Origin of the sequence: Roseomonas marmotae (assembly GCF_017654485.1) — a bacterium.
GTDB lineage: Bacteria > Pseudomonadota > Alphaproteobacteria > Acetobacterales > Acetobacteraceae > Pseudoroseomonas > Pseudoroseomonas marmotae.
The window spans coordinates 1,372,691-1,426,775 of sequence record NZ_CP061091.1 but is presented as its reverse complement, the minus strand read 5'-3'; the positions used below and the strand labels follow the sequence as shown (position 1 = coordinate 1,426,775).

Here is a 54,085-nt window from a genome sequence, read left to right as displayed (position 1 = left end):
GCAACAACGCCGCATCGGGAACCTGCCCCTGCCGCAGGACAAGGCCGGCAATACCGCACATGGCCCTTCAGCCCCCCTTCCTGCCCGGTGTCGCGGCCACGCGCGTCAGCGTCTCGCGCCAGCGGGCCAGCACGGGCTCTTCGGCATATTCCGCCTCCCACCGCGCACGCCCGGCGGCGCCCAGCATGGCGGCGCGCGCGGGGTCGGCCAGCAGCCCGCGGATGGAGCTGGCCAGCGGCTCCGGCGCCTCGGGCGGCACCAGCAGGCCGGTGCGGCCATCCTCGATCAGCTCGGAAGGCCCCTGGGCGGCCAGGGCCACCACCGGCTTGCCCGCGCTCCAGGCTTCCAGCACCACATTGCCCAGCGGCTCGTGACGGGAGGAGCAGACGAAGATGTCGCAAGCCGCCAGCAGCGCCCCGGCATCCTGCCGCCAGCCCAGGAAGTGTACGCGCGGGGCCACGCCCAGTTCCTGTGCCAGCTTCTGCAATGCCGCCTTCTCCGGTCCATCGCCGCCGATCGCCAGCTCGGCGCCGGGCAGCAGGGCCAGGGCGCGCAGCAGGATATCGAAGCCCTTGTTGCTGTGCAGCCGCCCGAGCGCCAGCAGCTTCGGCGCCCCCTCCGTCGACGGCAGCTCCGCCGGCAGCAGCCCGGAGAAATTCTCGGCGAAGTTCGGCAGGTAATGGGCGCGCTCGGCGGGCCAGCCCTTCTCCACCATCCAGCGCACGAGGTCGCGGGTATTGCCGACCAGATGGTCGCAGCGCCGGTAGTATTTGAGGTCGTAATAGCCGCCGAGCCGCCCCAGCAGCGTCCAGTCGCCACTGGGCGTATGCCGGGCGGCGCGGTTCATCCAGGCAATGGCCACCTGCGGCCGGTGGTGGCGCAGCAGCAGCGAGAGGCGCGGCCGCGTCAGCACGTCCAGCGGCCCGCCGAAGCCCAGCTGCACCGGCACCAGTCCCTGCACCGCCAGCCGCGCGGCGCGGGCGGGGTCGCGGCGGATCACCGGCAGTACGTCCTCGCCCGCCTTATGCAGGCCGATGGTCAGGCGTTCGTAGAAGCCCTCGGCCCCGCCGGTCTTCGCCCCGGCCATGATCTGCGCGATTCTCATGCCGCGTCACCCGCCAGCAGGGCGCGCGCGGCGGCCAGGGCATCCTCCACCGGCAGGTCCTCCATCGGCGCGGCGCCGGGCGTGCCGCGCGCCAGCACGGCGCGGGCGGCACGCCCCACCGGCGCGTATTCGCTGGCGGGCGTCGGGCCGAAGAGGCCCAGGGTCGGCGTGCCCGCCGCGGCGGCAAGATGCATCAGCCCGGAATCATTGCCGACGAACAGGGCGCAGCGCGTCAGCGCCGCCGCCACCGCAGGCAGGTCCAGCTTGCCGACGAGATCGACGGCCTCGGGCAGCGCCGCCAGCACCGGGGCTGCCATGGCGGCCTCCTCCTGTCCCGGCCCACCCAGGACCACCGCCCGCGCCCCGGGCAACGGCCCGTCGGGGGCGGAAAGCGCCCGGAACAGTTCCACGAAGCGCTCCGCCGGCCAGACCTTGCCGGCCCAGTTCGCGCTGGGGCCGAGGGCGATCAGCGGCCTGCCATCCTCCCCCAGCAGGCGCCGCGCCCGCTGCATGTCCTCCGGCCCGAACCAGGCGACCGGCCTGGGTGCCGGCACCAGCCCCAGCGTGCCGGCGATATGCAGCAGCCGGTGGCCGGGGCGGCGGCCACCCTGCATCACCGCGCGGCGGCGCGCCGGCACCAGCCAGGCCAGGGCCGATCCGCGCAGGTCCACCACCAGATCCCAGCGCATCCGCGCGACCTTGGCCCAGAGCCCCAGCCAATGGGCGGAAAAACGCTGCTTGACCAGCACGATGGTCTCGTCCCGATTGGGCATGCGGGTGAAGACGCCCTCGGCCACGGGGCCGCAGGCCACCGTCACCCGCGCGTCGGGGTGGGTCCGCAGCAGATGGTCCAGCAGGCCGGTCGAAAGTACCGCATCGCCGATCCGGGTCGAGGTGATGAAAAGAATCCGCATGGTCGCGGGCGCCTTAGCACGACTTCGGCCCAGGCGCAGCGTGAAGCCGCTTGCGCCACCGCCTCTCCACGCCAAATCTGGCCTATGCCCCAGACATCCCTTCCCCATCGCGCCGTCATCGCCCTGGATGGCGAGGACCGCGTGACCTTCCTGCAAGGCCTTGTGTCCAACGACGTTGCCCAGGCGGCGCCGGGACGCGCGGTCTGGGCCGCGCTGCTGACGCCCCAGGGGAAATGGCTGGCTGATTTCTTCATCTTCGCCGGGGATGGCCGCCTGCTGCTGGATGTCGAAGCCGGGCAGGCGGAGATGCTGGTCCAGCGTCTCTCCCGCTTCCGGCTGCGCTCGAAGGTGACGCTCGCCCTGGCGCCGGAGCTTTCCGTTCATGCCGGCTGGGGCGGCGCCCCGCTGCCGGAGGGCTTCGCCGCGCCGGATCCAAGGCACCCGGAGGCCGGCTGGCGCGCCCTGCTGGCCGAGCCCCTGCCCGCCGATGCCACGCCGGAGGATTACGACCGCCACCGCCTCTCCCTCGGCCTGCCGGATGGCGCGCGGGACCTGGAGAGCGAGAAATCGGTGCTGCTGGAAGCTGGCTTCGACGAGCTGGACGGCATCTCCTGGAGCAAGGGCTGCTACATGGGCCAGGAACTGACGGCCCGTACCAAGTACCGCGGCCTGCTGAAGAAGCGGCTCTTCCCGGTGGCCGTGGAGGGCCCCTTGCCGCCGCGCGGGACGCCCGTGCTGCGGGAGGACGGGGCGGAACTGGGCGAGATGCGCTCCGGCCGCGATGGGCTGGGCCTGGCGCTGCTGCGCCTGCCGGTGGAACCCGGGCAGGCGCTGCGCTGTGGCGAGGCGCTGCTGCGCCCCAGCCTGCCGGACTGGATGAGCCAGCCCGGCCGCTGAATCCTGGCCGGGCCGCTTACGCGGTCCGGTCCACCCCGCCGGCCAGCGCCGCCTGCGCCGCCGCCAGCCGCGCCACCGGCACGCGGTAGGGCGAGCAGGAGACGTAATCCAGCCCGACGCTCTCGCAGAACTGGATGGAGGCGGGGTCGCCGCCATGCTCGCCGCAGATGCCGAGCTTGAGGTCGGGCTTGACCCGCCGTCCCTTCTCCTTGGCGATCCTCACCAGCGCGCCGACGCCATCGACATCGAGCGAGACGAAGGGATCCTTCGGCAGGATGCCCTTGTCCACGTAATAAGGCAGGAACTTGCCGGCATCGTCGCGGGAGAGGCCGAAAGTCGTCTGCGTCAGGTCGTTGGTGCCGAAGCTGAAGAAATCGGCCACCTCGGCGATGCTGTCCGCCGTCAGGCAGGCGCGCGGCAACTCGATCATGGTGCCGACGAAGTATTCGATGGCCTGCCCGGTCTCCGCGAAGACCTCCTTCGCCACCTTGTCCACCTGGGCGCGGGTCAGCTCCAGCTCCTTCTTGGCGGCGACCAGCGGGATCATAATCTCCGGCACAGGGGCCTTGCCGGTCTCCTTCGCCACCGCCACGGCGGCCTCGAAGATGGCGCGGGCCTGCATCTCGTAGATCTCGGGATAGGTCACGCCCAGGCGGCAGCCGCGATGGCCGAGCATGGGGTTGGCCTCCGACAGCTCGGCGGCGCGGCGGTGCATGGTGGCGAGGTCGGCACCCAGATGCTCCGCCACCTCCACCAGCTCCTCCTCCCGGTGCGGCAGGAATTCGTGCAGCGGCGGGTCCAGCAGGCGGATGGTGACCGGCAGGCCGGCCATGATGCGGAACAGCTCGCGGAAGTCGTCGCGCTGGAAGGGCAGCAGCTTCGCCAGGGCATCGCGGCGGCCGCCCTCGCTCTCGCTCATGATCATCTGCCGCACGGCGCCGATGCGCGCGGGGTCGAAGAACATATGCTCGGTGCGGCAGAGGCCGATGCCCTCGGCGCCGAATTTGCGGGCCGTATCGGCATCCAGCGGCGTCTCGGCATTGGCGCGGATATGCAGGCGGCGCACCTTGTCCGCCCAGCCCATCAGCGTCTCGAAATCGCCGGAAAGCTTCGGCTCGACCATCGCCACGGAGCCGAGGAAGATCTCACCCGTCGCGCCATCCAGGGTAATGACGTCGCCGCCGCTCACCAGCTGCCCGCCGGCCGAGAGCTGCTGGCTGTGATAATCCACCAGCACGCCGCCGGCGCCGGCCACGCAGGGACGGCCCATGCCACGCGCCACCACCGCCGCGTGGCTGGTCATGCCGCCGCGGGTGGTCAGGATGCCCTTGGCGGCATGCATGCCGTGGATATCCTCGGGGCTGGTCTCGATGCGGACCAGGATCACGCTCTCGCCCTTGGCGGCGCGCGCCTCGGCCTCATCGGCCGAGAAGACCACCACGCCGCAGGCCGCGCCCGGGGAGGCCGGCAGGCCCTTGGCGAGCAGCCGGCGCGTCGCCTTCGGGTCCAGCGTCGGGTGCAGAAGCTGGTCCAGCGAGGCCGGCGCCACGCGGCGGACCGCCTCCGCCTCGTCGATCAGCCCTTCATGCGCCATGTCCACGGCGATCTTCAGGCTGGCGGCGGCGGTGCGCTTCCCGTTGCGGGTCTGCAGCATGTACAGCTTGTTCTGCTGCACCGTGAACTCGATGTCCTGCATGTCCGCGTAGTGCTTCTCAAGCCGCTCGCGGACCTGCACCAGCTCGGCATAGGCGGCGGGCATGGCCTCTTCCATGCTGCGCTCGCCCGGCTTGGCGCGGGCCTTGGACATGGGCTGCGGCGTGCGGATGCCGGCCACGACATCCTCGCCCTGCGCGTTGATCAGGTATTCACCGTAGAAGATGTTCTCGCCGGTCGAGGGGTCACGGGTGAAGCAGACGCCGGTGGCGCAGTCCTCGCCCATATTGCCGAAGACCATGGCCTGGACGTTCACCGCCGTGCCCCATTCGGCCGGGATGTCGTGCAGGCGGCGGTAGGTGATGGCGCGCTGGTTCATCCAGGAGCCGAAAACCGCGCCCACCGCGCCCCAGAGCTGGGCCTGCGGGTCCTGCGGGAAGGGCTCGCCCAGGACCTGTTGCACCATCTCCTTGTATTCGGCGACGACGCGCTGCCAGTCCTCGGCCGTCAGCGCGGTGTCCTCGGAGACGCCCTTGGCGAGCTTGGCCTCCTCGATGATCTCCTCGAAACGGTGATGGTCGACCCCGAGGACGACCGAACCGTACATCTGGATGAAACGGCGGTAGCTGTCCCAGGCGAAGCGCGGATCGCCTGAGGCCCTGGAGAGCCCCTCCACCGTGCGGTCGTTCAGGCCGAGGTTCAGCACGGTATCCATCATGCCGGGCATGGAGACCCGGGCGCCGGAGCGGACGGAGACCAGCAGCGGCCTGGCCTCATCGCCGAACTTCAGGCCGACCGCCTCTTCGATGCGCGCCAGCGCCTCGGCCACCTGGGCCGTCAGCTCGGCCGGATACTGCTTCCCGTGCTCGTAGTAGTAAGTGCAGACCTCCGTGGTGATGGTGAAGCCTGGTGGCACCGGCAGGCCGATGGACGCCATCTCCGCCAGATTGGCACCCTTGCCACCCAGCAGGTTGCGCATCTCGGCCTTGCCGTCATTGCGGCCGGCGCCGAAGCCATACACCCACTTCTGCATCTGCTGTTCCTCTAGCTCTCGATCTTGGAAAGGTCAGCCACCTGGTCGGTCAGGGCCCTGAGACGCGCCAGCAGGCCCAGCCGGTTGCGGCGCAGCGCCGCGTCGGAATCATTGACCACGACCTTGTCAAAGAATGCGTCAACCGGATGGCGGAGCCGGGAGAGCGCCGTCATCGCCCCTGCGAAATCCTCCGCGGAAAGGGAGGCGGCCACGGCGGGCGCGGCCTCGTCCAGCGCGGCGGAAAGCGCCTGCTCCTCCTCCGCCCGCAGCAGAGCGGGGTCGGTGGAGGGGGTATGCGGGCCGTCCTTCTTGTCCTCGATCCGCAGGATATTGGCGGCGCGGCGGGAAGCCGTCAGCAGGTTGGCACCGTCCTCGCCTTCCAGGAAGAGGCGCAGCGCCTCGGTCCGGGCCAGCAGCCGCACAAGGTCGGCATCGGTGCCGGCGCCGAGCGTCGCGGCCAGCACGTCATGGCGCTGGCCCTCGGCACGCAACTGCACGCGCAGGCGCTCGGCCAGGAAGTCGATCAGCCCGGCGGCGAAGGCGGCGACCATCGGCGGATGGGCGGATTTCGGGTCCGGCTGCCAGCCGGCGTTCAGCTTCTCGCTGGCCACGGCCATGCCGAACTCCGGCTCGGCGGTGGTACCGACAGCCTGGGGATAGCCGAAGAAAGCCTCGGCCAGCACATCGGCCAGGTCCAGCCGCAGGTCGTTCTCGCGGATGATGCGGATGACGCCGAGCGCCGCGCGGCGCAGCGCATAGGGGTCGCCGGAGCCCGTCGGGCGCTCATCGGCCGCGAAGAAGCCGGCCAGCTGGTCCAACTTGTCGGCCAGGGCCACGGCGATGGCCACGGGGTCGGTCGGCACGGAATCGCCGGGGCCCATCGGGCGGTAATGGGCGGCGATGGCCTCGGCCACGCGCGCATCCTCGCCGTTATGCAGGGCGTAGTAGCGGCCGATGATGCCCTGAAGCTCGGGGAACTCGCCCACCAGCCCGGTGGCGAGGTCGGCCTTGGCCAGCCTGGCGGCGCGGGCCGCCAGGGCGGGGTCGGCGCCCAGCTTCGGCGCCAGGAAACGCGCCAGCTTCTCCAGCCGTTCCACCCGCTGGCCCTGGGTGCCGAGCTTGGCGTGGAAGACCACGGAGGCCAGCTTCGGCAGGAAACTCTCCAGCGTCTGCTTGCGGTCCTGGTCCCAGAAGAAGCGGGCGTCGGAGAGGCGGGCACGCAGCACGCGCTCATTGCCGGCGATGATCGCGCGGCCGCCATCCGTGGCCTCGATATTGGCGGCCAGGGCGAAGAAGGGCGCGGCCGAGCCGTCCGGGTTGCGAAGGGCGAAATATCGCTGGTTGACGCGCATGGTGGTGCGCATCAGCTCGGGCGGCAGGTCCATGAAGGCGTCGTCGATGCGGCCGAGCAGCGGAACGGGCCATTCGACCAGCCCCGCCACCTCCGCCAGCAGCCCTTCATCCGGCACCACCTCGACCCCCTTCGCCGCGGCCAGGGCCGCGATACCGTCACGCACAAGCCTGGCGCGCTCCGTGGGGTCGATAACAACATGCCGCGCCGCCAGTTGCGCGGCGTAGTCGGAAAAATTGTGCACCGCAAAAGCGCCTGGCGACATCAGCCGGTGGCCCTCGGTCAGCGTGTCGCTGAAGAGGCCATGGCCGTCATCCTCCCCCTGCACCAGGGAGAAGGGCACCACCGCACCCTCGAAGACGCAGAGGATGCGCTTCAGCGGCCGCACCCAGACGAAGCTGCTGGTGCCGCCCCAGCGCATCGACTTGGGCCAGGGAAAGCGGCGCAGGATCTCCGGCACGTGCCGGGCGAGCAGCACGCTGGTCGGCGTCGGGGGCCGGCGCAGGGTCGCGAAGATCTTGGCGCCCTTCTTCTCCTTGCGGATGGAGAGGGTGATCTCGCCGGACTGCCAGGTCTGGCCCTCGCCCGTGATGGCGAAGACCTCGCCGCGCCTCCGCAGCTCCGGGATCTGCGTCTCGGAGAGGCCAAGCTTTCCCAGGAAGCCGCCCAGGGCCCTCTCGGGCGCGTCCGGCGCCGGTCCGGCGATCTCCTCCTCCACCGGCGCGGTCGCCTCCGGCAGCTCCGCCACCAGGGTCAGGCGCCGGGGGCCGTAGAAGGTCCGCAGGTTCCGCGCCTCCAGGCCCGCGCCCTTCAGCGCATCCCCCAGCAGCCGCGCCAGGTCGTCGGCGGCGCGCGCCTGCATGCGGGCCGGGATTTCCTCGGAGAAGAGTTCGAGCAGGAGTTCGGGCATCGGGGGCGCCTAAGGTGCGGTCGGTGAAATCAGGTCGCGGCGGGGGCGGCGCTCAGGCGCCGGCCACCCAGGTCTCGCAGCAGCTTTTGGCGAGCGCGCGGACGCGGCCGATATAGCTGGCCCGCTCCGTCACGCTGATGGCGCCGCGCGCATCCAGCAGGTTGAAGAGGTGGCTGGCCTTGATGCACTGATCATAGGCCGGCAGCGCCAGGTTGCGCGCCACCAGGGCCGCGCATTCGGCCTCGGCATCGCGGAAATGGCGGAAGAGCAGGTCGATATCGGCATGCTCGAAGTTGAAGGCGCTGTATTCCCGCTCGGCCCGCAGGAAGACATCGCCATAGGTCACGCCCTGGCCGTTGAAATCGAGATCATAGACGTTCTCGATATTCTGCACGTACATCGCCAGGCGCTCGAGGCCGTAGGTCATCTCGAAGCTGGGGTGCACCACGGGAATGCCGCCGACCTGCTGGAAATAGGTGAACTGGCCCACTTCCATGCCGTCGCACCAGACCTCCCAGCCCAGGCCCCAGGCGCCGAGGGTGGGGCTTTCCCAGTCATCCTCGACGAAGCGGAAGTCGTGCTTCAGCGGGTCCAGCCCGATCTCGCGGTAGCTGGCCAGCAGCAGGTCCTGCGCCGTGTCCGGGCTCGGCTTCATGATGACCTGGTACTGATAATAGTGCTGCAGGCGGTTGGGGTTCTCGCCGTAGCGGCCGTCAGAAGGGCGGCGGGAGGGCTGCACATAGGCCGCCCGCCAGGGCTGCGGCCCCAGGGCGCGCAGGGTGGTGGCGGGATGGAAGGTGCCGGCGCCCATCTCGATGTCATAGGGCTGCAGGATCACGCAGCCCTGCGCCGCCCAGAAACGGTGCAGCGTCAGGATGATGTCCTGGAAGGACAGCGGCTTGGCCGTCCTGGCGATGGCGGGTGTGGCGGTGCTGGTCATCTGTGGCATCGGGCCCTCCGGCACTGTTTGAGCGGCCGTCCCGGGCTTGCGGCCGTGCCGTGCGGCGCACCATAAGGGTCGACCCACAGACCGGCAAGGAAGGCACCCCCGCGCATGTCCGCCACCAGCACTGCCCAGGCTGCGGCCGAAGAACTGATCCGCCGCTACTACGCGGCCTTCAATGCCGGCGATGCCGAGGGCATGCTGGCCCTGCTGACCGATGATGTGGCGCATGACATCAACCAGGGCACGCGCGAGACCGGCCTGCCCGCCTTCCGCGCCTTCATGGCCCGCATGAACGCCCATTACCGGGAAGAACTGCGCGACATCGTGGTGATGGTCAGCGCCGATGGCCGGCGCGGCGCGGCGGAGTTCACGGTGCACGGCACCTATCTGGCCACCGATGAAGGGCTGCCGGAGGCGCGGGGGCAGACCTACATCCTGCCCGCCGGCGCCTTCTTCGAGCTGCGGGACGGCCGTATCGCCCGCGTCACCAACTACTACAACCTGGCGGACTGGGTGGCGCAGGTCGGGGGCTGAGCGCCCCCTTCCCGGCTCAGAGCGCCCATTCGCCCTTGCGCATGACGGGCGTGGCATTCCCCGCCACGTCCAGGCCATCCACATCCACTTCGGCCGAGCCGATCATCCAGTCCACATGGATCAGGCTGGAATTGCCGCCGGCCGCCGTGAACTGCTCATCCGTCAGCGTCTTGGCGTTCACGAAGCACTTCTTATAGGCCTGGCCCAGGGCGATATGGCTGGCGGCGTTCTCGTCGAAGAGCGTGTTGAAGAAGAGCAGCCCGCTCTGCGCGATCGGCGAGGAATGCGGCACCAGCGCCACCTCGCCCAGGCGCCGGGCGCCCTCGTCGGTGCCGATCATCTTCCGCAGCACCTCCTCGCCCGCGCTGGCATGGGCCTCGACCACGCGGCCGCCCTCGAAGCGCACGCGGATATCGCGGATCAGCGTGCCGCCATGCGCCAGCGGCTTGGTGGCGGAGACGGTGCCTTCCGTCATTGCCGCATGCGGCGTGGTGAAGACCTCCTCCGTCGGGATATTCGGGTTGGAGGAAATGCCATTCTTGGCCGTGGAAATGCCGCCCATCCAGGCATGGCCATCGGCCAGCCCCACCTTCAGGTCGGTGCCCGGGCCCTGGAAGCGCAGGGCGCGGAAGTTGCGCTCCGTCAGGATCTTGCGCTTGGCCATCAGGGTGGCGTTGTGCTCGGCCCAGGCGGCCTCGGGGTCCGGGCGGTCGGCGCGCGTGGCGGCGAAGATGGCGTCCCACAGTCTGGCCACCGCCACATCCTCCGGCACATCCGGGAAGACGCTGCGCGCCCAGGCGGCATTGGCGAAGGGCACCAGCGACCAGTTGATGGCGGAGGCCGTGATCAGCTCCAGCGCCGGTCGGTAGGCCTTGGAACGCGCGCGGTTGGCGCGGGCGATCTTCTCGGGGTCCTGGCCGGCCAGCAGGTTGGGGTCGTCGCCCACGATGGCCAGCCGCGCGGCACCCGAGCGATAGGCGGCGGCCATGCCCTCGTACATCCAGACGGGTGCCACGTCGAAGCTCTCATCCCGCGCGTATTTGTAGCGGGCCAGGGCGGATTGGTCGTCCGCGAAGATGGTGGTGACCAGGGAGGCGCCGGCCTTGTAGGCGGCCTCGGTGATCTTGCGGGCCAGCGGCAGGCTGTCGAGGCCGGCGGTCATCACCAGCTCCTGGCCCTCGCCCAGGTTCAGGCCGACGCGCACCGCGATCTCGGCCAGCTTGTCGAGCCGCGTATCCGTGCCTGGAATATGGGTGTCCATGGCCTTCGCACTCCTTGGAAACTGCTGCGGGGATTGCCGCCCCAGCATGGGGCGGTGTCAAGACCGGGGCCTAGAGGCCGACACGGCTCCAGGCCGCGCGTTCCTCGGCCAGGCTGGCGGCATGGTCCAGCGCCAGCGCCGCGCCGCCGCCCAGCAGCCGCATCGGCAGCGGCGGCTTGCGGGCGCCGAAGCGCACCACCCGCACCTTCTCCCCGAACCGGCGGCGGATCTCCGAGGAGACTTCGCCCAGGCGATCCACCAGCCCCAGCGGCAGCGCCTCCCGCCCCGTCCAAAAGCGGCCGGTGAAAAGCTCATCCTCGGCCGCCGTCAGCCTGGTGCCGCGCCGGGACCGCACCCAATCCTTGAACTCGCGATGGATGGAGGAGAGCAGTTCCTCCAGCCGTGCCTGCTGCTCGGGATCCACCGGGCGGAAGGGGTCGAGGAAGGATTTCTGGCCGCCCGCCGTGGTCAGCCGCCGCTCCACGCCCCAGCGTTCCATCAGGTCCTGCAAGCCGAAGCTGGAGGAAATCACGCCGATGCTGCCGACGATGCTGGCGCCATCGGCCACGATCTCATCCGCCGCGCAGGCCAGCCAGTAGCCGCCGGAGGCCGCCGCATCCTCGACGCAGGCGATCACGGGCACCTTCTTCTCCTCCGCCAGCCGGCGGATGCGGGCGCCGATCAGTGCCGACTGCACGGGCGAGCCGCCGGGCGAGTTGATGAGCAGCACGACCCCCGCCAGCCGCTTCAGGGCGAAGGCGCGGTCCAGGATGGGACCGAGATGCTCGATATTGAGGGCGGGGCCGCCCACGGGGCCGCCCCGGGCGGCGATGACGCCCGCCAGCCGCACGATGGCGACGCGGGGCTGGCGGGAGAGAAAGGGAATGCGCATGGAGCAGAGATGTCCACCCTTCCCGCCCTGGACAAGCCATGGCAGTGATGCGGCCGACAGCCCCTGGGAGTTTCCTTGCAATGAAGACACGCGCCGCGGTTGCCTGGGAGGCGGGCCAGCCGCTTTCGATCGAGGAAGTGGACCTGGAAGGGCCGCGGGAGGGCGAGGTGCTGGTGGAGGTGAAGGCCACCGGGCTGTGCCACACTGACAAGTATACGCTCTCGGGTGCCGATCCGGAGGGGATCTTCCCGGCCATCCTCGGGCATGAGGGCGCGGGCGTGGTGGTCGATGTCGGCCCGGGGGTGAAGAGCCTGCGCAAGGGCGACCATGTCATTCCGCTCTACACGCCGGAATGCCGGGAATGCGACTACTGCCTGAGCCGCAAGACCAACCTGTGCCAGAAGATCCGTGTCACGCAGGGGCCGGGCAGATGCCGACGGCACCAGCCGCTCTCCTGCAACGGCAAGCCGCTGCACCACTACATGGGCACCAGCACCTTCTCGAACTACACGGTGCTGCCGGAGATCGCGGTGGCCAAGATCCGCGAGGACGCGCCCTTCGACAAAGTCTGCTACATCGGCTGCGGCGTCACCACCGGCATCGGCGCGGTGATCTTCACGGCCAAGGTGGAGGCTGCGCCAATGTGGTGGTGTTCGGCCTGGGCGGCATCGGCCTGAACGTCATCCAGGTGCCAGGATGGGCGCCAACATGATCGTCGGCGTCGACATCAACCCCGGGCGCGAGGCGATGGCGCAGGTTCGGCAATGACCCACTTCGTCAACCCGAAGGAGATCCAGGCGACCTGGTCGGCCATCTGGTGGAGCTGACCGGAGGCGGCGCGGATTATTCCTTCGAATGCGTCGGCAATACCACGCTGATGCGCCAGGCGCTGGAATGCTGCCACAAGGGCTGGGGCGTCTCGACCAATCATCGGCGTGGCCGAGGCGGGCAAGGAGATCACACGCGGCCCTTCCAGCTAGTGACGGGCGGCGCTGGATCGGCTCGGCCTTCGGCGGCGCGCGCGGCCGCACCGACGTGCCGAAGATCGTCGACTGGTATATGGACGGCAAGATCAACATCGACGACCTGATCACCCACACCATGCCGCTCGAGCAGATCAACGAGGGCTTCGACCTCATGACCCGCGGCGAGAGCATCCGCGGCGTCGTCATCTACTAAGACTGGGACTGACGCGGGCCAGGGCGGCGGCGGGGAACCTTCCCCGCCGCGCCAAGTTCCTACCGTGCATGAGCCGAAGCACGGAGGCGCCCTGATGAAGAACCCTATGGCCGCGGCAGGTCTCGCCCTCGCCCTTCTGGCCGTCCCCGCCCTGGTTCCCGCTGCATACGGCGCCGACCGCCGCCCCACTGAAGCCGAGGCCAGCCGCATCTCCGAAGTGCTGCGCGCCCAGGGCTACCGCGACTGGCGCGGGATCGAGATGGATGACGGCCTCTGGGAAGTGGACGATGCCGTGGCCCCTGATGGAACCCGCCGCGACGTGCGCGTGACGCCGGACGACTACGCCATCATCCCCCGGAGCACGGAGAACCGGCTGGCCAATATCGAGGAAGCCGCCCGCATCGGCGAGGTGCTGAAGCGCGAGGGTTTCGAGCGTTATGAGACGGCGAAACTGGACGACGGTTTGTGGAAGATCGAAAATGCGACGCGCGCGGATGGCAGCCGCTACGACCTGACGCTGGCACCCGAAACCCTGCGTATCCTGCATCGCGACCGGGAGGGCTGATTCACGCATGTCCGCCGATGGAATGAGTGACGAGGCCATCCGGGCCCTGCTGATGAACACGCGGCGGATCGCGGTAGTGGGGGCTTCCGCCAATCCTTCGCGTCCGTCCTTCGGCGTGGCGGCCTTCCTGGTGGACCGGGGTTTCGACGTGACGCCGGTCAATCCAGGTCTGGCGGGGCAGGTGCTGCACGGCTCGGTCGTGGCGCCTTCGCTGGCCGAGGCCACGCCGCTGGACATGGTGGATATCTTCCGCCGCAGCGAGGAAGTGGGGCCGGTGGTGGATGAGGCCATCCGCCTGGGTGCCCGCTGCGTCTGGATGCAGCTGGGCATCATTCACCCCGAGGCCGCGGCCCGTGCCCGGGATGCGGGCCTGATCGTGGTGATGGACCGCTGCCCGCTGATCGAGTGGCGGCGGCTTGGCATGGCGATGAGCGCCTAGCTTTATCTTAACAAAAGATTGCTGGGATTTAATCTCCGCTTGAAGTCAGCCACGCGCTGCGCCAAGTGCCGGGATGCGGGGCGGATACCCTGATCCGCCGCGAATCGAAATTTGCCTGGAAAGGCCCCGCGAGGGGATGGGACATGACCGAAGAAGAACGCCGCATCATTTCCGCCTTTGTCGAGCGCATGGCGGGTGTGGCCGCTCCCCAGCAGGCCGCGTCTCCCTGGGGTGGCAGCAGCGTGCCTGCCGTCCAGTCCCGCCCGCCGCTGCCGCCGGTCGATCCGGAGGCCGACCAGCTGATTGGTGACCTGTTCGCCCGTTATCCGGAAGCGCGCTACCGCCTGACCCAGACCGCCTTCGTGCAGGAGCACGCGCTGGTCCAGGCGCAGAACCGCATCCAGGAACTGGAATGGCAGCTGGAGAACACCCAGCGCCAGGCCCAGGCGTCGCAGCAGAGCCGAGGCGGGCTGTTCGGCGGGATGTTCGGCGGCGGGCAGCAGCGCCCGGCGCCGATGACGCCGCGCCCCGAGCCGATCCAGCCGCCCATGGGCTCCAGCCCCGGCATGATGCAGGCCGGGCGTGGCCCCAGCTTCCTCGGCTCCGCCCTGACCACCGCGGCCGGCGTGGCTGGCGGCATGGTGCTGGGCAATGCGCTGATGGGCATGTTCTCCGGCGGCGCGGCCGAGGCGGCGACGAGCGCCGCCGGCGCTGCCGGCGACTTCGCGCAGGAGGCGGTGCCCGCTTCCAGCCCCTGGACCGATCCGGCGCAGGATACCGGTTACCAGGATGCCGCGCCGACCGATGGCGCCGGTAACTGGGGCAATGACGCGGCCGCCGATGGTGGCTTCGACGACGCGGGCTTCGACGAGGACATCTGAAGCGGCGGCAGGCCGCCTGGCCTGCCTCATCCGCCATAGCGTCTTGTTTAGCGTGTATCCCGACCCGGCCAGGCCAGTTCCACCTGGCCGGGTTCCGTTCTAGGAGACGGCGGCGGGGGCCGCGTGCCGGCCCTGCCCGCCACCCCAGGCCGCCAGCAGGCCGCCGCCGGTCACCAGCAGCGCCGCGGCCAGCACCCGCCAGCCCGCCGTTCCCTCCCCCGCCGCCAGCAACAGCAGGGTGGAGGCCACCGGCACGGCATAGGCCAATACGCCCAGCAGGCGCGGGTCTCCCCGCTTCATCCCGGCATCCCACAGGAAGAAGGCGGCCCCCAGCGGCCCGAGCCCCAGCAGCAGCACCGCCAGGCCCTGCCGCGCATCGGGCAGCACCGTCTGCTCGAAGGCCAGATGCGCCAGTCCGGCCAGCAGCGCCGCGCCCAGGCAGAAGCCGGCCACCGCCTCGGTCGGGATACCGGACATGCGCCGGGCCGTGACGGAATAGAGTGCCCAGACCAGCGCCCCCGCCGCCGCGCAGAGGAAGCCGGGCAGCGCGCCCACCGGGAAGCCGGCGCCATTGCCCAGCAACAGCGCGCAGCCGGACAGGCCCAGCGCCACCCCTGCCAGCCGCGCCATGCCCAGGCGCATCCCCAGCAGCGGTGCCGAAAGCAGCACGATCAGCAGCGGCCAGAGATAGTTCAGGAGGTTGGCCTCCACCGCCGGCGCCAGGGCCAGGGCGGCGAAATACAGCGCGTGGTAGCCGAAGAGCCCGCCGACGCCATGCGCCCAGGCCAGCCCGCCCTGCCGCAGGCATGATAGCCGCCCCTGCGCCACCACCACGGCCAGGGCAAGCCCACCCCCCACGGCCATGCCCATCGCCGTCAGTTGCAAGGGCGGGATTCCGGCCGCCATCCGTGCCAAAACCCCCAGGAAGGCCCAGAGCAGAAGGGCACCGCAGCCGGCGATATCATGTCGTGTCATGCCGGCATGGCAACCTTACCACGAGCGGAGCATTGAGCGGAGAGCCACAAAGGGGTTTCCGCCATGGGCTTCCTCGTCCGCACCCTCATCACCGCTGTTGCCTTCTGGGTCGCCGAACTGCTGATTTCCGGCATCAGCTTCACGGGCCCTATCAATCTTTTCATCGCCGCCATCGTTTTCGGGCTGGTGAACGCGCTGATCCGCCCCGTGATCGCGCTGCTGTCGCTGCCGCTGACCGTCATCACGCTGGGGCTCTTCACCCTGGTGGTGAATGCCCTCATGTTCGCGATCACGGCCGGCCTGATGCCGGGCATGCGCGTCTCCGGCTTCTGGGCGGCCTTCATGGGCGCCATCATCGTCTGGCTGGTGTCCTGGGCCGCCAGCCGCGCCATCGGCGACCGTTCCGATCAGGCCGCGACCCGCTGAAATCGCCGGCGCGGGTGGCAGGACACCACCCGCGCCAGCCGGCCTCGTATCAATACATGTGCTGGCCGCCATTGATGGAGAGGGTGGAGCCGGTGATGAAACCGGCATCATCGGCGGTCAGGAAGCAGACACCGCGCGCGATGTCCACCGCATGTCCGAGACGCCCGACCGGGATGCGGGCGATGATCTTCTGCAGCACGTCCTCCGGCACCGCCCGCACCATCTCCGTATCCACATAGCCAGGGGCGATGGCATTGACGGTGATGTTGAAGCGCGCGCCTTCCTGAGCCAGGGCCTTGGTGAAGCCGTGGATGCCGGACTTGGCGGCGGCGTAGTTTACCTGGCCATATTGACCAGCCTGGCCGTTGATCGAGCCGATATTGACGATGCGGCCGAACTTCCGCGCGTTCATCCCATCCCAGACCAGCTTGGCCAGGTTGAAGCAGGAGCCGAGATTGGTATCGATCACGGCATCCCACATCCCGCGGTCCATCCGCTTCATGGTGCCGTCGCGCGTGATCCCGGCATTATTGACCAGGATCTCGACCGGGCCATGCTCGGCCTCGATCTTCTCCATCGCCACCTTGCAGGACTCGAAGTCAGACACGTCGAACTTGATGGTCGGGATGCCCGTGCGGCTGGTGAACTCCGCCGCCGCCGCGTCATTGCCGGCATAGGAGGCGATCACCCTGCGGCCTGCCTTCAGCAATTCCTCGCTGATAGCGGCACCGATGCCGCGCTGCCCGCCAGTAACCAGGGCCAGTCGTGCCATAGCGATAGCCTCCTTTTCAGCCTCTTGTTGTTGCCGCCACGTCCGGATCAGCGGAGCGGCAGTGCGTACATCAATCCGCCACGCGTCCAGAGGTTATTATGACCTCGTTCCAATCCGATGGCAGAACCATCGCCCAGATGGCGCGCGAAGCTCTCGCCGTAGTTACCGACCTGGCGGATCACCTGGAAAGCCCAGTCCTCCGGCAGGCCCAGCGCCTTGCCGAAGCCGGGGGTGACGCCTAGCAGCCGCTGGATATTGGGGTCGGTGCTGGCCTTCATCTCCACGACATTGGCCCGGGTGATGCCCATCTCCTCAGCCTCAATCATGGCGGAGAGGGTCCAGAAGACGATGTCGCGCCACTGCTCGTCCCCGTGCCGGACCATCGGGCCCAGCGGCTCCTTGCTGATACGCTCGGGCAGGATCACATGGTCCGCCGGCGCGCGCAGCGCCGAGACACGCAGCGCCGCGAGCTGTGAGGCATCGGTCGTCATGGAATCGCAGCGGCCTGACTGGTAGGCGGCCGTCATCTCATCCATCGAGCTGAGCACCACCGGCTGCACCTGGATCTTCTCCCGCCGCGACCAGTCTCCCAGGTTCAACTCGCTGGTGGAGCCGGGCAGGACGCAGACGGTGGCGCCGTCCAGTTGCTTCGCCGCCAGGATGCCGGAGGCCTTCGGCACCATGAAGCCCTGGCCGTCATAGAAGTTCACGCCGGCCATGTTGAAGCCCAGCGCGGTATCTCGGCTCAGCGTCTGCGTGACATTGCGTGCCAGCACGTCCACCTCGCCCGATTGCAGCGCGACGAAACGGGTCTGATAGGTCGTCGGCATGAAGCGGGCCTTGGCGGCGTCGCCCAGGGTGGCGGCGGCGATGGCGCGGCAGAAATCGGCGTCCAGCCCCTGGAATTCACCCTTCGCATCCGGCGCGGAGAAGCCGGCGACACCGGTATTGACGCCGCAGACCAGTTCGCCACGCGCCCTGACCCCTTCCAGCGTCGGCCCTGCCAGGGCCGGCTGCATAGTCGCGAGAGACGGAAGCAGAGTCAGGAGAATCGGCAGCAGGCGCATCGCGGTGGGTCCCCGGCAATTCATGTCCCAGGCTATGACCAGCCCCGCGTCCTGGCTATGCCCTTCGGGCCGGAGAATGCTCTTGCGATTCTTTGAGGCAAAGCCTAGATCACAAAAGCGTGATGTTAATTATAACCGTTTCATGATACGGCGGCACGGTCCGCCGGGGAGAGACGTCCATGGCGGACAGTTGCTTCCCTGAAGATCAGCAGCAACGCATCGACCGGAGCGCCCTGCTGCTCATGCTCGGCTATATTGAGTCGGAATGCCGCGCCATGGGCGCGAAGGATGCCGCGCGCCATGTGGCCGAGGCCCTGACCCTGCTGTCGCTCACGTTGGACGGCAGCAATTTCGGGAACCTGAGCGTGACCTTGGACAATAGCTGACAAGTTACGGATTTTGCTGGCTGTCACAGGCGGATTCGTATAATCCGCCGCCCACCCCGATATCTGTCACCGGTGAATCCCATGGACACCCCGATCGCCGCGGTCCTCTGGACCGAGCAGGCCCGTCGTGATCTTTCCTCCGTGCTGCGCCTGCTGGGCCACGCGGAACGCTGCTGCATCGAGATGGGCTCGGAAGATGCCGCGGCGCTGGTGGCCCAGGCCATCAACGCCCTGGTGCGCGACGCCGCGGCCCGCCGGATGGCGGCCTGAGGCCAGGAGCGGCGCCGGTTCAGCCGGCGCGGCGGAGCTGGAACAGCGCCTGCTCGCCGAACAGGTTGGCCAGCCACACCGACCGCTTCCACGGCGCCTTCAGCCCCCGTTCATCCACCGCCAGCCAGCGTTCGATCGTATAGCCATCGGCCTCGCAGAGGTCGAAGAAGTCCAGCATGGTGCAGGGGTGGATATTCGGCGTCTCGTGCCAGGGACGGCCCCAGGTTTCCGTCATCGGCATGCGGCCGGTCAGCAGCAGCTTCAGCCGCACTTCCCAATGCCCGAAATTGGGGAAGGAGACGATGGCATGACGGCCGATACGCAGCATCTGCCGCAGCACCTCGCGCGGCTTCTCCACCGCATGCAGCGTGCGGGAGAGCACGACATAGTCGAATGCGCCATCCGGATAGAAGGCGAGGTCGTTATCGGCATCGCCATGGATCACGGCCAGGCCCTGCGCCACGGCGGCGGTGGCCTGGGCCATGTCGATCTCGATGCCGCGGGCATCGGCGCCCTTCTCCCGCGTCAGGTGCTCCAGCAAGGCGCCGTCGCCGCAGCCGATATCCAGCACCCGCGCGCCAGGCGGAATCATCTCCGCGATCAGCCGCAGATCGAGCCGCATATTCTTGGCGACATAGCGGATGGGGCTGGTATCGGGCACGGGCGATGCAATCCGGCTGCGGAGATTCCCGTCCTATACCTGCCTGAGCGCGGCTGGGCGAGGCCCTGACGGCGGGCGTGGAAAAAGGGCGGGCCATCCGGCCCGCCCTTCCCGCCTCACTGGGAAATAACCGCCGGCCGCGTCAGCCGCCGGTCTGCTGCATCGCCGAATTCAGCGCCTGGAGCGCGCTGCTCCGGTCGCGCTTATAGGCAGCGGAGCGTGCCTCGCTCACCATGCGGAGGGTCTGGTCGGTGCCCTGCACGCCGCTGTTCAGCATCTCCGTCTCGGCCCGCTCCAGCGTCGAGGCCGCGGTGCTGTACTGGCCGCGCTGCAGCGCGGTGCGGGCACGGCTCAGCAGCGGCTGGACCTGGGCGGAAAAGCCCATGGAGCTCTGCATGGCCCCGTTCTGCATGGCCCCGTTCTGCATGGCCCCGCCCTGCATGCCGCGCTGGTTCATGGCGCCACCCTGCATGCCAGGGTTGCGGGCGCCCGTCACGCCGGTCTGCATGCCGCTGCTGTCATTGGTGTCCCCGGGGACCGGCTGGCCGCCATAGGAAATCACTGGGTCGCCCCCGCGATTATCGACGATGCGGGGTATGCCACCCTCCTGCATGCCAGGGCCTTGCGGGCCGCGGTAGCGGATCACCGGCGACCCGTCCCGATTGTCGATGATCTGCGGAATACCGTTGTTGGTAGGAGGCGCATGCGGCGACTGGCGCTCGAAATTCTCGATATTGGTATCGCCGCCGGATCCGCTATTGGCGCCACCTTGGGCGAAGGCTGGCGAGGCCACACCTACCGCCAGCACGGCAGCAGCAGCAGCCAGAGCATTCTTCATGGACATCTGATTTCTCCGTCCTTGATTCGGCTGACGCGCCGGTCCCGGAAGACGGAGGTGGCGCGTACCGTTCGTTGTGACGGTAGAACGCCGACAAGGTTACTTGGTTTTCAACAAACGGTAACGCCTGCGTTGCTTATGCCGAGGCCCGTTCCGCCGCCCCGCGCAGGAAGCCGCCCAGCGCCGCGTGGAATTCCGGCTCGTCCAGCAGGAAAGCGTCATGCCCCTTGTCCGAGGCGATCTCGACAAAGGAGACATTCGCGGCGGCGGCGTTCAGCGCCCGCACCAGGGCGCGGCTCTCGCTGGTGGGGAAGAGCCAGTCGCTGTCGAAGCTCGCGACGAAGAAGCGCGTGCGCGTGCCGCGGAAGGCCGCCGCCAGGTTGCCGCCATGCTCCGCCGCCAGGTCGAAGTAATCCATGGCGCGGGTGATGGTGAGATAGCTGTTGGCGTCGAAGCGGCGGACGAAGGTGCTGCCCTGGTGGCGAAGATAGCTCTCGACCTCGAAAACATCCTCTAGGAAGGTCAGAGCCGATGCGCCACGCAGCCGGCGGCCGAATTTCCGGCTCAGCGCCTGCTCCGAGAGGTAGGTGATATGCGCCACCATCCGCGCGACGGAGAGGCCGCGCGCGGGGATGCGCCCATCCTCCCAGTAGCGGCCGCCCTTCCAGTCCGGATCGGAATGGATGGCGGCGCGGCCGACCTCATGGAAGGCGATGTTCTGCGCGCTGTGATGCGGTGCGGTGGCGATGGGCGCGGCCGCGAAGACCATCTCCGGGAAGTCCGCCGCCCATTCCAGCACCTGCATACCGCCCATCGAACCGCCGATCACCGCCAGCAGGCGCGGGATGCCGAGGTGATCCACCAGCCGCTTCTGCGCCCGCACCATGTCGCGGATGGTGATGCTGGGGAAATCGGTGCCCCAGGGGCGGGTCCTGCCCTCGGCATCCACCATCATCTCCCGGGGTCCGCTGCTGCCCATGCAGCCCCCCAGGACATTGGCGCAGATGACGAAGAAGCGGTCGGTATCCACCGGCCTGCCCGGCCCCACCACCGCCTCCCACCAGCCGGGCTTGCCGGTCACGGGGCTGGGCTCCGCTACATACTGGTCGCCGGTCAGGGCGTGGCAGATCAGGATCGCGTTGCTCCGCGCCTCGTTCAGCGTGCCATAGGTACGGTAGGCGACCGTCAGGGGCGCGATGACGGCGCCGCAGTCCAGCGCCAACCCGTCGGGGAAGGTGACGCCCTGATGACGCAGCGCCGCCGTGGGTTCGGCGGAGAAGGCGGGCTTCTGATCGGTCTGGGACGCGGGAGAGTGGGTCATGCCTTCCTACTGAATAGGATCGCCGGGGCCGCAGGTCCATCGCCGGCTGAGCGCCAACACGCCAAGCAGCTTGGCGTGGAGGCAGGAGGGGATTATTGCTGACCTGCCGCCATGCCCGATCAGACCCAGACCGCCCCCTCCCCCCCGGCCGACCCGTCCCTCTCCCGGGACATCCCCGAGGCCGCCCCCACGGCCCCGCCGGACCTTTCCGCCCTGCGCGCGGAGATCGACCGCATCGACAGCGCGATGCACGACCTGCTGATGCAGCGCGCCGCCCTTTCGGCCCAGATGGCGGCCAGCCGGGTGAAGGGCAGCAGCTCCCGCTTCCGCCCGGCACGGGAGGCCATGATCCTGCGCCGCCTGCTGGCGCGCCATGACAGCCCCTTGCCCCGCATTGTCCTGGTGCGTCTTTGGCGTGACATCATCACATCCTCCCTGGCGCAGCAGGCCCCCCTCTCGATGGCGGTGCATGGCAGTGCGGAGGCCAATGCCACCCGGCTGGCGCGCGGCCATTTCGGCCTGCTGACGCCGATGAAGCTGAACCCCACCCCTTCCCGCGTCCTGTCCGCCGTGGCCTCAGGCGAGGCCAGCATCGGCATCCTCGCCGCGCCGGAGGAAGGCGAAGCCCCCGAGGCCGCCTGGTGGACGCAGATGGAGGCGCCCCGCCTGCAGGTGGTGGCCGGCCTGCCCTTCCTGGCCGAGCGCGACAGCCCCGAGCCCCAGGCCTTCGCCATCGCCCTAGCCGAGCCGGAGCCCAGCGGGCGTGACCGCACCCTGATCCGGCTGGAGCCGGAGGCCGAGCACAGCCGGGCGCGCATCGCCAGCGCCTTCGCCGCCATCGGCCTGCCGCCGCGCCGGGTGCTGCGGCGTGAACTGCCCGCCCCCATGGCGCTGGTGGAGGTCGAGGGCTTCGTGACCGCCGAGGACCCGCGCCTCACCAGCCTGCCCTTCCAGCATATCCAGATCCTCGGCGCCTATGCCGAGCCCGAGCCAGAAGAAATGCCCGCATGACCGTGCAGCCCCGCCCTTCCATCCTGACGATCGAGCCTTACGTCGGGGGCGAATCGAAGATCCCGGGCGTCAACCGGATCATCAAGCTCTCCTCCAACGAAGGCGCCTTCGGCCCGCCGCCCAAGGCGATCGAGGCCATCACGCAGGCGGCGCGGGAAGCGCATCGCTACCCCGATGGCGGGGCCACGGCGCTGCGGCAGGCCATCGGCGCCAGATACGGGCTGGACCCCGCCCGCATCGTCTGCGGCAACGGCTCGGACGAGCTGATCGCCCATCTCTGCCTGGCCTATGGCAGCGAGGGCACCGAGATCGTCATGTCCGCCTATGGCTTCATGATGTACGACATCGCCGCCCGCTATGCCGGCTGCCGCGTACTGAAGGTGGCCGAGAAGGACATGCGCGCGGATATCGATGGCATGATCGCCGCCGCCGCCGGCCCCCGGGTGAAGATCGTCTTCATCACCAACCCGAACAACCCGACCGGCACGCTGCTGCCCTCCTCCGAGATCGCCCGCCTGCGCGCCGGGCTGCGGGACGACGTGCTGCTGGTGCTGGACAGCGCCTATGCCGAATACGTCACCGAACCCGGTTACGACGCCGGCGCGAAGCTGGTGGATGCCGCGGGCAATACCATCATGCTCCGCACCTTCTCCAAGATCTTCGGGCTGGGCGGGATGCGCGTGGGCTGGGGCTATGCCTCGCCGGAGATCATCGACACGCTGAACCGCGTGCGCGGCCCCTTCAACGTCGCCGCCGCCTCCCAGGCCGCCGCCGTGGCGGCGCTGGCCGAGGAAGGCTGGGAGGCGAAGTCCGTTGCCCATAACAACGAGTGGCGCGGCAAGGTGGTGGCGGCGCTGGAAGCCGCCGGCATCAAGGTCTGGCCCAGCCATACCAACTTCATCCTGGTGGACTTCGGCGCGCCGGAACGTGCCAGCGCGGCTGATGCGGCATTGAAGCAGCGCGGGCTGATCGTGCGGGCCATGGGCGGCTATTCCCTGCCGCAGTGCCTGCGCATCACCATCGGCACGGCCGAGGAATGCCAGATGGTGATCGATGCCCTGACCGCCTTCGCGCATGGGTGAGGTCCAGGAGAAGGCGCCCGTCTTCCGCCGCCTCTGCATCATCGGGCTGGGACTGATCGGTTCCTCCATCGCCCGCGTGGCGCGGGAGCGCGGCGATCTCGCCGCCACCGTCGTCGCCTGCGACAGCGGTCCCGGTGTCGCCGCGCGGGTAGAGGAACTCGGCATCGCCGATGTGGTGGAGATCGACGCCGCGCGTGCTGTGGAAGGCTGCGACGCCGTCATCCTCTGCGTGCCCGTGGGGGCCTTCGCCAATGTCATGGGCGTCATCGCCCCGCATCTGGCGCCGGGGGCGGTGCTGACGGATACCGGCTCCACCAAGGGCTCCGTGCTGCGGGACCTGCTGCCGCTGCTGCCGGACCATGTCCATCTGGTGCCCGGCCACCCCATGGCGGGCACCGAGCATTCCGGCCCCGATGCCGGCTTCGCCACCCTGTTCGAGGGCCGCTACACCATCCTGACGCCCCCCGCCGGCACCGATCCGGCCGCGGTGGAGAAGGTGGCGGAGTTCTGGCGCCGCGCCGGCTCGATGCTGGAGACGATGGATGCCGCCACCCATGACAAGGTGGTCGCCATCGTCAGCCACCTGCCGCATCTGATCGCCTTCACCATCTGCTCCACGGCGGATGACCTGGCGCAGGAGACGCAGGAGCAGGTGCTGAAATTCGCCGCTTCCGGCTTCCGGGACTTCACCCGCATCGCCGCCAGCGACGTGAACATGTGGCGCGACATCTTCCTGAACAACAAGCCGGCCCTGCTGGAGATGCTGGCCCGCTTCAGCGAGGACGCCCAGGCGCTGGGCCGCGCCGTGCGCTGGGGGCAGGCCGATTTCATCGAGGACCGCATCCATCGCGGCCAGAAGGTCCGCAAGAGCCTGATCGCGCTGAAGCAGGCCTGAGCCGCCCGTAAAGGCGAGGGCTGGACTCTTTGTGAGGCCGGCCCGGCGCAAATTCCTCTCCCCTGGCCCGTTCTCACCCTGCCGACCGTGCCTGCGCCTGAGCCTCGGGGAAACCCGGGCCAGAGCCGCCGGATCGGAAGGCAGGCGGACCATGCCCGCCCTGAGAATTCCCGCCCTCCGGGGCGCATGGCCGGAACCAGGAGAGAGCCCATGGCAGGCATAAAGACCTTTGACGACCTGTTCCTTCACACCCTGAAGGACATCTATTACGCCGAGCGGCAGATCCTGAAGGCGCTGCCGAAAATGGCCAAGGCGGCCGAGGATCAGTCCCTGCGCGATTCCTTCATGCTGCACCGGGAGCAGACCCAGCAGCAGATCGAGCGGCTGCAACAGGTGTTCGAGGCGCTGGGCAAGCGCGTTCAGGGCGTGACCTGCGAGGCCATCAACGGCCTGATCGAGGAAGCCGAGGAACTGCTGGAGGAGGCGCCGGAGCCCAGCGCGGTCCGTGATGCCGGGCTGATCGCCTCCGCCCAGGCTGTCGAGCATTACGAGATGGCGCGCTACGGCACGCTGATCGCCTGGGCCAAGCAGTCCGGGAAGAAGGAGATCGTTTCCCTGCTGGAGGAGACGCTGGCGGAGGAGAAGCAGACCGACGCGCTGCTGACCAAGATGGCCACCGACCAGGGCAAGAACCGCAAGGCGGCCAGCGCAGCCTGAGTCCTCGTTTCCATCCGGCTTCCGACCAGGGGGCCTCCCACGCGGGAGGCCCTTTTGGTGCTCAGGCCGCGACCGCGAGGCGGACGTGGCGGCCTTCCATGGCCTCCACCCGCCGCACGCCGATGATCTGGCCGAGATTGCCGGCCACGAGGTGCAGCATTTCCAGCGGCATGGCGTCGAGGCCGATCTCCACCCGCAGGACATCGCCTTCCCGGTGCGCCCGCAGGCGGTCGGGGGTCAGGTCGCGCTTGGCCAGCGGCTCCAGCACGCGGCTGAGCAGGCCAGGGTAAGCCTCGGCGACGACGGTGAACTGGGCCGCGGAAACGGCGGAGGAGACATCTGACATGGAGGTGACGGTCCGGATGATCGGCGCCTGCGTGGCGCGGCGGCTGAAGGGAGGCGTGCGGGGTCATCCCGGCCGCTGCCCCCCGCAGGGCGCTCAGGCGGCCGGGCCGCTAATCATCATCCGGGTGGACGTCATGCGGCACATGAACTGACCATAGGCTTCGTTTCCACGGCGCCACAAGCAGCATGACGCATGGCTCCCATGCATCAGATGCACCCCAAACCCCGCCCGCCAGGGCGTCGCACGGCTTGCGCGTCCCCGGCTCTGGGCCATCTTTACGCGATGCAAACCGCCGTTACCGTACTTCTGGTCATCGTCATGCTGGCCACCCTGGGCACTCTTTTCGCAGGCATGCTCGGGCTCGCGCGTGGCGAGGACGGCGCGAAGTCCAACCGGCTTATGCGCTGGCGGGTCATGCTGCAGGGCCTGGCCGTGGCGCTGTTCGTGCTGCTGCTACTGATCAGCCGGCACTGACCGATCGGTCATGCAGCACTTGCCAGCGGCCATAACAGGGCTTTAGGTTTCGCGCGCGGCCGGGAGGCGGGCACCTGCCGGGTGCCCCGGGGTCGCGGCGGATAGCCGGTCCGGCGGTCCGCCCGGACGGCTTCGGCAGCATGAGACGGCGCAAGAAGGACAAGCCCTACCGATGAAGCTCCTGGTCCCGGTCAAGCGGGTGGTCGACTATAACGTGAAGGTTCGCGTCAAGGCGGATGGCACGGGTGTCGAGACCGCCAACGTCAAGATGTCGATGAACCCCTTCGACGAGATCGCCGTGGAAGAGGCGGTGCGGCTGAAGGAGAAGGGAATCGCGACCGAGATCGTGGCCGTCTCCATCGGGCCGGCCCAGGCGCAGGAGCAGATCCGCACCGCACTGGCCATGGGTGCCGATCGCGGCATCCTGGTGGAAGCCGAGGGCGCCGAGCCGCTGGCGGTGGCCAAGATCCTGAAGGCGATCGCCGAGCGCGAGCAGCCGCAGATCGTCATCCTGGGCAAGCAGGCCATCGACGACGACATGAACGCCACCGGCCAGATGCTGGCGGCGCTGCTGGGCTGGAGCCAGGGCACCTTCGCCAGCAAGGTCGAGATTGCCGACGGCCGCGCCACCGTGACGCGCGAGGTCGATGGCGGCCTGGAGACGGTCAGCCTGTCGCTGCCGGCCATCGTCACCACCGACCTGCGGCTGAACGAGCCCCGCTATGCCAGCCTTCCCAACATCATGAAGGCGCGCAAGAAGCCGATCGAGACGCTGAAGCCCACCGATCTCGGCGTCGATGTCACGCCGCGCCTGACCGTGCTGAAGGTCGAGGAGCCGCCGAAGCGCCAGGCGGGCCGGAAGGTCGCCTCGGTGGCCGAGCTGGTGGACAAGCTGCGCAACGAAGCGAAGGTGATCTGAGCCATGGCCGTCCTGATTCTCGCCGACCGCAGCGAAGATCATGTTTCCGTTCCGACCCGCTCCACCGTGGCGGCGGCGACGCAGATCGATTCCGACGTGCATATGCTGGTGCTGGGCAATGCCGCGGCCGCGCAGGCGGCCGCGAAGCTGCCCGGCGTCACCAAGGTGATCCAGGCCGACGGTCCGGCCTATGAGCACGGCCTGGCCGAGCCCGCCGCCGCCCTGCTGCTGGCGCTGGCGCCCGGCTACACGCATCTGCTCTCGCCGGGCAGCGCCATGGGCAAGAACATCATGCCCCGCGTCGCCGCCCTGCTGGACCTCCAGATCATCACGGACATCGCCGGCGTGGTGGACGCGGAGACCTTCCGCCGCTTCATCTATGCCGGCAATGCGCTGGCCACGGTGAAGTCGGCCGATGCGAAGAAGGTGATGACCGTCCGCGCCGCCAGCTTCGACCCGGTCCCGGCCGAGGGCGGCAACGCCCCGGTCGAGGCGGCGCCCGCGGCCGAGGCCCCTGCCCTCTCCTCCTTCGTCGGCGCCGAGATCGCCAAGAGCGAGCGGCCGGAACTGACCGCCGCGCGCGTTGTCATCTCCGGTGGCCGCGCCCTGGGCTCGGCCGAGAACTTCGCGATCCTGGACAAGGTGGCGGACAAGCTGGGCGCCGCCGTCGGCGCCTCCCGCGCCGCCGTGGATGCCGGCTACGCGCCGAACGACCACCAGGTCGGCCAGACCGGCAAGATCGTGGCGCCGGAGCTCTATATCGCCGTCGGCATCTCGGGCGCCATCCAGCACCTCGCCGGTATGAAGGACAGCAAGGTGATCGTCGCCATCAACAAGGACGAGGAGGCGCCGATCTTCCAGGTGGCCGACTACGGCCTGGTGGGCGACCTCTTCAAGATCATCCCGGAACTCGAGCAGGAGCTGGGCTGAACCCATGGCGGAGATCAGCACGGTCGGCGTCATCGGCGCCGGCCAGATGGGCAATGGCATCGCCCATGTGGCGGCGCTTGCGGGACTGGATGTCGTGCTGGTCGACGTCAAAGCCGAGGCGGTCGAGAAGGCGCGCGCGACCATCGCGAAGAACCTCGACCGTCAGGTGAGCAAAGGCAGCATCGATGCAGCCGTCAGGGAGGCCGCCCTCGGGCGCATCCAGGGCGGCACCGACATGGCGGCGCTCTCCGCCGCCGATATCGTCATCGAGGCGGCGACGGAGCGCGAGGACCTCAAGCTCTCCATCTTCAGACAAGTGGTGCCGCTGCTGAAGGCGGATGCCATCCTGGCCTCCAACACCTCCTCCATCTCCATCACCCGCCTGGCCGCCGTCACCGACCGGCCGCACCGCTTCATCGGCATGCACTTCATGAATCCGGTGCCGGTGATGAAGCTGGTGGAGATCATCCGCGGCATCGCCACGGATGACGAGACCTTCGCCGCGGTGCAGCAGCTTGCCGAGCGGATGGGCAAGACCACGGCGGTGGCGCAGGACTTCCCCGCCTTCATCGTCAACCGCGTGCTGATCCCCATGATCAACGAGGCGGTCTATGCGCTGCAGGAAGGCGTGGGCGACGTGCGCTCGATCGACGCCGCCATGAAGCTGGGCGCGGCGCATCCGATGGGCCCGCTGGAACTGGGCGACTTCATCGGCCTGGATACCTGCCTCGCCATCATGCGGGTGCTGCACGAGGGCATGGGGGACAGCAAATACCGTCCCTCCCCGCTGCTGGTGAAGCATGTGGAAGCGGGCTGGCTGGGCCGGAAATCCGGCCGCGGCTTCTATGACTACAGCCAGGAGCCGCCGCGCCCGACGCGGTAGCCCGCCCCGGGCGCGATGGGCGCCGTCACCTCAGGGCGTGCGGACTTCCGGGTTGTTCCAGACGGGCCTGCCGAGGTTCAGGTCACGGGGGGAAGTAGTCGCCCCGGTCACCGCGCCGGCGCCACCGCCGACGAGTGCGCCACCGACGACGCCCACCGGCCCGGCGATGGCGCCCACGCCGGCACCCGTCGCCGCACCGGCGGCGGCCCCGCCCTGCACGCGGTCACGATCATTGGTACCACAGGCCGCCAGCGCGAGCGCCAGAGCGGTCATACCGATCAGCTGTAATTTCATCCTGGTTCTCCCTGCGGGAACCGATCCTCGCCCGAGCCGGCAGAATGCCGGAAAGCTTGGCCAAGGCCGGTGTCGTCTGGCAGCGTAACGACGAGGGTGCCAAGAGGTTGCTGGACAGGCCGGCGTGAAGGTCCTGGCCATGGCAGCCGCATCGGGGCTTGGCGCGGCCCCATCTGCCGCGCCATATCGCCCGCATGAAACGGTTCTGGGACACTGCCACCGCCGCCCCGCACGAGGAGGGCGGCTTCACCCTGTTGCTGGACGGCCGGCCGATGCGGCTGCCGGCCGGCGGCCAGCTGCGGCTGGCGACCGAACGCCTGGCCGATGCCCTTGCCGCCGAGTGGCAGGAGGCCGGCGGCGCCAAGGGCGGCGAGATGACGATGGAGATGGTGCCGCTGACCCGCGTGGTCAGCACCGCCATCGACCGCGTGGCGCCGGACCCCGGCCCCAGCGTGGATGCCATCGCCCAGTATGGCGAGACGGACCTGCTCTGCTACCGGGGCGAGGACCCGCGCCTGGCCGCCATCCAGGCGGCCGAATGGCAGCCGCTGCTGGATTGGGCGGCGCTGGAACTGGACGCCCCGCTGAAGCACACCAACGATATCCGGCATGTGGCGCAGCCGCCGGAATCGCTCGCCGCGCTGCGGCGCGCGGTGGCCGCCCTGCCGCCCCTGCCGCTGACGGCGCTGGGCCTGGCGGTGCCGCTGCTGGGTAGTGTGGTGCTGGGGCTGGCCATGGTGCACCGTCGCCTGGACGCCGCCGAGGCGACCCGGCTGGCCATGGTCGAGGAAAGCTGGCAGCAGGATTTCTGGGGCGAGGATGCCGAGGCGATGGCGCGCCGCCGCGCCATCGCCAGGGATGTGGCCCTGGCCGAGAGAGTGATGCTGCTGGCGCGCGACTGAGCGCCGGACGAGGAGGAACGATGGACGCCAAGCTGGTACGCATCCGTGGTCGGGTGCACGGGGTCGGCTACCGCGACTGGATGGTGCGGGAGGCGACACGGCTGGGCGTGCAGGGCTGGGTACGGAACCGAAGTGACGGCAGCGTGGAGGCGCTGGTCTGCGGCGAGGCCGCCGCCGTCGGCGCGCTGCTGACCGCCTGCCGCGCCGGCCCGACCATGGCCTGGGTGCAGGAGATCACCGAGGACTTCGCAGAGCCCGCGGAGGAACCCGGCTTCCGCCGGACGCCGAGCCTGTGACGCAACCCTACCGGGTCCAGGCGCCGATCATCCTCTTTTCCTTCAACCGGCCGCACTATCTGGACCAGGTCTGCGCCGGCCTGGCGGCGCAGAAGGGCGTGGTATTGGACCAGCGGCGCATCTGGCTGCTGCAGGATGGCGCGGTCTCCGCCCTCAGCGGCCGCCGCCATGCGCGGGACGAGGATATCGCGGAGAGCATCGCCGTCTTCCGCCGGCATTTCCCACAGGGGCGGGTGATGGCGAGCGACGGGAATCTCGGTGTCGCCCGCAACATCCTGCGCGGCGAAAGGCTGGTCTTCGAGGCGCTGGAACAGGATCTCGGGTATTTCTTCGAGGACGACCTGCTCCCCGGCCCCTGGTATGTCTGGGCGCTGGAGCGGCTGCGGGAGCAGACGGAACCCTTTCCCCGCGTCGCCTATTTCGGCGCCTATGGCGACCACCGCCGCAACTACCCGGGGCCGCAGGTCAGCTATATCCCGCTGGAACACCACTGGGGCTTCGGCCTGCGCCGCCATGGCTGGCTGAAGATGATGGAGTGGCTGAAGCCCTATTACGCGCTGCTGGAGGGCCAGGATTACCAGCGCCGCGACCATGCCCGCATCTTCCGCCTCTATGAGCCGCTGGTGGTGGGCACGGAGGCTTCCTCGCAGGATGCCGCCAAGAGCCTGGCCTGCATGGAGCTGAACCTGACGCGGGTCATGACCAACGTCTCCTTCGGCCGCTATATCGGCGAGGAAGGGCACTCCTTCTCGCCCACGCATTTCCGCGCCATGGGCTTCGACTGCCATACCATCGCGGCGGGCGATGATTTCAGATTCGAGCCGATGACGCTGGAGAAGCTGCTCTGGGTGGATGGCTTCCACCGCCGCCATTACGAACGACTGAAGCGCGAACGCTTCCAGGCCGTGCTGGACGCGCATCCGCTGCGGGACTGACGCCGCCGGTCGGCAATGGCGGCCCAGGACAGGGCCGCCGCCACCGGATCAGCGCATCGGCGGGGCGTATTGCAGCCCGCCCTTGGTCCAGAGGTTGTTGATGCCGCGCTGGATGCCCAGCGGCGTGATATTGCGGTTCCAGACCTCGCCGTAATTGCCGACCTGCCTGACCAGCCGCACCGCCCAGTCCGGGCTCAGGCCCATCATCTTGCCCAGGTCGCCCGACTTCCCCATGAAGCGCTGCACATCGGGGTTGTTGCTGTCCTCGAAGCTGCTGATGTTCTGGCTGGTGATGCCCAGTTCCTCGGCCGTCAGCTGCGCGAAATGCGCCCAGCGGACGATGTCGAAGAACTTGAAGTCGCCCTTGCGGATGACGGCGCCCAGCGGCTCCTTCGAGATGATCTCCGGCAGCAGCAGGTATTTCCCGGCATCCGGCCCCTGCGTGGCGCGGAAGGAAGCCAGCGAGGAGGTATCGGTCGTATAGGCATCGCAGCGGCCGGAGATGAAAGCCTTCTGCACCTCCTCCACCGTCTCGATCACCACGGGGGTGAAGGGCAGGTTCTGGCTGCGGAAGTAATCCGTCATGTTCAGTTCGGTGGTGGTGCCGGGCTGCACGCAGATGCTGGCGCCGCCGAGATCCTTGGCCGATGTCACGCTGGAGGCCCTCTTCACCATGAAGCCCTGGCCGTCGTACATGTTGATCGTGGCGAATTCCAGGCCCAGCGAGGCCTCGCGCGACAGGGTCCAGGTAGTGTTGCGGACGAGCATGTCGATCTCGCCCGACTGCAGCGCCGTGAAACGGTTCTGCGGGGTCGTGGCGACGAAGCGGACCTTGCCGGCATCTCCGAAAATGGCGGCGGCGACAGCGCGGCAGCTATCGGCATCGATGCCGCGCATCTCTCCCCTGCTGTCCGGCAGGGAGAATCCAGCCACCTGGCCCGCCACGCCGCAGACCAGCTGGCCGCGGCTGCGGATGGCAGCCACCGTATCGGTCGAGGCCTGCGCCATGGCGGGTGCCCCGGGGAATGCGGCGAGTACGGCCCCCGCCAGCGCCGCGAGGCCAGGGGCAGAGAGAAAAGGCGGGGCTCGGAAGGACATCACGCGGCTCTCCATCGATTGCATGGCAGCTCGGATATTTTCACCGACCTTCACAGTCTCAGATGCAGGCCTTTGCCGCCGCAAGCATGAAGCGGCCAATCCATGAGCAAATATTGCCATATCAGGACGATATTTGCTCAATCCCTCCGCTTGCTGCATGAATTTTAGGCTCATGCTCTCTGGCCGGGTACGAGAACCCGCCAAGCCCAGACACCGGACCTGCGACAAACCCAACCGCCTTGCGTTAGCCTGACACCACTCCCCTCCTCCCGAGTGGCAGTTCCTTCCCCTCCCGTTCCTGATCCATGGGCCGCCACCGGCGTGCCACTGACCGGATGCCTTGATGTCATCGCTGCCTCTGCCCCCTGCCGCGCCGGCTTCCACCTTCCCGCGCTGGCTTCCCCTGTTGCTGGGCTTTCTGACCGCTATTGGCCCCCTCTCCACCGACATGTATCTGCCCGCTTTCCCGGCGGTGGAGGCCAGCTTCCGGTCACCGCCCGGCTCGGCCGAGATCACCCTGGCCGCCTGGTTCATGGGCCTCGCCGTGGGGCAGCTGGTGCAGGGCAGCCTGGCGGACCGCTACGGTCGGCGGGGGCCGCTGCTGGTGGGGCTGGTGGTCTTCATCATCGGCTCCGCCGGCTGCGCCCTGGCGACGGATATCCAGACCCTGGCGATCTGCCGCTTCATCGCGGCCTTCGGCGGCTCGGCCAGCACGGTGCTGCCGCGCGCCGTGGTGCGCGACATTGCCGAGGGCTTCACCGCCGCCAAGCTGATGTCCCGGCTGACGCTGGTGATGGGCGCCGCCCCCATCCTGGCGCCCAGCCTGGGCGGGTTGATGCTGCAATTCGGTAGCTGGCGGCAGATTTTCTGGTTCGGCGTCTGCTACGCGCTGCTCTCGATGTTCCTGGTCTGGCGGCTGCTGCCGGAAACCCTGCCGGCGGAGCGCCGCCTGCGGCTGAGCTTCATGGCACAGCTGCTGCGCTACGCGCAGATCCTGAAGGAGCGGAGCTTCCAGGCCCATGCGGCGCTGGGCTGCTCCACCATGTTCCTGCTCTTCGCCTATATCGGCGGCTCGCCGGCGGTCTTCGTCGGCATCTTCGGGCTGACGCCCGGTGCCTTCGCGATTCTCTTCGGCGCCAATGCGGCGGCCTTCATCCTGGCCTCGCAGCTCAACCCGCCGCTGCTGATGCGCTTCGGGGCGACGCGCGTGGTGCGCGGCGTCTCCCTGGTGATGCTGGCCGCGACGCTGGTGCTGGTCGCCGTGGTGCTGAGCGGGTCGCCGACGATGCTGGCGGTGCTGCTGCCCATCACCATCGCCAATGCCTGCACCGCCATCATCCTGCCGAATGCCACCGTCGGCGCGCTGGCACGGCATTCCGCCCATGCCGGCTCGGCCTCCGCCCTGCAGGGCACGCTGCAATTCAGCGTCGCCGGCACCAGCGGCATCCTGCTGAGCGTGATGGCCGATGGCACCGCCCGGCCGCTGGCCTTCCTCATGCTGGGCGCGGCCATCGCCACCGTCATCGCCGAGCTGATGCGCCCGCGTTCCTGACCGCCATGGGCTGACCGGCGGCCTCAGGCCGCCGTGCCCGCCTCCAGCTCCTCCGCCAGGGCACGGATGGCGCGGAGATCGGCGACGAAATCCGCATAGGCACGGGCCTTCGCATCCCCTTCCGGCAGGCGCAGCAGGTAGGAAGGATGCGGCATGATATAGCCGGGCTGGTCGCCCTCGAACTTCGCGCGGCCACGATGGCGCATGACCGGCACCACCTCCCCCCGTCAGCGCCAGCGTCGCGCTGCCGCCGAGCGCCACCACCAGCCTCGGCTTCACGAAGCCCAGCTCCTGCCGCAGCCACCAGCGGTAATGCTTCACCTCGCCGGTGGTGGGGGACTGGTGCAGCCGCCGCTTGCCCTGCCGCACGAATTTGAAGTGCTTCACGGCATTGGTCAGATAGGCCGCGCCCCGGTCGATCCCGGCCTCCTGCATCGCGCGCTCCAGCAATTGCCCGGCCGGGCCGACGAAGCAGCGGCCCCGCAGATCCTCCTGATCGCCCGGCTGCTCCCCCACGAGGGCGATGGCGGCGCCGACCGGCCCCTCCCCCAGCACGGCGCGGGTGGCGCCGGGCACCAGCGGCTCGGCCTGCGCGATCAGGGTGTTCAGCTCCGCCAGGCTGCCAGGCGCCTGCCGCGCCATGGAAGCCACGGCGCGCGACGGGTCTCGCTTCCGGGGCGCGGCGGCCTGCCGGGCTATCATCTCCCGCATGCGGGCGGGCGCCTGGCGGATCAGGCCGGGGATCAGCGCTGCCTCCGGCATGTTGTGCCAGTATTTCCGCGGCATCTCCGCGCGCATGGCGGTGGGGTTCACCCGCGCGGGGTTGAAGATGCTGGCGTAATAGCCGAGCCAGCCTTCCTCTAAGGCATCGCTCTCCGGCACATCGGCACGGCTGCCGGCGGGGCCGGAGCGCAGCGCCTGCCGGTCCCAGTGCAGCGAGCCGATGGGGGTGATGATCGACCAGACCAGCCCCCGGAACCGCTCGACGAAGAAGGGCGCCACCGCCTCCAGAATGAAATGCTCAGGCTCAAACCACGTCAGGAAGCGCTCGCCCGCCGGGTCCGGCACCTGACGGAAGCGCAGGAAGGCGTGCATCTTGTGCAGGTCGCGCCGGATGGCCTTCCGCATCCGCTCCAGCCGGTGCACCAGCGGGTCGCTCGGGACTTCCGCCAGCGCCCGCTCCCCATGCAGTGCCCGCCAGACCAGGCTGTAGAGCAGCGCGTAGCGCTCCGGCGCGCGATGGCAGACCACAGGTTCGATGAACCCGGCCACCGCGCGCGGCAGGGAGAGCGGCGGCGCATCCTCCGGCACCTCGGCACCGAAAAGGCCGCGCGTGGCGGCGCTGGCCCAGCTGACCGCTTCCGGCGGCGCGCCCGCCGCCACCAGCCCGCGCGCGGCGCGGCGGAAGCCGTCGAGATCCGCGCCTTCCCGCAGCTCCACGCGCCAGGGCGTCATCCGAAGAGGCTGAGCTGCCCGGCCTGCTCCACCAGCCAGGGGCTGGCCTCCGGGATGGCCTTGAGGTGGATATAGCCCGCGAAGCCGTGTTTCCGGCGCAGCGTCTTCGCCACCAGCATCATCTGCTCCATCGTATGGTCGGGAGACCTGATGACGCCGGAGGAGAGGAAAAGCCCCTCGATATAGTTGCGCTTGTAGAAGTTGACGGTCAGCGCGACGACTTCCTCCACCGTGAAGCGCGCCCGCGCCACGCTGGAGGAGCGGCGGTTGATACAATAGGCGCAGTCGAAGAGGCAGTAGTTGGTCAGCAGGATCTTCAGCAGGGAAACGCAGCGGCCATCCGGCGTATAGGCATGGCAGATGCCGCTGCCGGTGGTGGAGCCCAGCCCTTCCGGCCCCGCCGCCCGTTTCGGCGCGTTGGAGGAAGCGCAGGACGCATCGTATTTCGCCGCATCCGCCAGGATCCGCAGCTTCCTGATGAGCGCCTGGTCCACACCCCGTTCTCCAGCCGTTTTGTTCTATGTATGTTCTCGTTAACAGCCGAGACAAGAGGCCAGGCGGCTTCCCGCTCCCGGCACCGGAATGCCTGACCGGCAGGCGGACCGGATTGCGTCAGGGCGGCACGGGACTGTACGACAGATGGCATGGGCGGAATGCCCGGGTGGCCGGGCGCCGCGATGGCCCCGCACCGCCTCCTCTCTCTCGAAAGGCCAGGGCATGACCGCCGCCATCGCAGACGTCATCGACCATCTCGCCGGCATCGCGCCGGATTCGCCGCTCGATCATATCCGCCGGGCCCGGCCGCAGACGCGGGAGAATGCCCAGGCCAGCTATCTCGCGCTCTTCGCGCCGGCGGAGACCACGACGGTTTCCCTGCCCGAGCGCTTCGCCGTCGCCTGCTTCGTCGCCGGCCTGCACCGGCAGGCGGAGGTGCAGGGCTTCTACGCCGAGGGCCTGCGGCAGGCGGGTGCGGCGCCCGGCCTTCTGGCGGCCATCGAGGCGGAGATCGTGGCAGGACAGGCCGAAGGCCCGGCCGGGCATTTCCCCGCCGGCCCGCTGAGCGCCGAGGACAGCGAGCCGCCCCGGTACCGCATCCCGGAGGGGCGCCGCGCCGCGCTGACGCCCCGGCTTGCGGCGGCGCTGGAGCACGCGCATCTGCTGGTCTTCCACCCCCGCGACGCCGCCCCGGCGGCGCTGCAGGCGCTGCTGGATGCCGGATGGACGACACCGGGCATCGTCACCCTCTCGCAGCTCATCGCCTTCCTGGCCTTCCAGTTGCGCGTCGTGCTGGGGCTGCGCGCCCTGGCGGCGCAGAACGCCTGACAGGACGCCCCGCCATGGCCGACCAGATCATCACGCATCCCGAGAATGCCGAACCCAACCGCTTCACGCAGGAGGAGCTGGGCTGGCTGCCCTGGCTGCCGCCGATGGAGGAAGCGCAGCTGACCGAGCGGCACTGGACCGGGCTGGTGGACCGCTCGCGCTCGAAGTCCGCCTATTTCATGCTGCTGGCGCACGACCCCGATATCCTCGGCGCCCGCACCCGCACGGACAAGGACATCTTCTACAACGCCAAGGAGGGCCTGCCGCGCCCGGAACGCGAGCTCTCCGCCGCCGCGGCCTCACGCTACAATGGCTGCATCTACTGCGCCTCGGTCCATGCCCGCTTCGCCTCGCAGTTCTCGAAGCGGCGGGAGGACGTGCAGCAACTGCTCGATGAAGGCGTGGGCACCAGCATCGACCCGCGCTGGGACGCCATCATCGCCGCCTCCGTCGCGCTGAGCGCCACGCCCAGCCGCTTCGGCGCCGCCGAGATCGCGCGGCTGCGCGAGGCCGGACTGGAGGAGCTGGAGATCGCCGACGTCATCCACGGCGCGGCCTTCTTCAACTGGGCGAACCGGCTGATGCTCTCCCTGGGCGAGGCCGCCCCGCCCCAGCCGAAGTAGCCGGCGCGCCGACGCTGCCGGGCGGCTCAGCCCGGCAGCGCGAAGAAGGGCGTGCCCTGCAGTTCCGGCTCGGCGAAGGCTTCCAGCCTCTCGCGCACATGACCGATATCCTCGGTGAAGAAATGCGCGGCCATGCGGTGCGCCAGCCGCTCCGCCCCCGTCGAGACGCCCGGCACATCCGAGGCCACCGCGCCCAGGCTGGCCAGCGCCGCATGGTTGAAGAGATGGATGCGGGAGAGGCCGGGGCAGTGGCCGGGCCGCCGCTCCGTCAGCTCAAAGCCATGGCCCAGCCAGGGGAAGCGCGACAGCTCCTCCTGCTCCAGCCCCGGCGGCGGCGTGTAGCTGTCGGCCCAAATGGCGATCTCCCCCGCCACCTGGGAAAGCTCCGTCACGCGGGACATGTCCACCGTGAAGCCGGTGCCGAGGATCAGGAAATCCACCAGCGCGTGGCTGCCATCCCCGAGATCCAGCGCCACGCCCTCCGGCGCCGGCCGGGCCGCCCGCAGCGGCGTGCCGAGATGGATCCGGAAATTCGGGTGCCGCATCGCCCGGTGGATGGACTCATGCGGCGGCGGCGCCTGCAGGTCGTGCATATAGGCGAGGATGCGCCACTTCTCCTCGGGCGGCAGATCTGCCCAGCCCTCGAAGAAGCCGGGATGGGCGGAGCCGCGTCCCTTGTTGATCTGCGGCAGCACGCGGCGGCGGACATACATGTCCACCCGCGCGGCCCCGGCCTCCAGCGCCGTCGAGGCATTGTCCCACGAGGACGGCCCGGCGCCGATCACCGCCACATGGCGACCGCGCAGCGCCGCGAAGTCGATCCCGGCATTGGTATGGGCCATGCGGTCCGGCCCCAGCGCCGGGTCTACCCCCGCCGGCAGCGAGACGCCGCCCGTGCCGCCCCGCCCGCTGGCCAGCACCAGCCGCCGGGTATGGAGGCTGCGCTCCTCCCCGCCTTCCCGCAGCCTGACGGTGACGAAGCCCTCCCCCGGCGTGGCGGAGAGGAGTTCCACCCCGTTGCGGACGGGCAGGCGCAGCACCCGGCGGACCCAGCCCAGGTAATCCTGCCAGACGGCATTGGGCACCTTGTAAAGGCTTTCCCAGGCCTCCTGCCCTTCCCGCGCCTCATACCAGGCGCGGAAGGTCAGGGAGGGGATACCCAGGGAGACGCCGGGAAGCTGCTTCGGGCTCCGCAGGGTTTCCATGCGGGCATAGGTGACCCAGGGGCCTTCCTGTCCTTCCGGCGCGCGGTCCACCACCAGCAGGTTCCGCAGCCCCTTGAAGCTCAGCGCGGCGGCGGCGGCGATGCCATACATACCCGCGCCCACCACCAGCACATCCAGCAACGGCTGGCCATCAGGTCCCGTCACGGCGGCCGTCCAGTTCGCCGGCGGCAGGGTCAGCAGCTCCAGGTCGCGCGCCACCCGCGCCTCATGCGCGGCGAGTCCCTCGGGCCGGGCCCCTGGCCGGGCGGTCCTGGCCATCTGCTCCGTCATCAGTCACCCCTTCGCACACTGCCCCGGAGCAGATGCAATACCCGGTCTGTCAGGGGCAGCGAAGGGGCTCGGGCGGTATCCTGGGCTGAGAAAAGATCATCCCGGCCCTCCGGCGAGGCTCTCATGCCCTGGAGACGCCGGTTTCCAGCAGCGCCCCTCGGCAGGTGATGATCCGGATGATCTTCCGCCCCCGACAACCGGCGCATGGGACGACACGAGAAACGCCATGAGGATACCGATCCCGTCCGGCCGACGGAGAGGCTCAGCGGCGCTTTGGGGAAGGTCCGGCACCAGCGTCAGGCAATGCCTGGAAGACGGCAGCGCCAACTTTCCTGCTGCCGCCATGACCAGGGCCAGCGGCCATCCAGATGAAGATCGAGGCTTACGAGACGATCTCCAGACGTGCGATGGCCGCGCCTTCGAGGTGAAAGATATAGCGCAGATCAGCAGGGCTGCCGGGGAAGTTGCCGGTCACCCGGCTGGTGACGATCATCCTGCCGCCGACTTCTTCAGCAGCGATGGGTTCGCTGACATAGCTGTATCTGGTGGATGCCTCCGCCTTCCAGCGACCGATGGCATCGCGGCCCACATGGGTCTGCCGTTCATCGACGACGACGGCATCCTCCTTGAAGCAGCGCGCGACCGCCGCAGCATCCTGGCTGTCGGCGGCGAAATAGCTGGCTATGGGCTCTGGTAGATCGGGCGTCATCTCGGAAGCTCCTGTTTGCTTAGCTTCCGGAAATATTCTTCAGGCCCGGGGAAACAACAAGAACAGACCAATAAGTAAGGCACTCACCGCGAAGTAAGCGTGATAGGACCGCGGGCCAAGGCGAGATTTCAAAGGCCAGAGGCATCAAATTGCAACAAAGCTTGCTTCACAAGGCCTCATGACACTTTAGGGTGCGCCCCTGTTCAGTGATGCGGGTGAAGAGAAGCTTGAAGCCTTGTCATAACCATTCCGTCAGGCAAATGGACCATCTAAATATCACACAGAAAATTCCCTAATCCTGATCAGAATTATTGGTACAATATTAGTCCTATATTCTTAATATAGAGGGCTTTCTTATGGTAAGCAAAGTTGGACGCGTTACAGCGGCTGGTCTTGTTGCTGCCTTCTTTGCAACAACAGTAGCCGATGGCGCATCGGCCTGTTCCCGCATCCTGTCGAATGGGAATGGTCAGGCTAACGTCGTAGCCCGGACCATGGATCTGAACCGCCCGGATGATGCCAAAATGGTCGTCTACCCGCGCGGATCGGAGAGGGTCTCGAAGACCGGTGACGGAAAATCCTTTAACTGGACATCGAAATTGGGAAGCGTGGCAGTCACCGCGCTTGGAGCCGCGACAAGCGATGGCATGAATGAAAAGGGCCTCGTGGCGAACCTTCTCTATCTTGGCGACACCAAATACGAGCGGCGTGACAATCGGCCCGGCCTCTCGAATCTGCTCTGGGCCCAATATGTGCTCGATAATTTCGGCTCGGTCAAAGAAGCGGTTGAAGGCTTGAAGGCCGTTCAGATCGTTCCTGTTGAGCACGACGGCAAGCACTGGCCACTTCACCTCGCAATATCAGATGCTGAAGGGGATTCTGCTATCGTCGAGTTCGTTGACGGCAGGATGATCGTTCATCAGGGCAAAGAGTTCACCGTGATGACCAACGAGCCGCCGCTGGAGACTCAGCTTAAGAATGTCCGGAATTACAAGCTTTTCGGCGGCACCAAACCGCTGCCGGGCGATATTGATCCGGAAAGCCGCTTTGTCCGGGCCGCCTCGTATTTGAAGACCTTGCCGCCGGCCAGGAGTGTTCCAGAAGCCATTGCCGGCGCTCAGTCCATTGCCCGCAACGTGGCAGTCCCGCCGGGCGCCAAAGATACCTCCGGCAGCGTCGCCGAGGATGCATGGCCGACACTGTGGTTCACCCTGGCCGACTCAACCAACAAGACCTATTTCTTCCACTCCGCCAGATCTCCCAATCTCTACTGGGTCGACCTCACGAAGATCGATTTCGGCTCGAAAGCAGGCGAACGAGCTATCGACGCCTATGACTGGACCCTCGCCGGAGACATCACGCAGCGTCTCACCAACGCCAATTGAAGGGTAGAAGCCCTCGGCTTGGGGGTATTCCGGATGATGGAGCTGTCCAGTATTGGACAAGCTCCATCACGCCGGTTGTCAGGCCGGATCTCCGCCCACCGGCAGCATCCGATCGGCGTGAGAACATTTTACCAGTATAGTCTCGCTCAGTATCGGCTGATTTCGGATACCGCCGGATGGGCCAATATCATTCCCACTCGATCGTGCCGGGCGGCTTGCTGGTGATGTCGTAGGTCACGCGGTTGATGCCGCGCACTTCGTTGACGATGCGCCCGGCGACCCGCGTCAGGAATTCCATGGTGAAGGGATAGACATCGGCGGTCATGCCGTCGGTGCTGGTCACGGCCCGCAGCGCGCAGACGCTGTCATAGGTGCGGCTGTCGCCCATCACGCCGACGGTCTTCACCGGCAGCAACACGGCGAAGGCCTGCCAGATGGCGTCATAGAGGCCGGCGGCACGGATTTCCTCCAGATAGATGGCGTCGGCCTTCTGCAGGATCTGCACCTTCTCCCGCGTCACCTCGCCGGGGATGCGGATGGCCAGGCCAGGACCCGGGAAAGGATGCCGGCCGACGATCTCCTCCGGCATACCCAGCTCGCGGCCCAGCGCGCGCACCTCGTCCTTGAAGAGGTCGCGCAGCGGCTCGACCAGCTTCATCCGCATGTCCTCGGGCAGCCCGCCGACATTGTGGTGCGACTTGATGGTGACGGAAGGCCCGCCGGTCGCCGAGACGCTCTCGATCACGTCCGGATAGAGCGTGCCCTGGGCCAGGAAGTCGGCGCCGCCGATCTTCGCCTGCTCCTCCTCGAAGACCTCGATGAACAGGCGGCCGATGGTCTTGCGCTTCTTCTCGGGGTCCGTGACCCCGGCCAACTGGCCGAGGAAGAGGTCGGAAGCGTCGCGATGCACCAGCTTGATGTTGAAGCGGTCGCGGAAGGTGCGGACCACCTGCTCCGTCTCCCCACCGCGCATCACGCCGTGGTCGACATAGATGCAGGTCAGCTGGTCGCCGATGGCCTCATGGATCAGAACGGCGGCGACGGAGGAATCGACGCCGCCGGAGAGGCCGCAGATGACCTTGCCGGAGCCGACCTGGGCGCGGATGCGCTGGACGGCCTCGGCGCGGAAGGCGGCCATGGTCCAGTCGCCCTGGCAGCCGCAGACGGCATGGGTAAAGTTCTTCAGCAGCTGCGCGCCATGCGGGGTGTGCACGACTTCCGGGTGGAACTGAATGCCGTAGAAGTGACGGCTGTCATCGGCCACCATGGCATAGGGCGCGCCCTCGGAGGTGGCGACGACACGAAAGCCCTCCGGCAACACCGTCACATGGTCGCCATGGCTCATCCAGACTTGTTCCCGCGCGCCGGGGGCCCAGACATCACCGGTCAGCGCGCAGGCTTCCCTGACCTCCACATAAGCACGACCATATTCCTGGTGGTCGCTCTTCTCCACCTTGCCGCCCAGCTGCATGCACATGGTCTGCTGGCCGTAGCAGATGCCCAGCACCGGCAAGCCAAGTTCGAAAACCACCTGCGGCGCGCGCGGGCTGCCTTCCTCGGTCGTGCTGGCGGGACCGCCGGAGAGAATGATGCCCTTCGGTTCGAAGGCGCGGATGCGATCAGCCCCGGCCGTGAAGGGCCAGACTTCGCAATAGACCCCGGATTCCCGCACCCGGCGCGCGATCAGCTGCGTCACCTGGCTGCCGAAGTCGAGGATGAGAATGCGATCGCGGTGGAGGGCTTGAGAGGAGAGGTCGACCATGGGCCAGCTTGCACCACAATGGCGCCCTCGGCGCAAGACGGAAGGCAGCCTCTTGATCCGCGTCCGGCGCCCCGGCACCCTGCGCTCGATTCATACGTGGCTGGGAGCCCTCACTGATGCCTTTTCCGACCGATGACCGCGCCTGGAACGATACCCTGCTGTATCTCCTGGAGCGCCGGCGGCCGGGTGAGCGGACCCTGGCGCCGGAGGAATTCGCCGACGAGCTGCCCTTCGTCCGCCCCTACAGCCAGCAGGACGAGGGCGAAGAGCCGGCCTATGCCTGGGTCGTCGTCCACAAGGGCATGACCAACGCGATCAAGACCGAGTTCCTTCGCCAGCTCACCTCCTGGGCGGTGCCGGTCTTCGCCAATGAGGTTTTCGTGGTCTTCGCGCGGGAGCCCGGCTTCGCGATGACGGACCTCAGCGATACGGATCATGTGAAGTCGCTGCTGAACGTCCTGCCGCAGCGCGAGGGGGCTTCCGAGCCCGCCCCGCCCGCGCCGGCTCCTGAAGAAGCCGCGCCGTCGGCTCCGGTGGCAGCCTGGATGCCGGCTCCCGCGGCGGCCCCTGTGGCTGAGGTCGAGGCACAGCGCAGCGAAGCCTGGAGTGCTCCTGCGGGGGGGCCGGAAGACGCGGAGCCTCTGGCCCGCCCGGCCCCGGCCGCGCCCCCCGCCAGCGGCCCCAACCGGCTGCGGCACCAGGAGGTGCGGCGCCTGCTGCGCGATTATCTGGGCGATACGCCGGGACAGCGGCTGCTCGACCTCGGCTGCGGCACCGGCCGTTTCGCCGGCCTCTTCACCGAGGCCAAGGTGCTGGGCGTCGATCCCAGGCCGGAACAGGTCGAGACGGCGCGGGCCTCGCATGGCGGCCTGCCCAACTTCCGCTTCATGGTAGGGGACCCGGCGCGGCTCGACCTCTCGGAGCCGCCCTTCGACGTCGTGCTCCTGGTGGATGCGCTGCCCACCGGCATGGCGGATTCCGCCACGCTGCTACAACGCGCGGCCAGCCATACCCGCCCCGGCGGCCTGCTGTTCCTGACGGTCGACAATAGCGGGGCGCTGAACCACCGGGTGGCGCGGCTTTCCGGCCAGGCGCCGCAGGGTGGCTTCACCCTGGCGGAGGTCACTGGCATGGTACGCGCCGCGGGGTTCCAGCCGCTGCGCGCCGATGGCCTGCTGCTGCCCTGGCCCGGCCAGGCCATCGAGGATGAAGGCATTCTCGACACCCTGCGGGAGCTGGGCCGGCTGGTCGGCCCAACCTATGCGGAGGGCATCGCGCTGCTGGCGCGGCGGAGCTGAGCCCGCTCCCCTTCAGCGCGGCGGACCGCCAGGGCCTCCTGGTGGTCCACCACGGCCAGGGCCGGGAGGACCACCGAAGCCGGGACGGGGCCCACCGGGCCCGGGTCCAGGTCCACCAAAGCCGGGCCCTGGGCGCGACCCGGGGCCGGCGTTAGGGCCAGGCCCGGGCCCGCGGTCGAACCGGGGCCCCGGCGGCGGGCCGCCGCGCCCGGGTCCGTCAAAGCGCGGACCGCCAGATCCCCAACCCGGCCCAGGTCCCGGCCCCGGCCCGAAAGCCCGGCGTGGCGGAGGGGGCGGCGGGCGATGGTCCCAGCGGCCCCTCTCCCGGTACCACGGGCGGTTACGATAGTAGGAATCCCAGTAGCTGCCGATGGCGAAGCCGACGACCGGCAGACCAATGGCCGGCGCGATCCTCATCAGCGGCTCCCGCCTCTCGTCATAGGGAACCTGGAGATAGGCACCGGCGGCCCAGCCGCGATCCTGCCCGATGGCGATATCGCACCATCCATAGCCCTCCAGGCAGCCCAGCACCTCCACCTGCACGCCCTGCTCCAGCCGCGCGACAACCGGATATTCGGTGCCCGGGCCGGCCCGCATGTTCAGCCGTGTGGTAACGATGGCCGGCGCGGCCTGAGCCAGCGCCGGCGCCAGCAGCACCGCCGCCAGCGCCAGACCGGATACCCCGAAACAACAGCGTTGCATGGCGATCCTCCAATTCAATCGTGAGGATAACGCCGGGAATGGCGCGGCTTTACGGCGGGTCAGGGGCCAAAAAACGTCATCGCCCGGCCAAGCTCGAGGCTGGCCGGGCGATGAGAGCCGGATCTGGGGCCGCGCCTTATTTAGGCGCCAGCACCATGATCATCTGGCGGTTCTCCAGGCGGGGCATCTGCTCGACCTTGGCAAGTTCCGCGAGTTCGGTCCGCACACGCTCAAGGACTTTGGCACCGAGATCCTGGTGCGCCATCTCACGGCCACGGAAGCGCAGGGTGACCTTGACCTTGTCACCTTCCTCGAGGAAGCCCTTGGCCGCGCGCATCTTCACGTCGTAATCGTGGTCATCAATGTTCGGGCGAACCTTGATTTCCTTGATCTCGACGATCTTCTGCTTCTTGCGGGCCTCGTTGGCCTTCTTCTGCTGCTCGTACTTGTACTTGCCGTAGTCGGTGATCTTGCAGACCGGCGGGACGGCGTTCGGGCTGATCTCCAGCAAGTCCATGCCGGCTTCATAGGCGCGCAGCAGAGCCTCACGGGCGCTCATCACGCCGAGCATCTCGCCGGCTTCGTCGATCAGACGAACCTGCGGAACACGAATATCTTCATTCACCCGCGGTCCGTCGCGGGGGGGAAGCTGGTTCGGAACGGGGCCTCGGGCCAGAGTCGACTCCTGTCGCTGTTAGAACGAAATTAGATGCGCCTATTTATGATGCAGTCGTCAGGCGACTGCAACATCCAGAGGCCGTAGATCGGGCGCCGCGGCTTCTGCCGCAAGGGCTTCGGCCGCTTCGGCCAGCGTCATCGTGACCTGCTCGCGGCCCGGCAGGCGACGCAGCACCACCTTGCCTTCCTCAGCCTCCCGCCGGCCGATCACGGCCAGCACGGGCACCCGCTGCTCGATATGGTCGACCACCTTGCGGTTGATCTTCTCATTGCGCAGGTCCAGCTCGACCGAAAGCCCGGCCTTGCGGAAGGCGGCGGCCACTTCCCTGGCGAAGGGCGCGGCCTCATCGACGATGGTCGCGACGGCCACCTGCACGGGCGCCAGCCAGAGCGGGAAGCGCCCGGCATGTTCCTCGATCAGGATGCCCAGGAAGCGTTCGAAGCTGCCCAGGATGGCGCGGTGGAGCATCACGGGGCGGTGGCGGTTGCCGTCCTCGCCCACGTAAACGGCGTCCAGCCGCTCCGGCAGCACGAAATCGACCTGCAGGGTGCCGCACTGCCAATCGCGGCCGATGGCGTCCCGCAGCACGAATTCCAGCTTGGGGCCGTAGAAGGCGCCCTCCCCCGGGTTCAGCTCGTATTCCACGCCGGCGATGCGGCAGGCTTCCTTCAGCGCGCCCTCGGACCGGTCCCAGGTCGCGTCGTCGCCCGCCCGCTTCTCCGGGCGGTCGGAGAATTTCACGCGGAATTCGGTGAAGCCGAAATCCTTGTAGACCTGCGAGAGAAGGGCCACGAACTCGACCGTCTCGGCCGCGATCTGCTCCTCGGTGCAGAAGATATGGGCGTCGTCCTGCGTGAAGGCGCGGACGCGCATGATGCCATGCAGGGCACCCGAGGGCTCGTAGCGGTGGCAGGCGCCGAACTCCGCCATCCGCATCGGCAGTTCGCGATAGGAACGCAGGCCGTGGTTGAAGATCTGCACGTGGCAGGGGCAGTTCATGGGCTTCAGCGCCAGGATGCGGTCCTTCTCCGACTCGTCATCGACGGTCGCGAGGAACATATTCTCCCGGTACTTCTCCCAGTGGCCCGAGGCCTCCCACAGCTTGCGGTCCAGCAGCTGCGGGGTCTTCACCTCCTGATAGCCGCCGGCATCCAGGCGGCGGCGCATGTAGTCCTGCACCGTGGTGTAGAGGCGCCAGCCCTTGGGGTGCCAGAAAATGGAACCCGCCGCTTCCTCCTGCAGGTGGAAGAGGCCCATTTCCTTGCCGATGCGGCGGTGGTCGCGGCGCTCGGCCTCCTCCAGCTGGAGGAGATAGGCATCCAGCTCCTTCTGGTCCCGCCAGGCGGTGCCATAGATGCGGGAGAGCATGGCGTTGCGGTGGTCGCCGCGCCAATAGGCGCCCGCCACCTTCATCAGCTTGAAGGCGCCGCCGATATCGCCGGTCGAGCGCATATGCGGACCACGGCAGAGGTCCAGCCACTCGCCCTGGCGGTAGACCGAGATGGTCTCGCTCTCCGGCAGGTCGCGGATCAGCTCGGCCTTGTAGCGCTCGCCCTTGTTCTCGAAGAAGGCGATGGCCTGCTCGCGCGGCCATTCCTCCCGCAGGAAGCTCGCGTTCCGCGAGACGATCTCGCGCATCTTCGCCTCGATCTTCGGCAGGTCGTCCGGCGTGAAGGGCTCGTTGCGCGCGAAGTCGTAATAGAAGCCGTTCTCGATGGACGGGCCGATGGTCACCTGGGTGCCGGGAAACAGCTCCTGCACCGCCTCCGCCAGCACATGGGCGGCGTCGTGCCGGATCATCTCCAGCGCCTCGGGGTCCTTGCGGGTGATGAAGCGGACCCGGGCGTCGCCCTCGATGCTGGCGGAGAGGTCGCGCAGCTTGCCGTCCACCTGCATGGCCAGCGCGGCCTTGGCCAGGCCCGGGCCGATGCTGGCGGCCACGGTCGTGCCCGTCACCGTCCCGTCGAACTGGCGGACGGACTGGTCGGGCAGCGTGATCGCAGGCATCGGTTCGGTGTTCCGTATGACGGAGTGTTGGGGGCGCGGACCATGCGGGCCATGGCCCCCGCCGTCAACGGATAAAGGGTTATGGGAGTCCTGCCGCAGCCGGGGGGCCAGTCGGTGCTCCCCGGCCTCAGGCCACCAGCGCCAGGGGCGGGGGCATCTGATTGCGGACCAGTTCGGCGAAGCTGCCGCCGCGCCGGACCAGGGTCTGGAAGTCACCCCGCTCGATCACCTGCCCGGCCTCGAAGACCAGGATCTCATCGGCATCGCGGATGGTGGAGAGGCGATGGGCGATGATGAAGGTGGTGCGGCCGGCCATCAGGGCCTTCAGGGCCTTCTGCACCCGCGCCTCGGTCGCGGCATCCAGCGCGCTGGTCGCCTCGTCCAGGATCAGGATGGGCGGGTTCTTCAGCAGCGCGCGGGCGATGGCAAGCCGCTGCTTCTGGCCGCCGGACAGGGCGCAGCCCCGCTCCCCTACCAGGGTATCGTAGCCCCGCGGCTGGCGCATGATGAAGTCATGGGCCTCGGCCATGCGGCAGGCTTCCTCGACCTCCTCCTGCGTCGCATCGGGGCGGCCGACCAGCAGGTTCTCGCGGATGGTGCGGTTGAAGAGCAGGCTGTCCTGGAAGACCACGCCGACATTGCGGCGCAGGCTCTCCAGCGTCATGTCGCGCAGGTCCACGCCATCGATGGTGATGCGGCCCGCGGCCGGGTCCCAGAGCCGCTGCAGCAGCGCCATGGCCGTGGTCTTGCCCGCGCCGGTCTGGCCCACCAGCGCCACGCAACGCCCGGCCTCGGCCTTGAAGCTGACATGAGAGAGGGTGGAGCGGGCGCCGGGATAGGCGAAGCTCACATCCTCGAAGGCCACGTCGCCCCGGGCGCGGCCCAGGCCCACCGCATCCGGGTGGTCGGGCACCGTGCTCTTGGTGTCGATCACCTTGAAGAGCTCCTGCAGGGCCGGCATCTGGAAGACCAGCCGGGCGACGAAGCCAACCAGCCCTTCCAGCCGCCCGATCAGCAGCAGGGCGAAGCCCATGAAGGAGACGATCTCGCCCACGCTGGCCTGCCCCCGCCCGTTCAGCCAGGCACCGACCCCGAAGATCGCCATGATGCAGAGCGTGCTGGCCGAGCGCGTCAGGACCGAGAGCATGGCCCACCAGTTCAGCACCGGGAACTGCCGCTCCAGCACCTGCCGGATGATGCTGTCGAACAGCTTCGTCTCCGCCTGAAGGCGGGTGAAGGACTGCACCACCAGGATATTGGAGAGGGTATCCTGCGCGTTGCCGGCCAGCTGGGTGTGCAGCTGCTCGACCTCGGCCTGCCGGTGGTGGGTGCGGGTGACGACGAAGGTCGCGACGATGCAGAAGAGCACCACCAGCCCGACCAGCAGCAGGCCCAGGCGCCAGTTCAACACCAGGCTCAGCGGCAGCAACACGCAGGCCGCCAGCACCGTGATCAGATGGTCCCGGAAGAAGGAGAGCCAGAGATTGAAGAGGTTGTCGGTGCCGACCAGCATCACCTTCATCAGGCGCCCGGACTGGGTATCGCCATGGAAGGCGGGCGGCATGGCCAGGACATGCTGGTAATAGCTATGCATGACCGCCAGGCGGTTGCGGTGAGCCATGCGGTCCGAAAAAAGGGCAATGGCCGCGTTGCAGCCGATGCCCACCAGCCCCACGGCGCCCCAGATCAGCAGCAGCTCCAGCGTGGACTGGCCCTTATTGCCCGAGAGAAGGTCCACCACCCGGCCGAAGAGCACCGGCTCCAGGAATTGCAGGCCGGCCACCACCGCAGCAGTCAGCGCCAGCCCTATCGCCACCCCGCGGTCCGGCTTCAGCAGGCCGAGCACGCGCGCATAGACCTTTACGAAATTCATCTGCTCCCAGCACCCCTGTCGAGGCAGAGCCTTGCCATGCCCGCCATTTGGCTCGCATCGACCCGCTTGCAAGAGACCAGGGGTATGCGGCAGGAACAGGGCAGCCGGACTACAAGACGAAGGCATAACAGACCTTCGCTGACCGGCGACGAAGGAGATGTTCATGACGAAGCTGCATCGCCGGGCGCTGCTCGGCGCCGCTGGCCTGCTTCCCCTCGCCGCCCTGCCGCGCCTGGGGTTTGCCCAGGGCAACTGGCCTGCCCGGCCGGTAAGGTTCATTGTGCCTTTCACCCCCGCCGGCACCACCGACATCGCCGCCCGGATCCTGGCGGAGCAGTTGCACCAGCGGCTGGGCCAAGCCTTCCCGATCGAGAACCGCGGGGGAGCCGGCGGCAATATCGGCAGCGAGGTCGCCGCGAAGGCGGAGCCGGATGGCTATACCATCCTCATGCAGACGGTCTCATCCGGCGCCATCAACTATGCGCTCTATGCCGGGCAGATCGGCTACAAGCCTTCCGACCTCGCCAATGTCGGGCTGCTGATCAAGGTACCCAACGTCATCTTCGTGAACCCGGAACTGCCGGTGAAGAACCTGCGGGAGCTGGTGGCGCTGGCCAAGTCCAAGCCCAATGAGCTGAATCACGGCTCCTCCGGCGCCGGCACCTCGCTGCACATGACGGGCGAGCTGCTGAAGCTGGAAGCCGGGATCCAGATGACGCATGTGCCCTTCAGGGGCGCCGGCCCGATGATGGCCGAGATCATGGCCGGCCGCGTGGAGGTGGGCGTGGACAACCTGCCCTCCGCCATCGGCCATATCCGGGAAGGGCGGCTGAGGGCGCTGGCGGTGACCACCCCCGTCCGCAGCCCCGCCCTTCCCGATGTACCCACCACGGCCGAGGAAGGGCTGCCCGGCGTCGAGGCGACCGGCTGGTTCGGTGTGCAGGCCCCGGCCAAGACGCCGAAGCCCGTCATCGACAAGCTGGGCGCCACGATCGATGCGGTGGTGAAGGACAAGGAAGTCTGGGCGAGGCTGGCGGACCTGGGCGGCATGAAGCCTGACCTGACGCCGGATGGCGGCACCAGCCCGGAGGCCTTCGAGACCTTCGTCGCCGCCGAGGTCAAGAAGTGGGCCGAGGTGGTGCGCCGCTCCGGCGCCAAGGTGGACGGCTGACACCCGTTATCGCCGGGAAGGAGACGCCCTCCTCCCCGGCCGCCTTCAACAAGGGTTTGATGAGCGGCTCGTAAACCGGGCTGGGGGGTCCGCGTTGAGTTCCTCGCAACAAAAACTGAGGAGCCCGCCATGCGTCAGACCATTTGTGCAGCTTTGTTGACCATTGGTATCGCCGGCGGCGCCATGGCCCAGGCCACCACGCCCGGCGCCGGCACACCGGGCACCGCGCCCGGCAGCACCACGACCACGACCACCACGACCGCGCCGGGCGGCAAGTTCGCGACGGTGAAGCCGACGGACGTGATGGCCGAGGAATATGATGACATCCAGTTGGTCAACAGGCAGGGGCAGACGATCGGTGAGATCGAGGACCTGGTGATCGACAACGGCAAGACGGTGACGGGAATCGTCGTCAGCGTCGGCGGCTTCCTCGGCATGGGCGAACGCCATGTCGTCCTGAATCCCTCGGCCGTGACCATCCAGCGGGATGGCAACAACCTGAAGGGCACGGTCGATATGACCCAGGACGAGCTGAAGAACGCGCCGGCCTACAGCTACAAGAGCAGCAACTAAAGCCGGAAGACGAAGCCGGCCGACATGCAGGGCCAGAGGCCCTGCTTTGCCGGCCGGACTTCCGGGCGCGCCCGGCGGTGCCTCAGCTGCGCCAGTCGGTCCTGTCGCCCTCGATCAGGCGCAGCGCGCTGGCCCAGGCCCATTCGAAATGGGCCAGCTTCGCCTCCCTCTCTTCGGGCGTCTTGCCGTTGAACTGGGCGGCGGTCTTCAGCCGCACCTCCTCGGGCGGAAGGACCAGCTCGGCCCCACCGGCCAGGGCGGCGACCTGTGCCTGGCAGGCCCGCTCCAGGTAATAGATCATGTTGAAGGCCTCGGGGATGGTGCGCCCGGTCACCAGCAGCCCGTGGTTCCGCAGGATCATGGCCTGGTGCTGGCCGATATCGGCCACCAGCCGCTCCCGCTCATCCAGGTCCAGCGCGACGCCTTCATAGCCGTGATAGGCCAGATGGCCGTAGAATTTCAGCGCATGCTGGCTGATCGGCAGCAGGCCGTGCTTCTGGGCGGAGACGGCGATACCGGCGGCGGTATGGGTATGCACGACGCACATCGCATCCTCCCGCGCCATATGCAGGGCGGAGTGGATGGTGAAGCCCGCGGCATTGACGGGCTTCGATCCAGGCTCATCCTCGACCACATTGCCGTTGAGGTCGATCTTCACCAGGTCGCTGGCACGCATCTCATGGAAGAGCATGCCATATTTATTGATCAGGAAATGATGCTCCGGCCCCGGCACCCGCGCGCTGATATGGGTGTAGATGAAGTCCGTCATCTTGTGATGCGCGACCAGCCGGTAGAGCGCGGCGAGGTCGCAGCGGACGCGCCACTCTTCCTCTGAGCAGTTGAGCCGGGCTGGCGGGGTGGCGATGTTCATTGACGCTGATCCTCATCTTCGCAGTCAGAGAATGACAGACCCCGCACCGCACGGCGTCAATCCGAAAACCGCGAAGCCCGGCAGGGATCAATGTCCGCGGAAGAAGGCCAGGATATCGCGGTCCGGAATCGGCATTTCCCGCTTGCGGCCCAAGAAATAGCAGGCGCAGGCGGAGTTGTAGGAAGCTTCGGTGCGCGAGAGCGGCAGGTCGAGATAGCGCATCGGCCAGGTCAGCAGCAGCGCCATCAGTCGCAGTATCGAGCGCAGAAGGTGCCGATCCGTGATGCCCGTGAAGAGATTGCGCAGCAGATGAATGGCGGAATAGCCAGGGCCGCCCATCATGCCGCTGCCCATGTCGTCGAACTGCCGGAATAACCGGCGGTGCCCGAGATAGGTGAAGCGGGTGAAGTCATAGGCGCCCATATGCACCGGCTGCAGAAAGGGCGTGACTGCATAGACGAAGCCGTCCGGCTTCAGCACGCGGATGATCTCGGCCACCACCCGCTGCGGGTCGCAGACATGCTCCAGCACTGCCTCGGCGAAGACAGCGTCGAAGGAGGCGTCCTCGAAGGGCAGGTCATGGGCATCGCAGATACAGGCGATGTTCCTGGCCATGGCCACGTCAGTATAGGTGACGCGCCCGCGCCGCTCCCGCTCTCCCGAGCCGATCACCAGCACCTCGGCCTCCGGCCGCTCGGCCAGGATGATGTCCATGGGGTCGAAGCTGCTGCCGGGCATAGGCGCTTCGGAAAGGCTCCGCGCGAAACGGCGATAAAGACGGCGGAGGCCGCCGGTCTGGTCCACCGAGCCGCCGTAGCCGCTGGCGCCTTCATATCCCTGGCCGCTGACATAGTCGGCGATGCGGAAGACGCTGTTAGCCTCGTTCAGTAACACCGGCACGCCATTGACCAGCGGGTAGCGCTGGCCACAGCCGGAGCAACTTCGCTCCGCGCCGGCATCGGTCAGAGGGATGTGGCACACCGGGCATGCAAGATGCGGCACGTGCGAACCTCCGGGGGGATCTGTTCTCATCGCGCGCATCATCGCCATGCGTCAATACTGTTACGGTCCCGCCAGAAAGAAAGCGTGGTCCTGGCGCTTTTCAGGCGCCATCCTCCTCCACCGGCACGGCGGCGCGCGCGGACCAGCCCAGCCGCACCGGCAGCCCCTCGGCCGGGGCGAAAGGGGCGTTCCAGGCCGGCAGGTTCACCCGCAGCGGGCCGAGATCGGGCACCGCCACCAGCAAGGCGAAGCCGGATCCCAGATAGGACCAGCTTTCCACCGTGCCGGAGACGGCATTCTCCGCCCCCTCGTCCGGCCCCAGCAGCGCCACCTTCTCCGGCCTCAGGGAGAGCAGGACCCGCGCCCCGGCGGCGGGCCGGGCTGCGGCAACCACCTTCAGCAGCGTGCCGCCGGCGCGAAGGGAAAAGCCCTCCGCCGTGGCACCCTCGGCCTGCCCGGCCAGGAAGTTGGACTTACCCAGGAAATCCGCCACGAAGCGGGTGCGCGGCGCCTCATAGAGCTGCGAGGGGCTGCCCTGCTGCACCAGCCGCCCATGGTTCAGGATGGCGATGCGATCGGAGAGGCTCAGCGCCTCCTCCTGGTCATGCGTCACATTGACGAAGGTGCGGCCGACGCGGCGGTGCAGCGCCTTCAGCTCATCCTGCAATTCCGCCCGCAGCTTCTTGTCCAGCGCCGAGAGCGGCTCGTCCAGCAGCAACAGGGCGGGGTCGAAGACCAGGGCGCGGGCCAGGGCCACACGCTGCTGCTGCCCGCCGGAAAGCTGGCTCGGGCGGCGTTCGGCGAAGCGGGTCAGCTGCACCAGGTCCAGCGCCGCCCGCACCTTCTCCGCCTGCCGGGGCTTCGGCATGTGCCGCACCCGCAGCGGAAAGGCGACATTCTCGGCCACCGTGAGATGGGGAAACAGCGCATAGCCCTGGAAGACCATGCCGAAGTCGCGCTTCTCCGGCGGCAGACCCGTGATGTCCCGCCCGTCCAGCAGCACCTGCCCCTTGCTGGGCTGGACGAAGCCGGCGATGGTCATCAGCAGCGTCGTCTTGCCGGAGCCGGAGGGGCCGAGCAGGGTCAGGAACTCGCCCCGCCCCACCTCGATATCCACGTCCTCGACCGCCGTGAAGCTGCCATAGCGCTTGGTGATGCCGCGCAGGCCAAGGGCGTGGCCGGCGCTGGCGGGAATGGCTGCCGCGGCACTCACGCGCGGTAGTCCGGCTGCTCCCGGTCCATCTTGCGTTTCAGCGCCTGCCAAGGCAGCCAGCCCTTGATGGGGCTGTCCTTCGCCTGCGCCCGCACCCGCGCCACCGTCTCGGCCGGCGGCATGGAGAGCGGCACGCCGGTGGACTGAGCCGCCACCTGGATACGGCAGGACTGCTCCAGGTAGTACATCCAGTAGAAGGCCTCGGCGACCGTGCGACCGGTGGTCAGCAGACCGTGGTTGCGAAGGATCAGGCAGGGCCTGTCGCCCATGTCGCGCACCAGCCGCTCCCGCTCGTCCAGGTTGTCGTCGGCGGCGATGCCCTCGTATTCATGG

General features: G+C 68.3%; 56 protein-coding genes and 3 pseudogenes (2 of these 59 cut by a window edge). 28 read left to right on the top strand and 31 right to left on the bottom strand.

Annotated elements, in window-relative coordinates; all coding sequences use genetic code 11:
* The 3 genes in view from asnB to IAI58_RS06750 are tightly spaced (at most 6 nt apart) and all read right to left on the bottom strand, a layout consistent with a single transcriptional unit that may run on beyond the window.
* A protein-coding gene (asnB, locus tag IAI58_RS06760; protein ID WP_207448100.1) for an asparagine synthase (glutamine-hydrolyzing) crosses the window boundary here: on the bottom strand, positions 1–61 show its 5' portion. Its footprint begins 1,709 nt before the window's first position; only the first 61 of its 1,770 coding nucleotides appear in the window; its start codon is at positions 59–61; its stop codon lies beyond the left edge, outside the window.
* A gap of 6 nt (positions 62–67) precedes the next feature.
* The gene (locus IAI58_RS06755) at positions 68–1,105 is read right to left on the bottom strand and encodes a glycosyltransferase (RefSeq protein WP_207448098.1); all 1,038 of its coding nucleotides are present in this window, start codon (positions 1,103–1,105) and stop codon (positions 68–70) included.
* The gene (locus IAI58_RS06750; protein WP_207448096.1) at positions 1,102–2,019 is read right to left on the bottom strand and encodes a glycosyltransferase family 9 protein; all 918 of its coding nucleotides are present in this window, start codon (positions 2,017–2,019) and stop codon (positions 1,102–1,104) included. Before IAI58_RS06750 ends, IAI58_RS06755 begins: the two co-directional genes overlap by 4 nt.
* Positions 2,020–2,103: 84 nt before the next feature.
* On the opposite strand from IAI58_RS06750, the gene ygfZ reads away from it, so the two are divergent.
* Positions 2,104–2,916 (top strand): CAF17-like 4Fe-4S cluster assembly/insertion protein YgfZ, encoded by an 813-nt coding sequence (ygfZ, locus tag IAI58_RS06745; RefSeq protein WP_207448095.1) that lies wholly within the window; start codon positions 2,104–2,106, stop codon positions 2,914–2,916.
* Between the two features lie 16 nt (positions 2,917–2,932).
* Here ygfZ and ppdK read toward each other — a convergent pair whose 3' ends face one another.
* From ppdK to IAI58_RS06730, 3 genes are read right to left on the bottom strand one after another with little or no spacing between them, the layout of a single operon-like run.
* Positions 2,933–5,602, bottom strand: coding sequence for a pyruvate, phosphate dikinase (ppdK, locus tag IAI58_RS06740; protein ID WP_207448094.1), 2,670 nt, complete (start codon positions 5,600–5,602; stop codon positions 2,933–2,935).
* An 11-nt stretch (positions 5,603–5,613) separates the two neighbouring features.
* Positions 5,614–7,863, bottom strand: a complete 2,250-nt coding sequence (gene glyS, locus IAI58_RS06735) for a glycine--tRNA ligase subunit beta (RefSeq protein WP_207448093.1) — start codon at positions 7,861–7,863, stop codon at positions 5,614–5,616.
* A gap of 52 nt (positions 7,864–7,915) precedes the next feature.
* Positions 7,916–8,803 (bottom strand): glycine--tRNA ligase subunit alpha, encoded by an 888-nt coding sequence (locus tag IAI58_RS06730; RefSeq protein WP_207448265.1) that lies wholly within the window; start codon positions 8,801–8,803, stop codon positions 7,916–7,918.
* A gap of 114 nt (positions 8,804–8,917) precedes the next feature.
* Here IAI58_RS06730 and IAI58_RS06725 point away from each other — a divergent pair, with 114 nt between their 5' ends.
* Positions 8,918–9,343: a ketosteroid isomerase-related protein gene (locus IAI58_RS06725; RefSeq protein WP_207448092.1), complete on the top strand. Its 426-nt coding sequence runs from the start codon at positions 8,918–8,920 to the stop codon at positions 9,341–9,343.
* A gap of 16 nt (positions 9,344–9,359) precedes the next feature.
* Here the strand turns inward: IAI58_RS06725 and IAI58_RS06720 are convergent, their stop codons facing one another.
* Both IAI58_RS06720 and IAI58_RS06715 read right to left on the bottom strand, forming a co-directional pair.
* Complete coding sequence (locus IAI58_RS06720; RefSeq protein WP_207448091.1) at positions 9,360–10,604, bottom strand: aminopeptidase; 1,245 nt, start codon at positions 10,602–10,604, stop codon at positions 9,360–9,362.
* 70 nt (positions 10,605–10,674) lie between these two features.
* Positions 10,675–11,496, bottom strand: coding sequence for a S49 family peptidase (locus IAI58_RS06715; protein WP_207448090.1), 822 nt, complete (start codon positions 11,494–11,496; stop codon positions 10,675–10,677).
* Between the two features lie 80 nt (positions 11,497–11,576).
* On the opposite strand from IAI58_RS06715, the pseudogene IAI58_RS06710 reads away from it, so the two are divergent.
* The 4 genes and pseudogenes from IAI58_RS06710 (at position 11,577) to IAI58_RS06695 (ending at position 14,560) form a co-directional block, all read left to right on the top strand.
* Positions 11,577–12,675: pseudogene (locus IAI58_RS06710) on the top strand (S-(hydroxymethyl)glutathione dehydrogenase/class III alcohol dehydrogenase).
* Positions 12,676–12,769: 94 nt separating this feature from the next.
* Positions 12,770–13,240 (top strand): PepSY domain-containing protein, encoded by a 471-nt coding sequence (locus IAI58_RS06705; protein WP_207445006.1) that lies wholly within the window; start codon positions 12,770–12,772, stop codon positions 13,238–13,240.
* 7 nt (positions 13,241–13,247) lie between these two features.
* On the top strand, positions 13,248–13,679 hold the full coding sequence (locus IAI58_RS06700; protein WP_207445007.1) for a CoA-binding protein: 432 nt from the start codon (positions 13,248–13,250) through the stop codon (positions 13,677–13,679).
* Between the two features lie 143 nt (positions 13,680–13,822).
* Complete coding sequence (locus IAI58_RS06695; RefSeq protein ID WP_207445008.1) at positions 13,823–14,560, top strand: DUF2076 domain-containing protein; 738 nt, start codon at positions 13,823–13,825, stop codon at positions 14,558–14,560.
* A 99-nt stretch (positions 14,561–14,659) separates the two neighbouring features.
* Here IAI58_RS06695 and yddG read toward each other — a convergent pair whose 3' ends face one another.
* The gene (gene yddG, locus IAI58_RS06690) at positions 14,660–15,535 is read right to left on the bottom strand and encodes an aromatic amino acid exporter YddG (RefSeq protein ID WP_207445009.1); all 876 of its coding nucleotides are present in this window, start codon (positions 15,533–15,535) and stop codon (positions 14,660–14,662) included.
* Between the two features lie 63 nt (positions 15,536–15,598).
* Between yddG and IAI58_RS06685 the strand changes: the two genes are divergently transcribed.
* Positions 15,599–15,961, top strand: a complete 363-nt coding sequence (locus IAI58_RS06685; RefSeq protein WP_207445010.1) for a phage holin family protein — start codon at positions 15,599–15,601, stop codon at positions 15,959–15,961.
* Positions 15,962–16,010: 49 nt separating this feature from the next.
* On the opposite strand, the gene phbB is transcribed toward IAI58_RS06685, so the two are convergent.
* Both phbB and IAI58_RS06675 read right to left on the bottom strand, forming a co-directional pair.
* Positions 16,011–16,733 carry an acetoacetyl-CoA reductase gene (gene phbB / locus IAI58_RS06680; protein WP_207445011.1) on the bottom strand — a complete coding sequence of 241 codons (723 nt, stop codon included), beginning with the start codon at positions 16,731–16,733 and terminating at the stop codon, positions 16,011–16,013.
* A 47-nt stretch (positions 16,734–16,780) separates the two neighbouring features.
* Positions 16,781–17,800 (bottom strand): amino acid ABC transporter substrate-binding protein, encoded by a 1,020-nt coding sequence (locus IAI58_RS06675; protein WP_207445012.1) that lies wholly within the window; start codon positions 17,798–17,800, stop codon positions 16,781–16,783.
* A 179-nt stretch (positions 17,801–17,979) separates the two neighbouring features.
* Here IAI58_RS06675 and IAI58_RS06670 point away from each other — a divergent pair, with 179 nt between their 5' ends.
* Positions 17,980–18,186 carry a hypothetical protein gene (locus IAI58_RS06670; protein ID WP_207445013.1) on the top strand — a complete coding sequence of 69 codons (207 nt, stop codon included), beginning with the start codon at positions 17,980–17,982 and terminating at the stop codon, positions 18,184–18,186.
* Positions 18,187–18,267: 81 nt separating this feature from the next.
* Positions 18,268–18,456, top strand: coding sequence for a soj family protein (locus IAI58_RS06665; RefSeq protein ID WP_207445014.1), 189 nt, complete (start codon positions 18,268–18,270; stop codon positions 18,454–18,456).
* Between the two features lie 19 nt (positions 18,457–18,475).
* Here the strand turns inward: IAI58_RS06665 and metW are convergent, their stop codons facing one another.
* The 3 genes from metW to metX form a co-directional block, all read right to left on the bottom strand.
* On the bottom strand, positions 18,476–19,078 hold the full coding sequence (metW, locus tag IAI58_RS06660) for a methionine biosynthesis protein MetW (RefSeq protein ID WP_207445251.1): 603 nt from the start codon (positions 19,076–19,078) through the stop codon (positions 18,476–18,478).
* Between the two features lie 181 nt (positions 19,079–19,259).
* The gene (locus tag IAI58_RS06655) at positions 19,260–19,955 is read right to left on the bottom strand and encodes a hypothetical protein (RefSeq protein WP_208776039.1); all 696 of its coding nucleotides are present in this window, start codon (positions 19,953–19,955) and stop codon (positions 19,260–19,262) included.
* A 136-nt stretch (positions 19,956–20,091) separates the two neighbouring features.
* On the bottom strand, positions 20,092–21,276 hold the full coding sequence (gene metX, locus IAI58_RS06650) for a homoserine O-acetyltransferase MetX (protein WP_207445016.1): 1,185 nt from the start codon (positions 21,274–21,276) through the stop codon (positions 20,092–20,094).
* 111 nt (positions 21,277–21,387) lie between these two features.
* Between metX and IAI58_RS06645 the strand changes: the two genes are divergently transcribed.
* From IAI58_RS06645 to IAI58_RS06630, 4 genes are all read left to right on the top strand, one after another.
* Positions 21,388–22,287, top strand: coding sequence for a chorismate mutase (locus tag IAI58_RS06645; protein ID WP_207445017.1), 900 nt, complete (start codon positions 21,388–21,390; stop codon positions 22,285–22,287).
* Entirely contained in the window at positions 22,284–23,369 is a 1,086-nt protein-coding gene (gene hisC / locus IAI58_RS06640) for a histidinol-phosphate transaminase (RefSeq protein WP_207445018.1), read from the top strand. Before IAI58_RS06645 ends, hisC begins: the two co-directional genes overlap by 4 nt.
* On the top strand, positions 23,362–24,264 hold the full coding sequence (locus IAI58_RS06635; RefSeq protein ID WP_207445019.1) for a prephenate/arogenate dehydrogenase family protein: 903 nt from the start codon (positions 23,362–23,364) through the stop codon (positions 24,262–24,264). Before hisC ends, IAI58_RS06635 begins: the two co-directional genes overlap by 8 nt.
* 210 nt (positions 24,265–24,474) lie before the next feature.
* Complete coding sequence (locus IAI58_RS06630; RefSeq protein ID WP_207445020.1) at positions 24,475–24,981, top strand: YciE/YciF ferroxidase family protein; 507 nt, start codon at positions 24,475–24,477, stop codon at positions 24,979–24,981.
* 61 nt (positions 24,982–25,042) lie between these two features.
* Here IAI58_RS06630 and IAI58_RS06625 read toward each other — a convergent pair whose 3' ends face one another.
* Positions 25,043–25,327: a hypothetical protein gene (locus IAI58_RS06625; RefSeq protein WP_207445021.1), complete on the bottom strand. Its 285-nt coding sequence runs from the start codon at positions 25,325–25,327 to the stop codon at positions 25,043–25,045.
* Here IAI58_RS06625 and IAI58_RS06620 point away from each other — a divergent pair.
* The 5 genes from IAI58_RS06620 (at position 25,326) to IAI58_RS06600 (ending at position 28,533) form a co-directional block, all read left to right on the top strand.
* On the top strand, positions 25,326–25,478 hold the full coding sequence (locus IAI58_RS06620; protein ID WP_207445022.1) for a hypothetical protein: 153 nt from the start codon (positions 25,326–25,328) through the stop codon (positions 25,476–25,478). The genes IAI58_RS06625 and IAI58_RS06620 overlap by 2 nt on opposite strands.
* A gap of 131 nt (positions 25,479–25,609) precedes the next feature.
* Positions 25,610–25,801 carry a twin transmembrane helix small protein gene (locus IAI58_RS06615; protein ID WP_207445023.1) on the top strand — a complete coding sequence of 64 codons (192 nt, stop codon included), beginning with the start codon at positions 25,610–25,612 and terminating at the stop codon, positions 25,799–25,801.
* A 172-nt stretch (positions 25,802–25,973) separates the two neighbouring features.
* Positions 25,974–26,720, top strand: a complete 747-nt coding sequence (locus IAI58_RS06610; RefSeq protein WP_207445024.1) for an electron transfer flavoprotein subunit beta/FixA family protein — start codon at positions 25,974–25,976, stop codon at positions 26,718–26,720.
* A gap of 3 nt (positions 26,721–26,723) precedes the next feature.
* Positions 26,724–27,650, top strand: coding sequence for an electron transfer flavoprotein subunit alpha/FixB family protein (locus IAI58_RS06605; RefSeq protein ID WP_207445025.1), 927 nt, complete (start codon positions 26,724–26,726; stop codon positions 27,648–27,650).
* Positions 27,651–27,654: 4 nt separating this feature from the next.
* Positions 27,655–28,533, top strand: a complete 879-nt coding sequence (locus IAI58_RS06600; RefSeq protein WP_207445026.1) for a 3-hydroxybutyryl-CoA dehydrogenase — start codon at positions 27,655–27,657, stop codon at positions 28,531–28,533.
* Between the two features lie 30 nt (positions 28,534–28,563).
* Here IAI58_RS06600 and IAI58_RS06595 read toward each other — a convergent pair whose 3' ends face one another.
* A complete protein-coding gene (locus IAI58_RS06595) occupies positions 28,564–28,827 on the bottom strand; it encodes a hypothetical protein (RefSeq protein WP_237182152.1) in 264 nt (87 codons plus the stop codon).
* A 194-nt stretch (positions 28,828–29,021) separates the two neighbouring features.
* On the opposite strand from IAI58_RS06595, the gene IAI58_RS06590 reads away from it, so the two are divergent.
* The 3 genes from IAI58_RS06590 to IAI58_RS06580 are packed head-to-tail and all read left to right on the top strand — an operon-like array spanning position 29,022 to position 30,960.
* Complete coding sequence (locus IAI58_RS06590) at positions 29,022–29,729, top strand: ATP12 family protein (RefSeq protein ID WP_207445253.1); 708 nt, start codon at positions 29,022–29,024, stop codon at positions 29,727–29,729.
* 20 nt (positions 29,730–29,749) lie between these two features.
* Positions 29,750–30,025 (top strand): acylphosphatase, encoded by a 276-nt coding sequence (locus tag IAI58_RS06585; RefSeq protein WP_207445027.1) that lies wholly within the window; start codon positions 29,750–29,752, stop codon positions 30,023–30,025.
* Positions 30,022–30,960, top strand: a complete 939-nt coding sequence (locus tag IAI58_RS06580) for a hypothetical protein (protein WP_207445028.1) — start codon at positions 30,022–30,024, stop codon at positions 30,958–30,960. Before IAI58_RS06585 ends, IAI58_RS06580 begins: the two co-directional genes overlap by 4 nt.
* A gap of 48 nt (positions 30,961–31,008) precedes the next feature.
* Here IAI58_RS06580 and IAI58_RS06575 read toward each other — a convergent pair whose 3' ends face one another.
* A complete protein-coding gene (locus IAI58_RS06575; protein WP_207445029.1) occupies positions 31,009–32,058 on the bottom strand; it encodes an amino acid ABC transporter substrate-binding protein in 1,050 nt (349 codons plus the stop codon).
* A 343-nt stretch (positions 32,059–32,401) separates the two neighbouring features.
* Between IAI58_RS06575 and IAI58_RS06570 the strand changes: the two genes are divergently transcribed.
* The gene (locus tag IAI58_RS06570) at positions 32,402–33,610 is read left to right on the top strand and encodes a multidrug effflux MFS transporter (protein ID WP_207445030.1); all 1,209 of its coding nucleotides are present in this window, start codon (positions 32,402–32,404) and stop codon (positions 33,608–33,610) included.
* A gap of 23 nt (positions 33,611–33,633) precedes the next feature.
* Here the strand turns inward: IAI58_RS06570 and IAI58_RS23005 are convergent, their stop codons facing one another.
* The 3 genes and pseudogenes from IAI58_RS23005 to IAI58_RS06560 all read right to left on the bottom strand — a co-directional run.
* On the bottom strand, positions 33,634–33,816 hold the full coding sequence (locus tag IAI58_RS23005) for a uracil-DNA glycosylase family protein (protein WP_237182154.1): 183 nt from the start codon (positions 33,814–33,816) through the stop codon (positions 33,634–33,636).
* A gap of 73 nt (positions 33,817–33,889) precedes the next feature.
* A pseudogene (locus IAI58_RS06565) lies at positions 33,890–35,065 on the bottom strand (UdgX family uracil-DNA binding protein); the annotation flags it as partial.
* A 17-nt stretch (positions 35,066–35,082) separates the two neighbouring features.
* Positions 35,083–35,559: pseudogene (locus IAI58_RS06560) on the bottom strand (radical SAM protein); the annotation flags it as partial.
* A 223-nt stretch (positions 35,560–35,782) separates the two neighbouring features.
* On the opposite strand from IAI58_RS06560, the gene IAI58_RS06555 reads away from it, so the two are divergent.
* Both IAI58_RS06555 and IAI58_RS06550 read left to right on the top strand, forming a co-directional pair.
* Complete coding sequence (locus IAI58_RS06555) at positions 35,783–36,388, top strand: CMD domain protein (RefSeq protein ID WP_207445031.1); 606 nt, start codon at positions 35,783–35,785, stop codon at positions 36,386–36,388.
* 14 nt (positions 36,389–36,402) lie between these two features.
* On the top strand, positions 36,403–37,011 hold the full coding sequence (locus tag IAI58_RS06550; RefSeq protein ID WP_207445032.1) for an alkylhydroperoxidase domain protein: 609 nt from the start codon (positions 36,403–36,405) through the stop codon (positions 37,009–37,011).
* Between the two features lie 26 nt (positions 37,012–37,037).
* On the opposite strand, the gene IAI58_RS06545 is transcribed toward IAI58_RS06550, so the two are convergent.
* Positions 37,038–38,507, bottom strand: a complete 1,470-nt coding sequence (locus tag IAI58_RS06545) for an FAD-dependent oxidoreductase (RefSeq protein ID WP_207445033.1) — start codon at positions 38,505–38,507, stop codon at positions 37,038–37,040.
* Between the two features lie 382 nt (positions 38,508–38,889).
* The gene (locus IAI58_RS06540) at positions 38,890–39,216 is read right to left on the bottom strand and encodes a nuclear transport factor 2 family protein (RefSeq protein WP_207445034.1); all 327 of its coding nucleotides are present in this window, start codon (positions 39,214–39,216) and stop codon (positions 38,890–38,892) included.
* Between the two features lie 356 nt (positions 39,217–39,572).
* On the opposite strand from IAI58_RS06540, the gene IAI58_RS06535 reads away from it, so the two are divergent.
* A complete protein-coding gene (locus tag IAI58_RS06535; protein WP_208776038.1) occupies positions 39,573–40,601 on the top strand; it encodes a linear amide C-N hydrolase in 1,029 nt (342 codons plus the stop codon).
* A 187-nt stretch (positions 40,602–40,788) separates the two neighbouring features.
* On the opposite strand, the gene guaA is transcribed toward IAI58_RS06535, so the two are convergent.
* Positions 40,789–42,363 carry a glutamine-hydrolyzing GMP synthase gene (gene guaA, locus IAI58_RS06530; RefSeq protein ID WP_207445036.1) on the bottom strand — a complete coding sequence of 525 codons (1,575 nt, stop codon included), beginning with the start codon at positions 42,361–42,363 and terminating at the stop codon, positions 40,789–40,791.
* A gap of 116 nt (positions 42,364–42,479) precedes the next feature.
* Between guaA and IAI58_RS06525 the strand changes: the two genes are divergently transcribed.
* Complete coding sequence (locus IAI58_RS06525; protein ID WP_207445037.1) at positions 42,480–43,661, top strand: class I SAM-dependent methyltransferase; 1,182 nt, start codon at positions 42,480–42,482, stop codon at positions 43,659–43,661.
* A 12-nt stretch (positions 43,662–43,673) separates the two neighbouring features.
* Here IAI58_RS06525 and IAI58_RS06520 read toward each other — a convergent pair whose 3' ends face one another.
* The 4 genes from IAI58_RS06520 to IAI58_RS06505 form a co-directional block, all read right to left on the bottom strand.
* On the bottom strand, positions 43,674–44,363 hold the full coding sequence (locus IAI58_RS06520) for an SH3 domain-containing protein (RefSeq protein ID WP_207445038.1): 690 nt from the start codon (positions 44,361–44,363) through the stop codon (positions 43,674–43,676).
* Between the two features lie 136 nt (positions 44,364–44,499).
* Positions 44,500–45,039, bottom strand: coding sequence for a translation initiation factor IF-3 (infC, locus tag IAI58_RS06515; protein ID WP_207445254.1), 540 nt, complete (start codon positions 45,037–45,039; stop codon positions 44,500–44,502).
* A 57-nt stretch (positions 45,040–45,096) separates the two neighbouring features.
* The gene (gene thrS / locus IAI58_RS06510; protein WP_207445039.1) at positions 45,097–47,049 is read right to left on the bottom strand and encodes a threonine--tRNA ligase; all 1,953 of its coding nucleotides are present in this window, start codon (positions 47,047–47,049) and stop codon (positions 45,097–45,099) included.
* A gap of 127 nt (positions 47,050–47,176) precedes the next feature.
* Positions 47,177–48,922, bottom strand: a complete 1,746-nt coding sequence (locus IAI58_RS06505; RefSeq protein ID WP_207445040.1) for a glucan ABC transporter ATP-binding protein/ permease — start codon at positions 48,920–48,922, stop codon at positions 47,177–47,179.
* Between the two features lie 163 nt (positions 48,923–49,085).
* Between IAI58_RS06505 and IAI58_RS06500 the strand changes: the two genes are divergently transcribed.
* Positions 49,086–50,093, top strand: a complete 1,008-nt coding sequence (locus IAI58_RS06500) for a Bug family tripartite tricarboxylate transporter substrate binding protein (RefSeq protein WP_207445041.1) — start codon at positions 49,086–49,088, stop codon at positions 50,091–50,093.
* Positions 50,094–50,222: 129 nt separating this feature from the next.
* On the top strand, positions 50,223–50,666 hold the full coding sequence (locus tag IAI58_RS06495; protein WP_207445042.1) for a PRC-barrel domain-containing protein: 444 nt from the start codon (positions 50,223–50,225) through the stop codon (positions 50,664–50,666).
* A gap of 82 nt (positions 50,667–50,748) precedes the next feature.
* On the opposite strand, the gene IAI58_RS06490 is transcribed toward IAI58_RS06495, so the two are convergent.
* The 4 genes from IAI58_RS06490 to IAI58_RS06475 form a co-directional block, all read right to left on the bottom strand.
* Positions 50,749–51,537, bottom strand: coding sequence for a class II aldolase/adducin family protein (locus IAI58_RS06490; RefSeq protein ID WP_207445043.1), 789 nt, complete (start codon positions 51,535–51,537; stop codon positions 50,749–50,751).
* 87 nt (positions 51,538–51,624) lie between these two features.
* Positions 51,625–52,539 carry a methyltransferase domain-containing protein gene (locus IAI58_RS06485; RefSeq protein WP_207445044.1) on the bottom strand — a complete coding sequence of 305 codons (915 nt, stop codon included), beginning with the start codon at positions 52,537–52,539 and terminating at the stop codon, positions 51,625–51,627.
* A gap of 100 nt (positions 52,540–52,639) precedes the next feature.
* Positions 52,640–53,752: an ABC transporter ATP-binding protein gene (locus tag IAI58_RS06480; RefSeq protein ID WP_237182922.1), complete on the bottom strand. Its 1,113-nt coding sequence runs from the start codon at positions 53,750–53,752 to the stop codon at positions 52,640–52,642.
* Positions 53,749–54,085, bottom strand: the 3' portion of a protein-coding gene (locus IAI58_RS06475) for a class II aldolase/adducin family protein (RefSeq protein ID WP_207445045.1). Its footprint extends 440 nt past the window's final position; the window shows 337 of its 777 coding nt (coding positions 441–777); the start codon falls outside the window, past its right edge — the gene reads right to left on this strand; it ends in the stop codon at positions 53,749–53,751. The genes IAI58_RS06480 and IAI58_RS06475 overlap by 4 nt, the downstream gene beginning before the upstream one ends.

Bases quoted from the DNA above. Each gene is read 5' to 3' on its own strand.
- IAI58_RS06630 (WP_207445020.1), top strand. From the start codon at position 24,475: ATGGCAGGCATAAAGACCTTTGACGACCTGTTCCTTCACACCCTGAAG.
- IAI58_RS23005 (WP_237182154.1), bottom strand. From the start codon at position 33,816: ATGCGCCATCGTGGCCGCGCGAAGTTCGAGGGCGACCAGCCCGGCTAT.
- phbB (WP_207445011.1), bottom strand. From the start codon at position 16,733: ATGGCACGACTGGCCCTGGTTACTGGCGGGCAGCGCGGCATCGGTGCC.
- IAI58_RS06555 (WP_207445031.1), top strand. From the start codon at position 35,783: ATGACCGCCGCCATCGCAGACGTCATCGACCATCTCGCCGGCATCGCG.
- IAI58_RS06635 (WP_207445019.1), top strand. From the start codon at position 23,362: ATGGGTGAGGTCCAGGAGAAGGCGCCCGTCTTCCGCCGCCTCTGCATC.
- IAI58_RS06685 (WP_207445010.1), top strand. From the start codon at position 15,599: ATGGGCTTCCTCGTCCGCACCCTCATCACCGCTGTTGCCTTCTGGGTC.
- IAI58_RS06575 (WP_207445029.1), bottom strand. From the start codon at position 32,058: ATGTCCTTCCGAGCCCCGCCTTTTCTCTCTGCCCCTGGCCTCGCGGCG.
- IAI58_RS06730 (WP_207448265.1), bottom strand. From the start codon at position 8,803: ATGACCAGCACCGCCACACCCGCCATCGCCAGGACGGCCAAGCCGCTG.
- IAI58_RS06620 (WP_207445022.1), top strand. From the start codon at position 25,326: ATGGAGGTGACGGTCCGGATGATCGGCGCCTGCGTGGCGCGGCGGCTG.
- IAI58_RS06645 (WP_207445017.1), top strand. From the start codon at position 21,388: ATGCCCGATCAGACCCAGACCGCCCCCTCCCCCCCGGCCGACCCGTCC.
- IAI58_RS06545 (WP_207445033.1), bottom strand. From the start codon at position 38,507: ATGACGGAGCAGATGGCCAGGACCGCCCGGCCAGGGGCCCGGCCCGAG.
- metW (WP_207445251.1), bottom strand. From the start codon at position 19,078: ATGCGGCTCGATCTGCGGCTGATCGCGGAGATGATTCCGCCTGGCGCG.
- IAI58_RS06675 (WP_207445012.1), bottom strand. From the start codon at position 17,800: ATGCGCCTGCTGCCGATTCTCCTGACTCTGCTTCCGTCTCTCGCGACT.
- IAI58_RS06535 (WP_208776038.1), top strand. From the start codon at position 39,573: ATGGTAAGCAAAGTTGGACGCGTTACAGCGGCTGGTCTTGTTGCTGCC.
- IAI58_RS06725 (WP_207448092.1), top strand. From the start codon at position 8,918: ATGTCCGCCACCAGCACTGCCCAGGCTGCGGCCGAAGAACTGATCCGC.
- IAI58_RS06705 (WP_207445006.1), top strand. From the start codon at position 12,770: ATGAAGAACCCTATGGCCGCGGCAGGTCTCGCCCTCGCCCTTCTGGCC.
- IAI58_RS06505 (WP_207445040.1), bottom strand. From the start codon at position 48,922: ATGAATTTCGTAAAGGTCTATGCGCGCGTGCTCGGCCTGCTGAAGCCG.
- IAI58_RS06585 (WP_207445027.1), top strand. From the start codon at position 29,750: ATGGACGCCAAGCTGGTACGCATCCGTGGTCGGGTGCACGGGGTCGGC.
- IAI58_RS06715 (WP_207448090.1), bottom strand. From the start codon at position 11,496: ATGCGCATTCCCTTTCTCTCCCGCCAGCCCCGCGTCGCCATCGTGCGG.
- IAI58_RS06720 (WP_207448091.1), bottom strand. From the start codon at position 10,604: ATGGACACCCATATTCCAGGCACGGATACGCGGCTCGACAAGCTGGCC.
- IAI58_RS06695 (WP_207445008.1), top strand. From the start codon at position 13,823: ATGACCGAAGAAGAACGCCGCATCATTTCCGCCTTTGTCGAGCGCATG.
- IAI58_RS06755 (WP_207448098.1), bottom strand. From the start codon at position 1,105: ATGAGAATCGCGCAGATCATGGCCGGGGCGAAGACCGGCGGGGCCGAG.
- IAI58_RS06520 (WP_207445038.1), bottom strand. From the start codon at position 44,363: ATGCAACGCTGTTGTTTCGGGGTATCCGGTCTGGCGCTGGCGGCGGTG.
- IAI58_RS06595 (WP_237182152.1), bottom strand. From the start codon at position 28,827: ATGAAATTACAGCTGATCGGTATGACCGCTCTGGCGCTCGCGCTGGCG.
- IAI58_RS06490 (WP_207445043.1), bottom strand. From the start codon at position 51,537: ATGAACATCGCCACCCCGCCAGCCCGGCTCAACTGCTCAGAGGAAGAG.
- IAI58_RS06590 (WP_207445253.1), top strand. From the start codon at position 29,022: ATGAAACGGTTCTGGGACACTGCCACCGCCGCCCCGCACGAGGAGGGC.
- IAI58_RS06605 (WP_207445025.1), top strand. From the start codon at position 26,724: ATGGCCGTCCTGATTCTCGCCGACCGCAGCGAAGATCATGTTTCCGTT.
- IAI58_RS06750 (WP_207448096.1), bottom strand. From the start codon at position 2,019: ATGCGGATTCTTTTCATCACCTCGACCCGGATCGGCGATGCGGTACTT.
- IAI58_RS06570 (WP_207445030.1), top strand. From the start codon at position 32,402: ATGTCATCGCTGCCTCTGCCCCCTGCCGCGCCGGCTTCCACCTTCCCG.
- ppdK (WP_207448094.1), bottom strand. From the start codon at position 5,602: ATGCAGAAGTGGGTGTATGGCTTCGGCGCCGGCCGCAATGACGGCAAG.
- IAI58_RS06655 (WP_208776039.1), bottom strand. From the start codon at position 19,955: ATGAAGAATGCTCTGGCTGCTGCTGCTGCCGTGCTGGCGGTAGGTGTG.
- IAI58_RS06540 (WP_207445034.1), bottom strand. From the start codon at position 39,216: ATGACGCCCGATCTACCAGAGCCCATAGCCAGCTATTTCGCCGCCGAC.
- IAI58_RS06550 (WP_207445032.1), top strand. From the start codon at position 36,403: ATGGCCGACCAGATCATCACGCATCCCGAGAATGCCGAACCCAACCGC.
- IAI58_RS06665 (WP_207445014.1), top strand. From the start codon at position 18,268: ATGGACACCCCGATCGCCGCGGTCCTCTGGACCGAGCAGGCCCGTCGT.
- IAI58_RS06495 (WP_207445042.1), top strand. From the start codon at position 50,223: ATGCGTCAGACCATTTGTGCAGCTTTGTTGACCATTGGTATCGCCGGC.
- IAI58_RS06615 (WP_207445023.1), top strand. From the start codon at position 25,610: ATGCAAACCGCCGTTACCGTACTTCTGGTCATCGTCATGCTGGCCACC.
- guaA (WP_207445036.1), bottom strand. From the start codon at position 42,363: ATGGTCGACCTCTCCTCTCAAGCCCTCCACCGCGATCGCATTCTCATC.
- glyS (WP_207448093.1), bottom strand. From the start codon at position 7,863: ATGCCCGAACTCCTGCTCGAACTCTTCTCCGAGGAAATCCCGGCCCGC.
- IAI58_RS06600 (WP_207445026.1), top strand. From the start codon at position 27,655: ATGGCGGAGATCAGCACGGTCGGCGTCATCGGCGCCGGCCAGATGGGC.
- yddG (WP_207445009.1), bottom strand. From the start codon at position 15,535: ATGACACGACATGATATCGCCGGCTGCGGTGCCCTTCTGCTCTGGGCC.
- IAI58_RS06610 (WP_207445024.1), top strand. From the start codon at position 25,974: ATGAAGCTCCTGGTCCCGGTCAAGCGGGTGGTCGACTATAACGTGAAG.
- ygfZ (WP_207448095.1), top strand. From the start codon at position 2,104: ATGCCCCAGACATCCCTTCCCCATCGCGCCGTCATCGCCCTGGATGGC.
- IAI58_RS06525 (WP_207445037.1), top strand. From the start codon at position 42,480: ATGCCTTTTCCGACCGATGACCGCGCCTGGAACGATACCCTGCTGTAT.
- metX (WP_207445016.1), bottom strand. From the start codon at position 21,276: ATGACCCACTCTCCCGCGTCCCAGACCGATCAGAAGCCCGCCTTCTCC.
- IAI58_RS06700 (WP_207445007.1), top strand. From the start codon at position 13,248: ATGTCCGCCGATGGAATGAGTGACGAGGCCATCCGGGCCCTGCTGATG.
- IAI58_RS06625 (WP_207445021.1), bottom strand. From the start codon at position 25,327: ATGTCAGATGTCTCCTCCGCCGTTTCCGCGGCCCAGTTCACCGTCGTC.
- thrS (WP_207445039.1), bottom strand. From the start codon at position 47,049: ATGCCTGCGATCACGCTGCCCGACCAGTCCGTCCGCCAGTTCGACGGG.
- hisC (WP_207445018.1), top strand. From the start codon at position 22,284: ATGACCGTGCAGCCCCGCCCTTCCATCCTGACGATCGAGCCTTACGTC.
- IAI58_RS06670 (WP_207445013.1), top strand. From the start codon at position 17,980: ATGGCGGACAGTTGCTTCCCTGAAGATCAGCAGCAACGCATCGACCGG.
- IAI58_RS06500 (WP_207445041.1), top strand. From the start codon at position 49,086: ATGACGAAGCTGCATCGCCGGGCGCTGCTCGGCGCCGCTGGCCTGCTT.